48 protein-coding genes and 3 tRNA genes (2 of these 51 only partly in view) are annotated in these 57671 nt (G+C 46.4%); 28 read left to right on the top strand and 23 right to left on the bottom strand.

Going from position 1 to position 57671, the window contains the following annotated elements; genetic code table 11:
• The 9 genes from HMPREF1535_RS15990 to HMPREF1535_RS15955 all read left to right on the top strand — a co-directional run.
• Nucleotides 1-989: the 3' portion of a GAF domain-containing sensor histidine kinase gene (locus tag HMPREF1535_RS15990; RefSeq protein ID WP_010803561.1), read on the top strand. It extends 256 nt beyond the left edge of the window; 989 of the gene's 1245 nt are visible here — the last part of the coding sequence; the start codon falls outside the window, past its left edge; the stop codon is at nucleotides 987-989.
• Nucleotides 986-2353: a sigma-54-dependent transcriptional regulator gene (locus HMPREF1535_RS15985; RefSeq protein WP_046147580.1), complete on the top strand. Its 1368-nt coding sequence runs from the start codon at nucleotides 986-988 to the stop codon at nucleotides 2351-2353. The genes HMPREF1535_RS15990 and HMPREF1535_RS15985 overlap by 4 nt, the downstream gene beginning before the upstream one ends.
• 139 nt (nucleotides 2354-2492) lie before the next feature.
• Complete coding sequence (locus HMPREF1535_RS15980) at nucleotides 2493-2720, top strand: 4Fe-4S dicluster domain-containing protein (protein ID WP_007653280.1); 228 nt, start codon at nucleotides 2493-2495, stop codon at nucleotides 2718-2720.
• A 7-nt stretch (nucleotides 2721-2727) separates the two neighbouring features.
• Nucleotides 2728-3813, top strand: coding sequence for a 3-methyl-2-oxobutanoate dehydrogenase subunit VorB (locus HMPREF1535_RS15975; protein WP_007653279.1), 1086 nt, complete (start codon nucleotides 2728-2730; stop codon nucleotides 3811-3813).
• 16 nt (nucleotides 3814-3829) lie between these two features.
• A complete protein-coding gene (locus HMPREF1535_RS25985) occupies nucleotides 3830-4000 on the top strand; it encodes a hypothetical protein (RefSeq protein WP_016213001.1) in 171 nt (56 codons plus the stop codon).
• Nucleotides 4001-4013: 13 nt separating this feature from the next.
• Nucleotides 4014-4778: a thiamine pyrophosphate-dependent enzyme gene (locus HMPREF1535_RS15970; protein WP_007653276.1), complete on the top strand. Its 765-nt coding sequence runs from the start codon at nucleotides 4014-4016 to the stop codon at nucleotides 4776-4778.
• 17 nt (nucleotides 4779-4795) lie between these two features.
• Nucleotides 4796-5338: a 2-oxoacid:ferredoxin oxidoreductase subunit gamma family protein gene (locus HMPREF1535_RS15965; protein WP_007653275.1), complete on the top strand. Its 543-nt coding sequence runs from the start codon at nucleotides 4796-4798 to the stop codon at nucleotides 5336-5338.
• A 70-nt stretch (nucleotides 5339-5408) separates the two neighbouring features.
• Complete coding sequence (locus HMPREF1535_RS15960) at nucleotides 5409-7544, top strand: putative porin (RefSeq protein ID WP_046146813.1); 2136 nt, start codon at nucleotides 5409-5411, stop codon at nucleotides 7542-7544.
• Between the two features lie 5 nt (nucleotides 7545-7549).
• Nucleotides 7550-8368, top strand: a complete 819-nt coding sequence (locus HMPREF1535_RS15955; protein ID WP_046146812.1) for a transporter substrate-binding domain-containing protein — start codon at nucleotides 7550-7552, stop codon at nucleotides 8366-8368.
• Nucleotides 8369-8378: 10 nt separating this feature from the next.
• Here HMPREF1535_RS15955 and HMPREF1535_RS15950 read toward each other — a convergent pair whose 3' ends face one another.
• Nucleotides 8379-9521: a PAS domain-containing sensor histidine kinase gene (locus HMPREF1535_RS15950; RefSeq protein ID WP_046146811.1), complete on the bottom strand. Its 1143-nt coding sequence runs from the start codon at nucleotides 9519-9521 to the stop codon at nucleotides 8379-8381.
• Nucleotides 9522-9704: 183 nt separating this feature from the next.
• Here HMPREF1535_RS15950 and HMPREF1535_RS15945 point away from each other — a divergent pair, with 183 nt between their 5' ends.
• Complete coding sequence (locus HMPREF1535_RS15945) at nucleotides 9705-11000, top strand: DEAD/DEAH box helicase (protein ID WP_007653271.1); 1296 nt, start codon at nucleotides 9705-9707, stop codon at nucleotides 10998-11000.
• A gap of 194 nt (nucleotides 11001-11194) precedes the next feature.
• Here the strand turns inward: HMPREF1535_RS15945 and rho are convergent, their stop codons facing one another.
• From rho to HMPREF1535_RS15915, 6 genes are all read right to left on the bottom strand, one after another.
• Nucleotides 11195-13222, bottom strand: coding sequence for a transcription termination factor Rho (gene rho, locus HMPREF1535_RS15940; RefSeq protein ID WP_010803566.1), 2028 nt, complete (start codon nucleotides 13220-13222; stop codon nucleotides 11195-11197).
• Between the two features lie 189 nt (nucleotides 13223-13411).
• Nucleotides 13412-14752, bottom strand: a complete 1341-nt coding sequence (gene tilS / locus HMPREF1535_RS15935; RefSeq protein ID WP_046146810.1) for a tRNA lysidine(34) synthetase TilS — start codon at nucleotides 14750-14752, stop codon at nucleotides 13412-13414.
• Between the two features lie 104 nt (nucleotides 14753-14856).
• Nucleotides 14857-15621, bottom strand: a complete 765-nt coding sequence (locus HMPREF1535_RS15930) for a zinc ribbon domain-containing protein (RefSeq protein ID WP_007653268.1) — start codon at nucleotides 15619-15621, stop codon at nucleotides 14857-14859.
• Between the two features lies 1 nt (nucleotide 15622).
• Nucleotides 15623-16720 (bottom strand): Nif3-like dinuclear metal center hexameric protein, encoded by a 1098-nt coding sequence (locus HMPREF1535_RS15925; protein WP_046146809.1) that lies wholly within the window; start codon nucleotides 16718-16720, stop codon nucleotides 15623-15625.
• 3 nt (nucleotides 16721-16723) lie between these two features.
• Nucleotides 16724-18481, bottom strand: coding sequence for an aspartate--tRNA ligase (gene aspS / locus HMPREF1535_RS15920; RefSeq protein ID WP_010803569.1), 1758 nt, complete (start codon nucleotides 18479-18481; stop codon nucleotides 16724-16726).
• 792 nt (nucleotides 18482-19273) lie between these two features.
• Nucleotides 19274-19348 (bottom strand) — tRNA-Pro (locus tag HMPREF1535_RS15915).
• A gap of 216 nt (nucleotides 19349-19564) precedes the next feature.
• Between HMPREF1535_RS15915 and HMPREF1535_RS15910 the strand changes: the two genes are divergently transcribed.
• Nucleotides 19565-20203, top strand: coding sequence for a recombinase family protein (locus HMPREF1535_RS15910; RefSeq protein ID WP_007653257.1), 639 nt, complete (start codon nucleotides 19565-19567; stop codon nucleotides 20201-20203).
• Nucleotides 20204-20284: 81 nt separating this feature from the next.
• Here HMPREF1535_RS15910 and HMPREF1535_RS15905 read toward each other — a convergent pair whose 3' ends face one another.
• The 4 genes from HMPREF1535_RS15905 to hypF form a co-directional block, all read right to left on the bottom strand.
• Entirely contained in the window at nucleotides 20285-22345 is a 2061-nt protein-coding gene (locus tag HMPREF1535_RS15905; RefSeq protein WP_007653254.1) for an acetate--CoA ligase family protein, read from the bottom strand.
• Between the two features lie 79 nt (nucleotides 22346-22424).
• Complete coding sequence (gene hypB, locus HMPREF1535_RS15900; RefSeq protein ID WP_046146808.1) at nucleotides 22425-23180, bottom strand: hydrogenase nickel incorporation protein HypB; 756 nt, start codon at nucleotides 23178-23180, stop codon at nucleotides 22425-22427.
• Between the two features lie 16 nt (nucleotides 23181-23196).
• Nucleotides 23197-23538, bottom strand: coding sequence for a hydrogenase maturation nickel metallochaperone HypA/HybF (locus HMPREF1535_RS15895; RefSeq protein ID WP_007653250.1), 342 nt, complete (start codon nucleotides 23536-23538; stop codon nucleotides 23197-23199).
• A 2-nt stretch (nucleotides 23539-23540) separates the two neighbouring features.
• On the bottom strand, nucleotides 23541-25808 hold the full coding sequence (hypF, locus tag HMPREF1535_RS15890; RefSeq protein ID WP_046146807.1) for a carbamoyltransferase HypF: 2268 nt from the start codon (nucleotides 25806-25808) through the stop codon (nucleotides 23541-23543).
• Nucleotides 25809-25986: 178 nt separating this feature from the next.
• Between hypF and HMPREF1535_RS15885 the strand changes: the two genes are divergently transcribed.
• The 7 genes from HMPREF1535_RS15885 (at nucleotide 25987) to HMPREF1535_RS15855 (ending at nucleotide 32759) form a co-directional block, all read left to right on the top strand.
• Nucleotides 25987-26214: a HypC/HybG/HupF family hydrogenase formation chaperone gene (locus HMPREF1535_RS15885; protein ID WP_007653246.1), complete on the top strand. Its 228-nt coding sequence runs from the start codon at nucleotides 25987-25989 to the stop codon at nucleotides 26212-26214.
• Nucleotides 26211-27296 carry a hydrogenase formation protein HypD gene (gene hypD / locus HMPREF1535_RS15880; RefSeq protein WP_046146806.1) on the top strand — a complete coding sequence of 362 codons (1086 nt, stop codon included), beginning with the start codon at nucleotides 26211-26213 and terminating at the stop codon, nucleotides 27294-27296. Before HMPREF1535_RS15885 ends, hypD begins: the two co-directional genes overlap by 4 nt.
• Nucleotides 27297-27434: 138 nt before the next feature.
• A complete protein-coding gene (gene hypE / locus HMPREF1535_RS15875) occupies nucleotides 27435-28481 on the top strand; it encodes a hydrogenase expression/formation protein HypE (protein ID WP_046147579.1) in 1047 nt (348 codons plus the stop codon).
• Nucleotides 28482-28725: 244 nt separating this feature from the next.
• On the top strand, nucleotides 28726-29823 hold the full coding sequence (locus tag HMPREF1535_RS15870) for a hydrogenase small subunit (RefSeq protein WP_046146805.1): 1098 nt from the start codon (nucleotides 28726-28728) through the stop codon (nucleotides 29821-29823).
• 16 nt (nucleotides 29824-29839) lie between these two features.
• Nucleotides 29840-31561 carry a nickel-dependent hydrogenase large subunit gene (locus tag HMPREF1535_RS15865; RefSeq protein ID WP_046146804.1) on the top strand — a complete coding sequence of 574 codons (1722 nt, stop codon included), beginning with the start codon at nucleotides 29840-29842 and terminating at the stop codon, nucleotides 31559-31561.
• 11 nt (nucleotides 31562-31572) lie between these two features.
• Nucleotides 31573-32313 (top strand): Ni/Fe-hydrogenase, b-type cytochrome subunit, encoded by a 741-nt coding sequence (cybH, locus tag HMPREF1535_RS15860; protein ID WP_046146803.1) that lies wholly within the window; start codon nucleotides 31573-31575, stop codon nucleotides 32311-32313.
• Complete coding sequence (locus HMPREF1535_RS15855; RefSeq protein ID WP_046147578.1) at nucleotides 32313-32759, top strand: HyaD/HybD family hydrogenase maturation endopeptidase; 447 nt, start codon at nucleotides 32313-32315, stop codon at nucleotides 32757-32759. Before cybH ends, HMPREF1535_RS15855 begins: the two co-directional genes overlap by 1 nt.
• Nucleotides 32760-32764: 5 nt before the next feature.
• On the opposite strand, the gene HMPREF1535_RS15850 is transcribed toward HMPREF1535_RS15855, so the two are convergent.
• From HMPREF1535_RS15850 to HMPREF1535_RS15815, 8 genes are all read right to left on the bottom strand, one after another.
• On the bottom strand, nucleotides 32765-33082 hold the full coding sequence (locus tag HMPREF1535_RS15850) for a type II toxin-antitoxin system RelE/ParE family toxin (protein WP_046146802.1): 318 nt from the start codon (nucleotides 33080-33082) through the stop codon (nucleotides 32765-32767).
• Nucleotides 33076-33399 carry a hypothetical protein gene (locus HMPREF1535_RS26280; RefSeq protein WP_046146801.1) on the bottom strand — a complete coding sequence of 108 codons (324 nt, stop codon included), beginning with the start codon at nucleotides 33397-33399 and terminating at the stop codon, nucleotides 33076-33078. The genes HMPREF1535_RS15850 and HMPREF1535_RS26280 overlap by 7 nt, the downstream gene beginning before the upstream one ends.
• Before the next feature lie 123 nt (nucleotides 33400-33522).
• Nucleotides 33523-34506, bottom strand: a complete 984-nt coding sequence (locus tag HMPREF1535_RS15840) for a substrate-binding domain-containing protein (RefSeq protein WP_046146800.1) — start codon at nucleotides 34504-34506, stop codon at nucleotides 33523-33525.
• A gap of 158 nt (nucleotides 34507-34664) precedes the next feature.
• Entirely contained in the window at nucleotides 34665-36614 is a 1950-nt protein-coding gene (locus HMPREF1535_RS15835; protein WP_046146799.1) for a hypothetical protein, read from the bottom strand.
• Between the two features lie 175 nt (nucleotides 36615-36789).
• Complete coding sequence (gene glpK, locus HMPREF1535_RS15830) at nucleotides 36790-38301, bottom strand: glycerol kinase GlpK (RefSeq protein ID WP_007653228.1); 1512 nt, start codon at nucleotides 38299-38301, stop codon at nucleotides 36790-36792.
• A gap of 129 nt (nucleotides 38302-38430) precedes the next feature.
• On the bottom strand, nucleotides 38431-40776 hold the full coding sequence (locus HMPREF1535_RS15825; protein ID WP_046146798.1) for a transglycosylase domain-containing protein: 2346 nt from the start codon (nucleotides 40774-40776) through the stop codon (nucleotides 38431-38433).
• A gap of 193 nt (nucleotides 40777-40969) precedes the next feature.
• Nucleotides 40970-41911 (bottom strand): YeiH family protein, encoded by a 942-nt coding sequence (locus tag HMPREF1535_RS15820; RefSeq protein ID WP_007653224.1) that lies wholly within the window; start codon nucleotides 41909-41911, stop codon nucleotides 40970-40972.
• A gap of 130 nt (nucleotides 41912-42041) precedes the next feature.
• A complete protein-coding gene (locus HMPREF1535_RS15815) occupies nucleotides 42042-43328 on the bottom strand; it encodes an O-acetylhomoserine aminocarboxypropyltransferase/cysteine synthase family protein (RefSeq protein ID WP_046146797.1) in 1287 nt (428 codons plus the stop codon).
• 179 nt (nucleotides 43329-43507) lie between these two features.
• Here HMPREF1535_RS15815 and HMPREF1535_RS15810 point away from each other — a divergent pair, with 179 nt between their 5' ends.
• Complete coding sequence (locus HMPREF1535_RS15810) at nucleotides 43508-43969, top strand: Lrp/AsnC family transcriptional regulator (protein WP_010803657.1); 462 nt, start codon at nucleotides 43508-43510, stop codon at nucleotides 43967-43969.
• A gap of 1 nt (nucleotide 43970) precedes the next feature.
• Here the strand turns inward: HMPREF1535_RS15810 and HMPREF1535_RS15805 are convergent, their stop codons facing one another.
• On the bottom strand, nucleotides 43971-44855 hold the full coding sequence (locus HMPREF1535_RS15805; RefSeq protein ID WP_010803658.1) for a LysR family transcriptional regulator: 885 nt from the start codon (nucleotides 44853-44855) through the stop codon (nucleotides 43971-43973).
• An 87-nt stretch (nucleotides 44856-44942) separates the two neighbouring features.
• On the opposite strand from HMPREF1535_RS15805, the gene HMPREF1535_RS15800 reads away from it, so the two are divergent.
• Nucleotides 44943-48242 carry an AsmA-like C-terminal region-containing protein gene (locus HMPREF1535_RS15800; protein WP_046146796.1) on the top strand — a complete coding sequence of 1100 codons (3300 nt, stop codon included), beginning with the start codon at nucleotides 44943-44945 and terminating at the stop codon, nucleotides 48240-48242.
• Here the strand turns inward: HMPREF1535_RS15800 and rfbB are convergent.
• Nucleotides 48237-49382, bottom strand: coding sequence for a dTDP-glucose 4,6-dehydratase (gene rfbB / locus HMPREF1535_RS15795; RefSeq protein ID WP_010803660.1), 1146 nt, complete (start codon nucleotides 49380-49382; stop codon nucleotides 48237-48239). The genes HMPREF1535_RS15800 and rfbB overlap by 6 nt on opposite strands.
• 8 nt (nucleotides 49383-49390) lie before the next feature.
• Nucleotides 49391-49951, bottom strand: a complete 561-nt coding sequence (gene rfbC / locus HMPREF1535_RS15790) for a dTDP-4-dehydrorhamnose 3,5-epimerase (RefSeq protein WP_007653212.1) — start codon at nucleotides 49949-49951, stop codon at nucleotides 49391-49393.
• Nucleotides 49952-50107: 156 nt separating this feature from the next.
• Here rfbC and HMPREF1535_RS15785 point away from each other — a divergent pair.
• Together HMPREF1535_RS15785 and HMPREF1535_RS15780 are read left to right on the top strand one after the other, a co-directional pair.
• Nucleotides 50108-50179, top strand: a tRNA-Cys gene (locus HMPREF1535_RS15785).
• A 68-nt stretch (nucleotides 50180-50247) separates the two neighbouring features.
• Nucleotides 50248-50319 (top strand) — tRNA-Cys (locus HMPREF1535_RS15780).
• A 154-nt stretch (nucleotides 50320-50473) separates the two neighbouring features.
• Here the strand turns inward: HMPREF1535_RS15780 and HMPREF1535_RS15775 are convergent.
• A complete protein-coding gene (locus HMPREF1535_RS15775) occupies nucleotides 50474-51451 on the bottom strand; it encodes a hypothetical protein (protein WP_046146795.1) in 978 nt (325 codons plus the stop codon).
• A 292-nt stretch (nucleotides 51452-51743) separates the two neighbouring features.
• On the opposite strand from HMPREF1535_RS15775, the gene HMPREF1535_RS15770 reads away from it, so the two are divergent.
• The 6 genes from HMPREF1535_RS15770 to HMPREF1535_RS15745 form a co-directional block, all read left to right on the top strand.
• A complete protein-coding gene (locus HMPREF1535_RS15770) occupies nucleotides 51744-52409 on the top strand; it encodes a DUF3575 domain-containing protein (protein WP_052716727.1) in 666 nt (221 codons plus the stop codon).
• On the top strand, nucleotides 52406-53284 hold the full coding sequence (locus tag HMPREF1535_RS15765; protein ID WP_046146794.1) for a DUF5119 domain-containing protein: 879 nt from the start codon (nucleotides 52406-52408) through the stop codon (nucleotides 53282-53284). Before HMPREF1535_RS15770 ends, HMPREF1535_RS15765 begins: the two co-directional genes overlap by 4 nt.
• Nucleotides 53285-53332: 48 nt before the next feature.
• Nucleotides 53333-54364 carry a hypothetical protein gene (locus HMPREF1535_RS15760; protein ID WP_007653201.1) on the top strand — a complete coding sequence of 344 codons (1032 nt, stop codon included), beginning with the start codon at nucleotides 53333-53335 and terminating at the stop codon, nucleotides 54362-54364.
• 68 nt (nucleotides 54365-54432) lie between these two features.
• Nucleotides 54433-55374, top strand: coding sequence for a fimbrillin family protein (locus tag HMPREF1535_RS15755; RefSeq protein WP_046146793.1), 942 nt, complete (start codon nucleotides 54433-54435; stop codon nucleotides 55372-55374).
• Between the two features lie 15 nt (nucleotides 55375-55389).
• A complete protein-coding gene (locus HMPREF1535_RS15750; protein ID WP_007653197.1) occupies nucleotides 55390-56535 on the top strand; it encodes a fimbrillin family protein in 1146 nt (381 codons plus the stop codon).
• Nucleotides 56536-56546: 11 nt separating this feature from the next.
• Nucleotides 56547-57671, top strand: partial view of a BF2992 family fimbrillin-A clan protein gene (locus HMPREF1535_RS15745; RefSeq protein ID WP_007653196.1) — the 5' portion only. Its footprint extends 42 nt past the window's final position; only the first 1125 of its 1167 coding nucleotides appear in the window; it begins with the start codon at nucleotides 56547-56549; the stop codon falls past the right edge of the window.

Raw genomic sequence — 57671 nt, 5'->3', positions numbered from 1 at the left:
GGCTGTCTGTCAACGAAAAGCACCTGATCATCTCCAGGCATCCGGATATCGTCTCCTATTTTCCTCCCGAAGAACAGGAAATAATCAGGCAACTGGGTGCCGAACTGATCTTCCCCCTCAAGATCATGAACCAGATCAACGGTACGATCTTTTTAGGGAAGAAAACCGATGGCGCCCCATTCACCGAACAGGAACTGAACCTGCTTTCCATCCTGATCAACCAGGCTACATTCGCCATCGAACATGCTTCGCTTTACGAGCAGCAGACCGAACGTCTGAAAAAGATGTACCGTACCGACCGCCTGGCAACGCTCGGCGAACTGGCAGCCGGGGCGGCCCATGAGATACGTAACCCGCTGACAGCCATCCGGAGCACGATACAATATCTGAGCAAAGACTTCAGCGCCGACCCAGTAAAAAGCGAAATGGTGACGGAGCTGATCTCGGAAGTGGAACGTATCAACAAGATCGTACAAGGTCTGTTGTCTTTCGCCCGCCCGTCCGACCTGAACACGTCCGATATAAATATTGAACAGCTGATCAACCAGACGCTCCTGCTGGTGACCAATACATTACGCAAACAAAACGTAGAGGTGGAATTCGAATATTTCACCGACAACACGACCATCCAGGGGGATGCGGAACAGCTGAAACAGGTTTTCCTGAATATCATCCTGAATGCCGTCGAAGCGATGGGGAAGAATCCGCCGGAACGCTCGCGTACATTAATAATAAGTATAGAAAAGGGAACTCCCATCAATACCCATTCCCGTTACCTGATCATCTCGTTCGAGGATAGCGGCAAGGGGATCGAACAGAAGAACATCGAGAATGTATTCAACCCCTTCTTCACGACCAAGGAAGAAGGGACCGGACTCGGGCTCGCCATCTGCTACGGTATCATCAACCGCCATGAAGGCGAGATCGAAGTAAAAAGCGTGCCGGACAAAGGCACTTGTATAAATATAAAATTACCGCAACGCATATGAAAGCAAAAATAGTAGTTGCCGACGACGAGCCGCGCATCCGCAAGATGATCGCCCGTTTGCTGACCGATGAAGGATATGATGTAATGCCCGTCGAAAACGGACGGGAGGCGGTAGAGGCTCTCCTCTCCTTCCAGCCCGACGTTATTCTGCTGGACCAGCAGATGCCGGTACTGACCGGTGTGGAAGCATTGGAGGAGATCAGGCGTATCTCCCCGACCCAGGTTGTCCTTTTTGTGACAGCCTTCGGTTCCATCTCCCTCGCCGTCGACGCTGTGAAGAAAGGGGCTTACGACTTTATAGAAAAGCCTTTCGACAACGATAAATTATTACTCACCGTCAAACGTGCCGTCGAACACAGCCGCATGAAAGGTGAAATCTCCACCCTGAAAAAGACACTGGGGGAAAAACGAAGCAACGTGATCGGCGAGAACACAGGACTGAAACAAGTGATGGCACAGGTCCTGCGGGTAGCGGAAACCAATGCGACCGTCCTGATCCACGGCGAGAGCGGTACAGGAAAAGAACTGATCGCCCGTGCCGTCCACCACAACAGCCTGCGGGCAAACGGTCCTTTCGTTGCGATCAACTGCGGCGCCATTCCCCTGACATTGATGGAAAGCGAACTATTCGGCCATGAACGCGGTGCCTTTACCGATGCTAAAGAAGCAAAGGCGGGCACTTTCGAGCGGGCAAACGGCGGGACATTGTTTCTCGACGAAGTGGGAGAACTTCCCCTGGATGCACAGGTTAAATTGCTCCGTGTGCTGGAAGAGCGGAAGATCACCCGAATCGGCGGAAAGAAAGCAATACCGGTAGATGTGCGTATCGTAGCCGCCACCAACCGTAATCTGGACGATGAAGTAAAAGGCGGACATTTCCGTCTCGACCTGTTGTATCGTCTGAATGTATTTACCCTGATCCTTCCCCCGCTCAGGGAAAGGAAAGAAGATATTCCCCTGCTGGCTAATTTCTTTATCCGTAAATACAACCAGGCGTTGAGCCTCGATGTGCAGTCTATCACTCCCGAAGCGGTAAAGCTACTCTCCTCTTACGACTGGCCCGGCAATGTGCGTGACCTGGAGAACGCCCTGCAAAGTGCCATGATCTTATGCACGGACGGCACGATCCGCCCCGAACATTTGCCCGACCGGGTAAAAGGATATGATTCGACGGAAGAAGCAACCATCGCCGGAAACGGAGGAAGCATCCGCGAAATCAATGCGCAAATGGAAAAGGAACTGATTCTGGAAGCCCTAAAGAAGCACAACTTCAACCGGACACTGACAGCCGAGGCTCTTGCTATCAGCCGGAAAACGTTGTTTAACAAAATGAAGCGTTACGGACTGTCTACAGATGAAATTTGACAGACAGCCATTACTATTCATTGGCTATCTGTCATCATTAGAGGCTAACGACTATTAAAAAACTAAACAATCCTTGTTTTTACAACATTAGTTCTTAACTTTGCCGACCTACACGACATAAAACATAATTAGTTATACTATGGCAAAGATAAAAGGAGCGGTCGTTGTAAACCAGGAACGCTGCAAAGGGTGCAACTTATGTGTAGTTGCCTGCCCCAGCGATGTTCTGGAATTACACCCGCGTGAAGTGAACAACAAAGGGTACCATTATGTGTACATGAAAAACCCGGATGCTTGCATCGGTTGCGCCAGTTGCGGATTGGTTTGTCCCGACGGCTGTTTAACCATCTACAAAGTAAAAATATAAAACAGATATGGCAGAAGAGATAAAATTAATGAAGGGGAACGAAGCCATCGCCCACGCAGCTATCCGCTACGGTGCCGACGGATACTTCGGATACCCTATCACTCCGCAATCGGAGATTCTGGAAACCCTGATGGCTGAAATGCCCTGGGAAACTACCGGTATGGTAGTACTGCAAGCTGAAAGCGAAGTGGCAGCGATCAATATGGTGTATGGCGGTGCCGGAACAGGTAAACGTGTATTGACTTCATCTTCCAGCCCCGGCGTCAGCCTGAAACAGGAAGGTGTTTCCTATATTGCAGGGGCGGAACTTCCTTGTCTGATTGTAAACGTCATGCGTGGCGGTCCCGGCCTGGGAACAATCCAGCCAAGCCAGGCAGACTACTTCCAGACTGTGAAAGGTGGCGGACACGGTGACTATCGCCTGATTACCCTGGCCCCTTCTTCCGTACAGGAGATGGCAGACTTTGTCGGACTGGGTTTCGACCTTGCCTTCAAATATTGCAATCCGGCTATTATCCTTGCCGACGGTATCATCGGCCAGATGATGGAAAAAGTGGTGATGCCTCCTTTCCGTCCGCGTAAGACAGAAGCTGAAATCATCGCCGAATGTCCGTGGGCCGCACAGGGCAAACTGAAAAGCCGCAAAGCGAACGTGATCACTTCACTGGAGCTCGACCCGGCCAAAATGGAAGAGAACAACCTCCGCTTCCAGGCTAAATACCGTAAGATTGAAGAAAACGAAGTACGCTACGAAGAGTTCCATTGCGACGATGCGGAATATCTGCTGGTTGCCTTCGGTTCTTCCGCACGTATTTGTCAGAAAGTTGTGGAGATCGCACGTGCCGAAGGTATCAAACTCGGCCTGTTGCGCCCGATCACGCTGTGGCCGTTCCCGAAAAAAGCCATTGCCGATTATGCCGAAAAGGTAAAAGGCATGCTTTCCGTCGAACTGAATGCCGGCCAGATGGTGGAAGATATCCGCCTGGCTGTAAACGGAAAAGTAAAGGTTGAACACTTCGGCCGCCTGGGTGGTATCGTGTTCACTCCGGATGAAGTACTGAACGCGCTTAAGGAATTGATAATTGAGAATTGAAAATTAAGAATTATCGATGACACGCGGAAGTAAAACAGACAGCATATTGACAATCCTGTTCATGGTATTGGCGGCAGCAGCGATTATCTGCTACTTTGCCGTCGACGACCGTCACGTATTTCTCTATTGCGGCGGAGCAGCTATATGCTTCAGACTTGTTCAATATCTACTGAGATTTATTAGTTAATTTAGTAACAATTATGGAACTCAACGAAATAATTAAACCGGAGAATCTGGTCTATACAAAACCGGAATTGATGAACGACAATCCCATGCACTACTGTCCCGGTTGCAGCCACGGTGTGATACATAAGCTGATCGCCGAAGTGATCGCCGAAATGGGAATGGAAGAAAAAACAATCGGTGTCTCCCCGGTGGGTTGCGCCGTTTTCGCATATAACTATCTGGATATAGACTGGGAAGAAGCAGCTCACGGACGTGCTCCGGCGATTGCTACTGCCATCAAACGTCTGAATCCGGAAAAGATGGTCTTCACCTATCAGGGTGACGGCGACCTGGCCGCTATCGGTACAGCCGAAACCATCCATGCTGCCAACCGCGGTGAGAACATTGTGATCGTATTCGTGAACAATGCCATCTATGGTATGACCGGCGGACAGATGGCTCCTACCACACTGGAAGGTATGCCGACAGCCACTTGCCCATACGGCCGTAACATCGCCCTGAACGGTTACCCATTGAAGATCGGTGATCTGCTGGCTCAGCTGGAAGGAACCTGTCTGGTTACCCGCCAGAGCGTACAGACAGCCGCAGCCGTTCGTAAAGCCAAGAAAATGCTTCGCAAAGCCTTCGAAAACTCTATGGCAGGCAAAGGCACGTCAGTTGTCGAATTCGTTTCCACCTGTTCATCCGGTTGGAAGATGACACCTGAAAAAGCAAACAAATGGATGGAGGAAAACATGTTCCCGTTCTATCCGCTGGGTGATCTAAAAAATAAAGAATAAGTAAATACAAAAACGACATGAAACAAGAAATAATTATAGCAGGCTTTGGTGGACAAGGTGTTCTGTCGATGGGTAAGATACTTGCTTATTCCGGACTGATGGAAGGCAAAGAGGTTAGCTGGATGCCTTCATACGGGCCTGAACAGCGTGGCGGTACGGCTAACGTGACCGTTATCCTGAGCGACGACCCGATCAGTTCTCCGATCCTGAACGAATACGATATCGCGATCATCCTGAACCAGCCTTCCATGGACAAGTTCGAAAGCAAAGTAAAACCGGGTGGTATCCTGATCTATGACGGATATGGAATCCATACTCCGGTGAAACGTACGGATATCAGCGTTTATCGTGTGGATGCTATGGACGCAGCTACCGAAATGAAGAATGAAAAAGCATTCAATATGCTTATCCTGGGTGGTCTGCTGAAGATCGTTCCGATGGTGAAACTTGAAAACGTATTGCTGGGTCTGAAGAAGTCCCTGCCCGAACGTCACCACAAGTTAATCCCGATGAACGAAGCCGCCATCAAGAAGGGGATGGAAATTATACAGAAAATGTAATCTTGCAAAAAGAATATAAAGAAGGGCGTTTCTTTCGTAGAAATGCCCTTTTGTTTTATCTTTGCAACCCATGAAGCATTGCTTATACATATTATTATTGCTGATAGTATCTGCCACAACCGTTCAGGCCCAACGTGGAGCCAGCAGGGCAGATCAGAAAGGTGGAGGAAAACGTGGCGGCTTCTCCTTGTCAAACCTGACTTCTTCTCAGAAAGATATACCGGACAGTCTGCTGGTAGCGGATAGTGCCGCCTTAAATTCAAAGCGTATAACCGCCTATCGGCTTACCCCTTCCCTGGGTGAGGCATATGTGGCGCCACTGGATACGAACAAGCTGAATTTCAGCAACTCGACACTGGTGGAAAGTAAATCGCTCGCCATCGGTTACCTGGCTAACCTGGGAGCACCGGCACAGACTAAAATATTCTCCGAACGGCAGGAAGCACGCGATTTTATCTTCGCCGATGCCTACGATTACTATATCACAACGCCGGAAAACGCTTATTTCTACAACACAAAGATTCCTTATACCAACGTTCTGTACACCACCGCCGGCGGTAGTACGAACAAAGAAGAACAGTTGAAAGGAACCATGACCATGAATTTCGGTAAAAAGATCAATGTGGGTGCCGATATCGACTATATTTATGGCCGCGGACATTATAAAAACAACGGTAATAAACTGTTAAGCTACCGTTTCTTCGGCAGCTACCAGACCGACCGGTACGAAATGCATGCCTACCTGAGCAACTTCAACTTCGTAAACTACGAAAACGGAGGAATGGCAAACGACTCAACCATCAGTCATCCCGACGAGTATTTCCCGGAAGGACGTCCCTCCGATACAAAATCGTACGACATACGTTATCTGACCAATGCCTGGAACCGTGTTCGCGGGAAACGGTATTTCCTGACCCAGCGTTATAACCTCGGTTTCACACGTGAGTTGGAGGAAGAGGATGAAGAAGGGAATCCCAAAGAAATGTTCGTCCCGGTATCCAGCATTATCCATACGATCGATTATGAAGATAACCGTCGCCGGTTCATCGCCGACAATACGGCGCTGATGGATTCGTCCTATATAGTCGACGACAACGGCCTGCGTTTCCCACGTATTTATGGACTAGGAGCTACACTCAACGACCAGACATCTTCATGGAATCTGAAAAATACGATCGGACTTTCCCTGCGTGAAGGTTTCCAGGACTGGGTTAAGTTTGGTTTGACAGCTTTCGTCAGACTCGAAAAACGCCGGTTCAAACTGGAACCCAGAATAGAAGGGCTCGATTATGGCGAATATGGCCGGGGTCCATACTTCTCTGTTGATAATATCGACCTGAAGAACCTGCCTACGGCAAAGCTTTACGACGAGTTTTCTACTTACGTTGGAGCCGAACTTTCCAAACGCCAGGGTAGCATCCTGACCTATAATGCACGCGGAGAACTTTGTATGGTAGGTAGCGACGTCGGTGAGTTCCGTGTTACCGGGGATTTGCAAACCCGTTTCAAGTTGTTCAATAAAGATGCTGTGATCAAAGCAGACGCCTATATAAAGAATGTAACGCCGGCCTTTTACATGCGCCATAACCATTCCCGTTATTACTGGTGGGATAACCCCAACTTTAACATGACGCAGCAAATCTATGCGGGCGGTGAAGTGTATCTGGAATCTTCAAAGACTACTTTGAAAGCCGGAGTGGAAAGTATTCAGAATTATATCTATTTCAATAAACAGGGATTCCCGGTACAGCATGGCAGCAACTTACAGGTAGTCAGTGCACGCATCAAACAAGACTTCCGCTTCCGTGCTTTCGGCTGGGAAAATGAAGCATGCTGGCAGTTAAGCAGCGATGAAAGCGTACTCCCGCTTCCGTCATTAAGTGCCTATTCAAATATGTATCTGGCCGTCAAGGTGGCGAAAGTACTGACCGTACAGCTAGGTGCCAATGTATATTATAATACAGCTTATTATGCACCTTACTACGAACCGGCAACACAGCAGTTCCAGGTTCAGGATGAAGTAAAAGTCGGTAATTATCCACTGGTTAACGCCTACGTAAACTTCCACCTGAAACAGGCCCGGTTCTTTGTGATGGCTTACAACCTGAGCAGTAAGTTTGCTGATCCGAACTATTTCTCCCTGGCACACTATCCGTTGAATCCGATGGTGTTGAAAATGGGTATTGCCGTTACATTCAATAACTAAGCCGTATGAAATCCCGGAAGTTACTGGTAGTCTATATTGTCCTCTTGGCATGCGTACTGATAGCCATGTTCCGTTTATGGCCGTACAAGCAGGAACCTGTCCCACCCAAGGATTATCCGGAAATTAAGTCAGAAGGTATTCTGCGACTGGTTACCGAATATAACCAGTCCGGCTATTATGTAGCCGGCGATACGATCGAAGGTTTCCAATACGAACTGAGCCAGGCCATCGCCGCTTTATCCGGACTGGAAGTACAGACTCAGCTGGAGATGAGCCTGGCCGAAAGTTTCAAACAATTATCCGATAACCAATGCGACGTAATCGCCCGCAATATTCCTATCACCAGCGACATCAAAGAGGACTATCTGTTCACCGATCCGATCGTCTTCAATAAACAAGTACTGGTGCAACGCACGGAAGAAGCCAATAACGGCATCAAACCGATCCGTAATCAACTCGACCTGGCGCAAAAGACCTTGTATATTCCGAAAAACTCCCCCGCCTTACTGCGCCTGCAAAATCTGGCACACGAAATAGGAGATACAATCTATGTGAAAGAAGATGAACTTTATTCCAGCGAACAGCTGGCTATTATGGTTGCCAAAGGCGACATCGACTATGCCGTATGCGACCAGCAAATAGCCCGCGTATCTAAAGGGAATTTACCGGAAATAGATATCGACACGGATATCAGTTTCACCCAACTCCAGTCGTGGGCGGTACGCAAAGACTCCCCTATCCTGCTCGACAGCCTGAACAGCTGGCTGTCACAAATCAAAGAAAGCGGGTTATACGATCAGATTTACAAACGCTACTATAAATAAAAGTATATCCTCATTCTTCCCGTGAAGGCAGGATAAACGAAAAAGTGGAACCTTCCCCTAGTTGCGATTCTACACGGATCGAGCCTCCCATTTTAGTAACAAGTCCTTTGCATATAGCAAGTCCCAGGCCAATACCTTCCACATAGTCATTGACTTTAACAAAGCGGTTAAAGAGGTTTTGTAGCTGCTCCTCGGCTATCCCCTGTCCGGTATCCTTCACATAGAAATTCAGCCGGTCATCTTCCAGCGCCTTATACCCCATCGTAATACTTCCCTTTTTAGTATTCTTGATCGCATTATTGACCAGGTTATTGACTAATTGGAGTAAGCGGATATAATCGGTTCCAAAGGTACAGCTGTCCAATCCTTTTTCCAGAATCAACTTCACATCTTTCGGCATACGGGGCTTTACGGAAGCATAGGTCGTATCCATCATCTCGTTCAGGTCGATCGGAGCATAACTAATCTTTATCGCATCCGCCTCAATCTTCGACAAGTCCAGAATATCGTTGATAAGCTGCATAAGCAATTGATTATTCGCCTTGATGATCTCGTAATAAGACATACGCTCCTCGTCCGTATCCGCAAACGCCATCATTTCTGAAAAACCGGTTATTGCATTCAACGGCGTACGGATCTCATGACTCATGTCTGCCAGATATTTTGATTTCAACTTATCAGCCATTTCCGCCTTATCACGCTCATCTTCGAGACGTTTTTCTATTGCCCGCTTAACAGTGGCATCACGCCACAAAGCCAACAACAAAGGTTTTCCATTGCTTAAAGAAATCGGATACTTTTCTACTTCAAGATATTTCATCGCGCCGGAAGCATCCTTGAGCCAGCCGTGAAATTCGGCCACCTTTCCCGAACTGATGACCTTCTTATCTACCTCCAGTCGTTCCTCTACCGACATCAAGGCATTATAATACACTTCAGAGTCATCATGTCCCTCGATCTGGGAAGTATCGATCCCCGTTATCTCTTCCATAAATTTATTCCAGTAAAGATAATTGAAATGATCTTCCGGATCTTTTACAAATACACCCAGTGGCAAATGATCTAATATCGTATTCAGTAACTCATGAACAGTATCCGGCTCATTTAAGGTTACTTTCTTTTGAGAGCTGTTACAGCTATCATCTGTTCCCATAATATAACTCGCTATTTTTCCAATGTGGGCAAAGATATTAATTTTTTATGTTACCCCACTATATAGATATATCAATTTTCAACGCTTACAGAAATTTACAGGACAATTGTTACAAGAGCCGGTGTTACTATTGTAGAATTTGACAAATATTATTTACCTTTACGGAGAATTTAATGATAGAAGATGAGATTTGACGAATTGGATTTAGAAGAGGCCGTATTGGACGGACTCGATGCTATGAATTTTCAGGATACAACTCCTGTACAGGAATTAACGATTCCTGTTATTTTAGAAGGGAAGGATATTATTGCCTGCGCACAAACCGGTACAGGGAAAACAGCAGCCTACGTGCTGCCATTAATTAATCAATTAAGTAAAGGCAATCATCCTGACAATGCGGTCAATGCAGTTATCATGGCTCCAACCCGCGAGTTGGCCCAGCAGATAGACCAGCAGATCGAAGGTTTTACATATTTTGTTCCGGTATCGGCTGTGGCCGTATACGGTGGTACCGACGGAGTTGCCTGGGAGCAACAGAAGCGTGGTATGGAAATGGGGGCCGATATTGTTATCGCCACTCCGGGACGTTTGTTGTCCCACCTGAAACTGGGAACGGTAGACCTTTCACAGGTTTCCTATTTTGTACTGGATGAAGCAGACCGTATGCTGGATATGGGATTTTACGACGACATCATGCAGGTATACAAACAACTGCCTCCTACTTGTCAGACTATCATGTTCTCGGCTACCATGCCTCCCAAAATCCGGACGTTAGCAAAAACAATCCTGAAGAATCCCGAAGAAGTCAAAATAGCCATCTCACGTCCTCCCGAAACAATTATGCAGACGGCCTATATCTGCTATGATCCTCAGAAGCTAAAGATACTCGAAGACCTGTTCCTGCAAAGCCGCCCGCAGCGTGTCATTATTTTCTCTTCCTCCAAAATGAAAGTGAAAGAACTTGCCTCCACCCTGAAACGGATGAAGTTCAATGTAGCTGCCATGCACTCCGACCTGGAGCAGTCGCAGCGCGAGGAAGTAATGAAAGAATTCAAGAACGGACATATCGATATACTGGTGGCAACCGATGTTGTTTCGCGCGGTATCGACATCAACGACATCAAACTGGTGATTAACTACGATATCCCCCACGACCCGGAAGATTACGTACACCGCATCGGCCGTACCGCCCGTGGTACCGGAGGCGAAGGATTAGCCATCACATTCATCAGCATTGAAGAGCAGGCACAATTCAAACGTATTGAAGACTTCCTGGAAAAAGAAGTTTATAAGATTCCTATCGACCCGAAGTTCGGCGAAACCCCGCTATACGAACCTGAAAAGTACGGAAACATGCGCCGCGGACGCGGACGTCCCCGGAAAGATGGTAATAACGGAGGAAGAAACCCCGGAAACAAACGTCCGGGAGGCAACCCCAAAAGCGGCAACCGCCGCGGAAGGCCCCGGAAAGAATCTTAATAATCTATCGAAATACAATACAGACAAATAGAATAGCCTCATAGAGACTTCTGAAAATAGCCCCGAGCCATGCTTGGGGTTTTTATTTATCCGCATATTCCCCTTCAGCATAAAAAACCCGGAGTCAAGAAAACTCCGGGCTAATTAAAAAATCCTATGGGACTTTCGATATATTTTCTTTGATTCCGAATGAATTATCCGTTCATGGAAGCCAGGAACTCCATATTGTCATAAGTCTGTTCCATACGTTTCTTTACAAACTCCATCGCTTCGATCGAGTTCATATCCGACAGATATTTACGAAGGATCCACATACGGTTCAATGTACTTTCATCCTGCAACAGGTCGTCGCGACGAGTACTTGAAGCAGTAATGTCGACAGCCGGATAAATACGTTTGTTGGACAGCTTGCGATCCAACTGCAATTCCATATTACCTGTACCCTTGAACTCTTCAAAGATCACATCGTCCATCTTAGAACCAGTCTCGGTCAATGCTGTTGCCAGAATCGTCAGGCTACCGCCGTTTTCGATATTACGGGCTGCACCAAAGAAACGTTTCGGCTTCTGTAATGCGTTCGCATCCACACCACCGGAAAGAACCTTACCGGAAGCCGGCTGAACTGTGTTATAAGCACGTGCCAGACGAGTAATGGAATCTAACAGGATCACTACATCGTGACCGCATTCAACCATACGTTTTGCCTTGTTCAAAACGATTTCGGCAATCTTTACGTGGCGTTCTGCCGGTTCGTCGAAAGTAGAAGCGATCACTTCCGCATCGACGCTACGAGCCATATCGGTTACTTCCTCCGGACGTTCGTCAATCAACAGGATGATCATATATACTTCCGGATGGTTTGCTGCAATCGCATTGGCGATATCTTTCAGCAACATGGTTTTACCGGTCTTAGGCTGTGCTACGATCAGACCACGCTGTCCTTTACCGATCGGCGAGAACAGGTCGACTACGCGAACGGCGATATTGTCGTATACTTTCGGAGCCTTGCGTGCTGTAAGCATGAATTTTTCATCCGGGAAAAGCGGTGTCAGATGATCGAAAGGAACGCGGTCGCGCACTTCTTCCGGCGAACGGCCGTTGATCTTGTCCACTTTTACCAGCGGGAAATATTTTTCACCTTCCTTCGGCGGACGGATAGCACCTTCCACCACGTCACCAGTCTTCAGTCCGAACAGTTTGATCTGCGACTGCGATACATAAATATCGTCCGGTGAAGTCAGATAGTTATAATCGGAAGAACGCAGAAAACCATAACCATCCTGCATCATTTCCAATACGCCTGTACCGATCAGGATACCGTCAAACTCGTATTGCTTTTCCTGCGATGCATTATTATTGTTATTGTTGCGCTGATTATTGTGGTTGTTATTCTGGTTGTTCTGTCTGTTGTTGTTATTCTGACGGGGCGTGTTCTGTTGCTGCGGTTGCGGAGCGGCCTGCGGTTCAGGCTGCTGCGGTGCAGCTTTTTCCTGTTTGGCAGGTGAAGGAGAGAACGGGAAGAGTTGGTCGAGAACCGACTTGGTGTCCGGGTGTCTGAATACAACCCTTTTAGGTTCGTTCGCTGCCGGAGCCTCTGCTGCCGGTACTTCCGAAGCCTTTTCAACGACCGGTTCTGCGGGGGACGCCGGAGCTACGGGAGCCGTTTCGACTACCGGCAACTCTTCGGGAGCGCCTTCAACTACAACCGGAGGTAATAAAGGCTTTTCTACAACCACTTCCGTTGTGACAGTCTGAGGAGTTTTCGAAACTTTCACTTCGTCCGTCTGATTAGCCGGAGCAACTGCACCAGCTACTTTTTCCTTCTTTTCAATACGTACTCTTTTCTTACGTTCGGGTTGTTCCTTTTTTTCTGCAACTACAGCTGCCTGCTTTTCTTCAACGGGTTGCGTGGCTTTAGGGGCGGCAACCTCAGCAGCTTCAGCTTTTACAGCTTTCGGTTTGCTTTCAGCCTTCGGCGCTTTTGCAGCAGCCGTTTTAGAAGGTTTCTTTGCTTTTGTCTGCTTTTCAGCCTTCTTAGCTTCTTTTTCTTTCTCCTTTTCTGCCTGTTGACCTGCGTATGAGATAGCCTGTTCATCAAGAATGCGATAAACAAGTTCTTCTTTTTTCAAAGAACTTATTTTCTTAATTCCCAACTCTTCCGCTATACTCTGCAATTCAGGAAGGAGTTTTTCATTTAGTTCTAGAATGTTATATTTCTGCATATTGAGAAGTGAGTAAATAAAACGGTACACGATAAAAGATTATACAATACGTGCATTACCGCTATCATTGTATCTTAATAGTTTTTGATAATAAAAATTTCAATGTAAAAAACCGGATTGTTTAGCTAATTTGAATCATTAGTAACACATCTGCGGAGCAAATCTTTGCAAATGTAAGAACATTTTTAATTATTCTATTATTTTTGTCGAAAAAAAATTCACAACCAGCACACTCTTAGTCGTTTTGTCGATACAAAAACGATTGTCAGAGCGCTCTCCCACAATCCAGAGGATGTTTTCACCGCTACAAAGGAGCCATGTCTGCTCTTTGTCCATGCGGCTGAATTTATGATCTGAGAAATAATCGCTCAGTTTCTTACGGCCTTTCATTCCAAAGGGAATAAACCAATCACCTTCTTTCCATTTACGAAGTGTCAGGGGAAACGAGAGTTTGTCGTAATCAAAATAGGCGATACGTTTATCCTTCCGGAAACAGAAGTCAGTAGTAATAACAGATTTAAAGAAAGAAAGTTCAACCGGACCCCGCCAGACCTCTTCTACGATATCATCTGCGGTAAAAGTATATTCCTGCTCTTCTTCTTTCTTTACAGGCGAAAGCAGCAAATATTCACGGTCTTTCAGCAAGCGATAGTCGGTCGAGTAGAACATTTTGCCCGATTCTCCCGTCAGCGAACGGAACACATCGTCGGCCACCTGCCGGATAAAACCGTAAGGTTTCAGCAATTCATACAGGATCGTTGCCGGAGAAGGATACTCCATCAGGCGGGCAATCGGGATACGGAGATCTTCTTTCACCAATTCCCGGCGCGCCTTTTCCACCACATGCAGATAGATAGCCTCTGTTTCGGCCAGATGATCGGCTGTACGCGCAATAGCCGCTTTTACAGAAGGATTCAACTCTTCCAGCAAAGGAAGTACACGCAGACGGATAAAGTTACGTGTATAGGCATCCGACAAGTTCGTGCTGTCGGTTACATAAGATAGCTGCTGTTCAGCAAGCCAATCCAGTATCTCGCTACGGCTGACAGCCAGCAAAGGGCGCACCACATAACCGTTTTTAGGCCGGATCCCTCCCACCCCACGGATTCCTGTGCCACGGACCAGGTTCATCAATACGGTTTCCACACTGTCGTCGCGATGATGGGCCACGGCAATCGCTTGTGCACCCAAACGCAGCCTCATCTCTTCAAACCAGTTATAACGCAGTTCGCGGGCCGCCATCTCGATAGAAAGATGATGTTCGACTCCATAAGCCGTAGTATCAAAGTCTATTTTATAGAAAGGAACATCCAGTGTACGTGCCATCTCCCGGGCAAACTGTTCATCGCGGACAGACTCGTCGCCGCGCAGATGAAAATTACAATGCAGGGCGACACAAGGATAATCGAGCTGCACAAGCAAAGCAAGCAAGGCAACCGAATCGGCTCCCCCACTCAAACCAACCAGCACAGGCCCGTCACCGGACAACAACTGTTGTTTCTCTATGTATGTACGGACAATATTCCTCATTGGTACAAAAAAATCAGGCACGGATTACGCAGATTCCACAGTCTAATCAAATAAGAACCGTGTTAATCCGTGTAATCCGTGCCTTAAAAATTATAGATGTAATTTTAATCTTCTATACCTGCCAGTTCCGGGTCGATCATGATACGTCCGCAATATTCGCAAACGATCACTTTCTTACGCAACTTGATATCCATCTGTTTCTGAGGCGGAATCTTGTTGAAGCAACCGCCGCAGGCATCACGCTGGATATAAACGACAGCCAAACCGTTGCGGGCACCTTTACGGATACGCTTGAATGCAGTCAGCAAACGGGGTTCGATTGTTGTTTCCAGTTTTTTAGCCTTTTCGCGCAGTCTTTCTTCTTCCTGCTTTGTTTCAGAAATGATTTCTTCCAGTTCACTTTTTTTCTGAACCAGGTCAGCCTTACGGCCGTCCAGTCTTTCGGTAAGCTGGGCAATCTCTTCTTTCTTATGGTTAATCGCTTCGCCGAATTCGCGGATCTTCTTTTCAGAAAATTCGATTTCAAGTCCCTGGAATTCGATTTCCTTTGACAGGTTATCAAATTCGCGGTTGTTGCGCACGTTATCCAGTTGCGATTTATATCTCTCGATCAGTCCGGTAGATTCTGTAATTCTGTGTTTCTGTTCAACAACAGCACTCTCATAATCCTGGATCTCCGACTGATAGTTCTGAAGACGGGTTTCCAATCCTGCAATCTCATCTTCCAGGTCCTGAACTTCCAGGGGAAGCTCTCCACGAAGCGTTTTGATCTTATCAATTTCAGTCATCATCGTCTGAAGTTGATAAAGCGTAGAAAGCTTTTCTTCAACTGTATACTCTTTTTCAGCTGATTGTTTATCTGTAGCCATTCTATAAATATTTTACCGGGTTTGAATTAACATTCGAAAAATGTACGGCAAAGGTAGGGAATTTTTTCGATATTATGTTATAAAAGATGTCTTTTGTACATACTTCGGATTCATAATGGCCTATTACAGCCAGCAGAATACGATCCTCTACATCATAAAAGTCATTGTATTTGGCCTCACCTGTAATGAACACGTCCGCACCGTAGGCTATCGCATCTTTTATCAGGAATGCACCACTGCCGCCACACAAGGCCACTTCACGTATCGGCTTGCCTGTAAAGGCCGAATGCTTCACGCAACCGACCTGAAAGAGGTCTTTTATCCGTTGCAGAAAAACCAACTCGTCCTCTTCTTCGGGCAACTCTCCCACTATCCCCGAACCGACCTGGTCCCAGGTATTATTCAAAGGATAGAAATCGAACACAGGTTCTTCGTACGGATGGACCGAAAGCAGGGCGCGTGTAATCGTCGATTTACGAAAAGCAGGTAATATCGTTTCGATGCGGATTTCGCGCTCCACATGCAACTCTCCCACTTCACCACAAAACGGATTTGTACCCTCTCCGGCACGGAAAGTCCCCTTGCCTGCCAGATTGAAGCTGCATGAATCATAAGCACCGACAGTGCCGGCACCGGCATTGAACAAGGTAGTCCGTACCAACTCCGCATACACCTCGGGCACGAAAGTAACCAGTTTCAGCAAGGCTCCTTTCTGAGGACTCAGCACACGTACATTTTCCAGTCCGATCAGTTCCGCCAAACGGAAGTTAACACCTCCGGCAGCATTATCGAGGTTGGTATGGGCGGCATAGATCACCAGGTCATACTTGCATGCCTTTATCATACATCGCTCGATATAAGTGGAACCGGTCAACGACTTGAATGCTTTAAAGGCTAAAGGATGATGTGAAATAATCAGGTTACACCCCATTTCTATCGCCTCGTCGACCACCTCTTCGGTAACGTCCAGGCAAAGAAGCGCACCGGTGGCAAGCTGGTTCACATCACCTACCTGCACACCTGCATTGTCAAAGCTTTCCTGCAATGGCAACGGAGCGTATTGCTCCAATTCTTTCAGAACATCCTTTATCCGTATCATAATTTATTCTTTTACGTCTACTTTCAGACACAATTCATCCAGCTGCACGTCGTCGATAACAGACGGAGCATCGAGCATGACATCGCGACCGGAATTGTTTTTTGGGAAAGCGATACAGTCGCGGATTGAATCGAGACCGGCAAATAAAGACACCCAACGGTCCAGACCATAAGCCAGACCTCCATGAGGCGGCGCACCATACTTGAAAGCATTCATCAGGAAGCCGAACTGAGACTGTGCTCTTTCTTCGGTGAATCCCAACAACTGAAACATCTTATCCTGCAATTTGCTGTCATGGATACGGATAGAACCTCCACCCACTTCAACACCATTGATAACCATATCGTAAGCATTAGCACGTACGGCACCCGTATCGCTATCCAGCAACGGAATATCTTCCGGCTTCGGAGAGGTGAACGGATGGTGCATAGCATAGAAACGCTGATCTTCTTCGCTCCACTCGAACAGAGGGAAGTCAACCACCCACAGACAAGCAAACTTGTTCTTATCGCGCAATCCCAACTGGCTCGCCACTTCAAGACGCAATTCGCAAAGCTGTTTGCGGGTCTTCATCGCATTATCGCCTGAAAGGATCAGGATCAGGTCGCCCGGTTTTGCCCCGAAGGCTTCCTTCATCTGTTGCAATGTTTCCTGTGTATAGAATTTGTCTACGCTCGACTTCACGCTGCCATCGGCTTCTACGCGGGCATATACCATACCCTTCGCTCCTACCTGCGGACGTTTAACGAATTCAGTCAACGCATCCAGTTGTTTACGTGTATAAGTTGCTGCCCCTTCTGCACAGATACCGCCAACATAAGCAGCATCATCGAATACAGAGAAACCATGACCTTTCATGATATCCATCAATTCGACAAACTTCATGCCGAAACGCAGGTCGGGTTTGTCGCTACCATAATATTTCATAGCATCGTGCCAAGTCATGCGCTGGAACGGCTCTTTAATTTCGATGCCACGGATTACCTTGAACAGATGTTTTGCCATACCTTCAAAGATATTCAACACATCTTCCTGCTCAACGAAACTCATTTCGCAGTCAATCTGTGTAAATTCCGGTTGACGGTCGGCACGCAGGTCTTCGTCGCGGAAACATTTCACGATCTGGAAATAACGGTCGAAACCGGAAACCATCAGCAACTGCTTCAAGGTCTGCGGTGACTGCGGTAATGCATAGAACTGTCCCGGATTCATACGTGAAGGAACAACGAAGTCGCGGGCACCTTCGGGAGTTGAATTTACCAACACCGGAGTTTCCACTTCCAGGAATCCCTGTTTATCCAGATAGTTACGAACTTCGAAAGCCATGCGGTGGCGCAGTTCCAGATTCTTACGAACGGCATTACGACGCAAGTCCAGATAACGGTATTTCATACGCAGGTCGTCGCCGCCATCCGTTTCATCTTCGATCGTGAAAGGAGGAGTTACTGCTGCATTCAGTACATTCAGTTCCGAAACAATCAGTTCGATATCCCCTGTCGGAATATTTTTGTTCTTGCTGGAACGTTCTCTGACAGTTCCTGTTACCTGAATCACATACTCACGGCCCAGTTTGTTTGCTTTTTCACAAAGATCAGCATCTACTTCCTGATTGAATACCAGCTGGGTTATACCATAACGGTCACGAAGATCGACAAACGTCATACCGCCCATCTTACGAGTTCTCTGCACCCATCCGGCTAAAGTAACCACCAGACCTTCGTCTGCCAGGCGCAAGTTTCCACATGTTCTTGTTCTATACATCTTTTTAAAGATTTATTTGTTTTAATTCCATGAATCAAAAGTATACATACAATGTATCTGTAAAATACTATTGTACTCTACGCGCAGCCGGTCTGCAAAGATAATACTATATTCATTAACTGTAATATTTTCATTGAAATTAAAAGAAAAACAGGATAACCAAACTAAAGATACTTGTAATTACTCAACATAAAACAACTGTCATACTATCATAACACAAACCTCATCAATTGATATTCAAAGCCATGCATCGTATGATAGTTTAGATGATACGGATCGACACAACCATCATACTATCATAAACACACCTACATTTTATCACGCAGTATATTGTTTATTTTCAACAACATAACGACCCATTTACGCTGAGACCCGGGTCTGTTTACCCTTTACACCCAGGTCTCAGCACAGTTCAAACCCGGGTGTAAAAGGTACTCAAATAGGGGTCTCAGAGAAATAATCCGCTTATTCTCCGCAAAAAAAGCCATAATATCACTAAAAAAAGAAGCATATATAATGTAAAATAGCTCACCGACAATACATTCAGGCACCTTATATTTTCGATAAACAGGAAGATATGATAGTTAAATGAGGATTATGACAGTTGCCATGATAGTTATTTCAAACAACTATCATAGAAATACACATTGATATTCAATCAATACAAAAGAAAAATGAGAGTATGACAGTTTATTTGTAAAAAACTAACCAGGAAAGAAAAGTTTGGATAATATATCATATAGATTAAAAAAACAGAAAGAGAACCAACCAATTCGTTGATTCTCTTTCTTGTCGGGGTACCAGGATTCGAACCTGGGACCCCCTGCTCCCAAAGCAGGTGCGCTAACCGGACTGCGCTACACCCCGTTTTGCAATCCCTTTATTGTCGATTGCGGTGCAAAGGTAAGCATTTATTTTTATCCACCAAATATTTCGTGTTCTTTTTTAATTGTTTATTTTCGCATCTGTTTAATTACAAGATTTAAAGGAAAGGAGGTGAAACAGCAGAAAGAAGGACAAGCAGACATGAACATATTGCTAGCCAATATGTTATAATATAAACGTATCAACATTAAAAATAGTATGATAATTGCCTATACACGAACATATTCAAACAAGCAACAAAGTGACAATCAAAAAAACGCGATTGAGCAGTTTGCCGCGAACAATAACATGACTATAGACAAATGGCATAAAGATACACGAACAACATCCTCACGACATAAGAACAGGCTTGAAGATATTATAAAAAATATGGAGGCCGGCGATACATTAATTGTAGCCGATGTCACACGCCTGAGCCGGAGGTTGATGGAAATTATGCATTTGATATTATTATGTATTGAAAAAAAGATCACTCTTTACTGTCTCAAAGAAGGGTATACTTTTGAAAACAATGTCGACAGCAAAACGTTAGCATTTACTTTTGGGCTCGTCTCGGAAATTGAAAGCAAACTAATCTCGACACGGACAAAAGAATCGCTGGAAATTACCAGAAGTCGGGGCACAACCCTCGGACGCCCGAAAGGTACTCCCAAAATGGACCACCTACTTGCGCAGAAAGAACAGATAGAAAAGGAACTCAACGAAGAAAATGCTACGTACGCCGAACTGGCCGAGTATTACCAGGTATCGCTCAGTAGCTTTAAAAAATTTGTCAGAGATAATATTCCGCCGTCACTTCCCGGACGAAAAAGAAGAGGAAGAAAACAGGCTGAATAGTACAAATAAACGAAGGGGAATTGAAACAAATCGACAGGCTTACGTTTCAATTCCCCTTTTTATTAATATCTGTCAGAGATATTATTTTTCTATCCGGATACGGGCGTCTACCGCAAATAATCCCCGGTCGGTTGCAACCAGCGGGTTAATATCCATTTCTTTTATTTCAGAAGCAAAACGGAGCAAAGTAGAAAGACGGACTATAATATCTGCATATTGTTGCTCGTCGATACCTTTCTGCCCGCGTGTACCTTTAATAATCGGATAACCGCGTAAAGAACGAATCATTGAAAAGGTCTCGTCATAGGATAACGGAGCCAGACCGTAAGAAACATCTTTCAGTACTTCGACAAAAATACCTCCCAGACCGCAAAGGATTACATGCCCGAAACCTTCCTCATACTTCGCCCCGAGGAACAACTCCTGCCCTTTCAGCATAGGCTGTACCATAATTGCCGTCACATCCGGCAGGCGCATCATACGTTCAAACTCAAACAACAAGTGCTCCTCACTGCGGATATTCAGGGCTACACCGCCAATATCACTTTTATGTACAGGACCGACCACCTTTGCCACAACAGGGAATTTTACACGTTTGGCAAAAGCAATCAACTCGTCTTTGTCGGTCGATGTAAACTCTTCCACCAATGGGATATTGGCAGCACCCAACAGCGTGCGAACCTGTTCGGGAGCCAGATAACCGTTGGATGGCAACTGGTCGATGATACGACGCACTTCGGGCACATTGACACCATATAATTGTATATCGGTACTCATCGGCTTCGGCGTATTGATCACACGGGAAAGAGCCGTACCCAAAGTCACCTCGTCCGAGAAATTCACATGTCCCTTTTTCACAAAGCTGCGCACTTCCGGGCCGGCAGTTACGATAGAAGGCAATACCGGGAAGATTGGTTTCTTACACTCTTCCATCTTTTTATGAAGTACTTCGTATGTATCATATAGTTTCACCAGGCCGGGACTTCCGAAAATAACCATCATCAAATCGACTTCCTCAAACTTATTTTCACAGAAGTCTATTGCCGTAGCCAGATGCTCCGGTGTTCCCGTTCCGATAATATCAATCGGATTGCTAACGGCTGCCCCGGGATATAACTTGGATTTCAACTCGGTCGCTATCGGACCTTCCAGGTTGGGAACGTTCAGACGGCCTTTGGAAAGAGCATCCGCCAACATGACGGCAGGGCCTCCGGCGTGTGTAATGATTGCACAGTTTTTTCCTTTTACCTCTTTCAAGGTGAAAATACAAGCAACCGTCGTTAGCTCTTCACGGCTGAAACAACGTACGATACCGGCTTTACGGAACAGAGCCTCCACAGCCGAATCCGAACTCGCAATCGCACCGGTATGCGAGGAAGCAGCACGCTTGCCCGATTCGGTGCTTCCAGCTTTGATGGCTGCGATATGACAACCTTTGCGAATCAGCGAAGCGGCATGATACAATAATTTATCGGGATTCTTAATCTGTTCGATATAAAGCATCTTGATTTTGGAATCGAGCACAGGATCAAAGTTACGGTCCATATACTCAATCACCTCCTCTACCCCAATCTGCTTGGAGTTGCCAACCGACCATACAGAAGAAAAACGCAAGCCTTTTGTCAATGCCGATTCAATGATGAAAAGCGCCGTACCGCCGGAACTGGAGACGAAGTCGACTCCGTCGGGATGAAATTCGGGGATAGGCTGTGTAAACACTCCATGAAAATTCATATTCATCAGTCCGATACAGTTCGGGCCAATCATGGAGGCTCCTGCTTCGTTCACACTATCCAGCATCTGATTTTCGAGGATAGCCCCCTCGTGGGTCTCTTCGCCAAAACCGGCGGAAACCACGATAAATGCTTTTACATTTTTCTGTTTAGCCAGGATATCAACAGCTTCGGGACATGAAGGACCGGGAATCGATATGATAGCCATTTCCGTATCCGGAATATCCTGCACGGAATGATACGATTTCAGACCTTGCACGTCGTCTTCCCTGGCATTCACGACATACAGTTCTCCTTTATATTTGCCATCAAGGAGATTTCGTACCAAACGCCCACCCGGCTTGTGTACATTATTCGAGCCGCCTACTACGACTATGCTCTTCGGGTCGATTAATTCTCGGTTAATCATAACACTTTGATTATTTTGATTCAATGAACTGGAACAAATATAGCTTTTTTATCCATTTATCCATCGAAACAGGGGTTATTTATTTACATTTTGCACATTCTGAGCACAACCAGTCGCACCAGGCCTCCATGCCGTCCCCTTTCGTTGCCGACACTTCAAACACCTGCAAATGATGGTTCACCTTTAAAGCATTACTCTTCAAGGTCTCTATATCGGTATTCAGATAAGGTGCCAGGTCTGTCTTATTGATTACGCAAACATCGGCTTCTGCAAAGATGTGCGGATATTTCAACGGCTTATCGTCACCTTCGGTCGTGCTAACGATAACGACTTTCTTTGCTTCGCCCAGGTCGAACATGGCAGGACAAACAAGGTTGCCGACGTTCTCTATAAAAAGTATCGAGTGATCGGCCGGTGCCAGATGTTTGACTGCGTGGTTCACCATATCGGCTTCCAGATGGCAGCCAGTCCCGGTGTTGACCTGGAAAACGGGGATATCCAGTGCGGCAATGCGGTCGGCATCATTAGAAGTCTGTTGGTCTCCCTCGACGACATACAAAGGGAGTTTGCCTTTCAGGCGGCGCACGGTTTCCTCCAGCAACGTAGTCTTTCCGGAACCGGGCGAACTCATCAGGTTCAGGCAGAAGATTTCCTTTGCCTCAAAATAACCGCGGTTGCGCTCCGCCAGCAGATTGTTCCGCCGGAGTATATCCTGTTCAAGAGTTATTACCTTATCCTCATCGTGATGGTGATGATGATGTTCATGGCCATGTTCATGAGGATGGTCGTGTTCGTGATGATGGTGGTGTTCTCCACACCCGCAAGTTCCACACATAAGCGTTTTGTATTTATTATTTAATAACAATAGATTTTACACGAAGTTCTTTTCCTTTAATGATTTTAACACAATAGGAACCGCATGCCGGGCAAGGCGTGAACAGAGTCTCCATCGGGAAAGTCTGCCCGCAACCGGTACACATGCCCTCACCGTCAATGATATGGCGGACAATCGAAGCATGTTCGAGCAGGGAACCTTTCACTGCGCTTTCCAGTGCGAAATCAAGCGTATGCAATTCCACACCCGCCAAGCGGCCGATTTCCAGTTCCAGTTCCTCGACGGCTTCCGAATGACGGCTGCGCGCCTGTTCTTCGGCCAGTTCTACGATACTCTGTGCAATAGACATTTCGTGCATAATCAGTCTTTTTTATTCCGGGAAGCGGCAATGGCCAGCTGGCCGACGGCAACTCCCCCGTCATTACATGGTATACGGCCCGGGACGTACAACGGGATGCCTTTTGCGGCAAATAAACGTTGCAACTGTTCCGTCAACCTTTTATTTTGAAAACAGCCGCCGGAGATAACCACGCGGGTCGCTCCGGTCTGTTGCAGATGGCGTGCGGCCTCGTCGAGCAGCAGGAAAGCCATCGTATTATGGAACCGGGCAGCCAGGTCACCGACGGAGACTCCGGAAGCACAATCGTTCAACAGTCCCTCAAACAAGGGACGGAAGGATATAACACCTTCCTTTATTATAACCGGATAACGCGCCGACTGTTCACTGCCGGCTGCCTGCTCCAGTTTTACAGGAGCCTCGGCCTGATGGGTCGACACATCGCACAACCCCAAGAGGGAGGCGACGGCATCAAACAGCCGGCCGGCACCCGAGGTATAGGGCGTATTGACGCCTCTCTCCATCATCGTCATCAGCAGGCGGATTTTATCCGCACCTACCCGTTCGGGAAAGCCTTCCGGGAAACAGGCGGAATCTCCCCAATAATGCCACAGATAAGCGACGACCATCCGCCAGGGTTCCACAGCCGCCTTATCGCCGCCGGGCAGCGGGACATATTCAAAATGCGAGAGGCGGCGGTACTCTTTGCGGTCGCAGAGGAAGAACTCACCTCCCCAGACCTTTCCGTCTTCACCCAGCCCCGTCCCGTCCAGGACGATGGCAACCACTTTCTCATGCAAGCCATATTCCAGCATGCAGGCTGCCGCATGGGCATGATGATGTTGTATTTTCAGCAAAGGCAATCCGGTACGTGCGGCAACGCGCTCCGCTTCCTGCAATGAGAGATAATCAGGATGCATATCGCAAGCCAGTACAGAAGGGGTAAAACGAAAAAGATGCCGGAAGCGGTCCAGCGATTCCGTGTAGAAGCAGAATGTCTCCCAGTTCTTCAGGTCACCGATATACTGGCTTTGCAGAATGGTATCCCCTTTTCCCAGGGCAAACGTATTTACTTTCTCCGCACCGAAAGCCAGGATACCTTCCACGGGAATGTCGGCAAAGAATGGCTCCGGTACATAGCCGCGCGAACGGCGCACCAGGCAAGGTTGCCCGCCGCAAACCTGAAGGACTGAATCGTCCACCCGGTTATGAATATCCCTGTTATGGTGAAGCAGGAGAGCGACCTTTCCGGACAACTGCTCCGCGGCTTCGTCCGGAGTTATGGCGATAGGGTAATCGCTCAGGTTGCCGCTTGTCATCACCAGGGCCGGTGTGTCGAGGGCGGCAAACCAATCCTCATGCAACGGCATATAAGGCAACATACAACCCAAGGTCCGCATGCCGCGGTTTATATCGTCCGCCAGTGCTTTCTTTTGTTTCAGCAAGACAATCGGGCGGCGCCAGGAGGACAGACAGTCTTCTTCGACCGGGCCCGCCTCCGCATAGTGCCGCAAATGTTCCATATCGCGGAACATAACGGCAAAAGGCTTGCTGTCACGTTGCTTTATCGCCCGCAAACGTGCCACCGCCTCCCCGTTCAGGGCATCGCATATCAGATGATAACCGCCAATGCCTTTCGCCGCTATCACTTCGCCTTCACGAAGCAGGCGGACGGAGAGGTCCAGCAACTTATCGTACTCCTTTATCTTTACATTATTATATATGGCATAATAGAAAGGCCCGCAATGATTGCAGGCCACAGGCTGTGCATGGAAACGGCGGTCGCTTACCGTCGTGTATTCCCTCCGGCAGTCGGGACACATGGCAAAGGCGGCCATCGTGGTCTGCTTCCGGTCGTAAGGCAAATCGCGGATGATAGAGAAACGGGGGCCGCAATGCGTACAGTTGATAAAAGGATAACGCAGGCGATGCGGCTGCCTCATCCGGTCGGAAAGGCATTCGGGACAAACAGCGATATCGGGCGCCACCTGCGTCACCTCCTCCGAATCGGAACGGCTGGGTGTAATCATAAAATCCGGATAATCCGTATCTGCAACATCGGCTTCTTCCCATTGAACACTATGGATCGAAGCAACTGCCGGATGCTCATTTCTGATCCGGGAAATAAAAAGTTCCCGCTGCTCCGGAGTCAGGATCGCACGGATCGACACTCCGTTATTCCGGTTACCGACCTCTCCTTTTATCTTCATCTCATTTGCTATACGATAGATAAAAGGACGAAAGCCAACGCCTTGCACTAACCCACGGATTGTCAATATCGATATTCTCACACTGTTTGTTTTACTATGCTCACAAATATAGAGGGTTTAAGTTTAACAAACAACCGAACCCGGCAACAATAGAGATAACTTTTATCTATAAATTAATAGATAATATGTATCATTTAACACACCTTTTCCCAAACATATTGCCTACTTTTGGAGTTGTTAATAAAAAACAAATCAGCTTATGTGTCTGGCAATACCTGGTAAAATTATAAGCATAGACCGTTCCGAGCCTGAGCTGGCCATGGCCAGAGTTGACTTTAGCGGCATCACCAAAAACATTTGCATCCAATGGGTCGATGTGACGGAAGGCGATTATATCCTGGCGCATGCCGGAATGGCGATCTCCGTAGTGAATGCACGAGAGGCAGAAGAAACACTGGAAGATTTAAAGAAACTCCAACGCTTATGAAGTACGTCGATGAATATAGAAATAACGAACAGGTACAGGCACTCCTGCGGGCTATCCGAAAGGTAACGACCCGGCCGTGGCACATCATGGAGATATGCGGCGGGCAAACCCATGCCATTGCCCGTTACCGCCTGGAAGAGATGCTGCCACAGGAAATCCGGCTACTTCACGGGCCGGGATGCCCGGTTTGTGTGACTCCGGTTAGTCTGATTGACCAGGCACTTGAACTGGCGGGACAATCCGATATTATTCTGGCTTCGTTTGGTGACATGATGCGTGTGCCGGGCACAAAAGAAGATTTATTACAGGCAAAAGCACACGGTGCAGATGTTCGAATGCTTTATTCCCCGCTCGATGCGGTCGAACTGGCGGAAACAAATCCAAAGAAAGAAGTTGTCTTTTTCGCCATTGGCTTTGAAACAACCGCCCCTGTTCATATGATGGCGTTAAAAGAGGCACAACGGCGAAAGTTAAGCAATTTCTCGTTACTCACGTCACTGTTCACAGTTCCTCCGGCCATAGACGCGATTCTTTCGGACCCGGGAAGTAAGGTAGACGGATTTCTGACCGCCGGACACGTCTGTGCCATCACCGGAAACTCTGCTTACCACAAGCTGGCCGAACAATATAAAACGCCGATGGTCGTCACAGGCTTCGAGCCGGTCGACCTGCTATACGGCATTTATCGTTGCCTGCTCCAGTTGGAAGGCGGAAGCCACATTGTCGAGAATGCCTACCGGCGTGCCGTCCCCGAAACGGGTAACCCGGCCGCCCGCGCATTGATGGACGAAACGCTCGAGGCATGCGACCAGGAGTGGCGGGGCATCGGCATCATTCCCCACAGCGGTTTACGATTAAAGAAAACATATGCAGCCTATTCCTCCCGGGAGAAATTCCCATTCCATCCGAATGGAACAGAAATCCCATCCGAATGTATTGCCGGAGACATCATGCGGGGCGTGAAACAACCCGCCGACTGTCCTTTCTTCGGAAAGGGTTGTTCGCCGGAACGCCCGAAAGGTGCACCGATGGTTTCATCGGAAGGAGTTTGTGCGGCTTACTATAAATATAGAAAAATATGAACTATCCCGTTCCCGTGCTTGACACGGGATCGCAGAGGCATAGACCGTTTCCTATATGTATCTTTTGATACAGCCTGCTCCTTTGCGGCCCCGTGTCAAGCACGGGGACAAAATAGTTCAAATATGATAATAATGATTATGAAGAACGAAGATTTTAACTGCCCGATACCGTTGAACGATGCCGACTGTGTGCTGATGGCGCATGGCGGTGGCGGGAGGATGACGCATCAACTGATAAGTAACATCTTCTATCCCGCCTTCCGCAACCCGTTGCTGGAACAGGACCACGACGGCTGCGTATTTCCCGTTCAGGAAGGGCGCATGGCATGCTCGACCGACTCTTTCGTGGTCGACCCGATTTTCTTTCCCGGAGGGGATATCGGCGACCTGGCGGTGAACGGGACGGTGAACGACCTTGCCTGCTGCGGTGCCCGTCCGCTTTACCTCACTGCCGGGTTCATACTCGAAGAGGGCCTGCCGCTTGCCGACCTGCAACGCATCGTGCAGTCCATGAGGAAGGCGGCCGACAAAGCCGGCGTGCAGATTGTCGCCGGTGATACCAAGGTGGTGGAACGTGGCAAATGCGACAAACTCTTTATCAATACCAGCGGCATCGGAGTCGTCGCCGAAGGCATCCGTATCGCCCCCGACCGCGTGCAACCCGGAGACGCAGTGATTTGCAGCGGTCCTATCGGAACGCATGGCATCACCATCCTTTCCGCCCGCGAAAGCCTCGGATTCGAAACAAATCTGAAAAGTGATACCGTTTCGTTAAACAATATGCTCTCCCGGTTGTTAAAAAATATAGAGGAAGTCCATGTGCTCCGCGACCCGACACGTGGCGGGGTGAGCGGAACACTGAACGAAATTGCGAAAGCGGCCAACGTTGAAATCATACTGGATGAAGCGGCCCTCCCCATCCCCGATGCCGTAAGAGGCGCTTCTGAGATACTGGGACTCGACCCGCTGTATGTCGCCAACGAAGGGTTGGTGCTGGTCATCCTCCCCGAAGCACTGGCGGAAGAAGCACTGGCCGTCATGCGCAGTTTCCCGGAGGGAGAAAAGGCTACCGTCATCGGACGGGTGGAAAAGAAAGGCAACGCAGTGGTGAAGATGAGGACACTTTACGGCAACTACCGGATAGTCGATATGCTGAGCGGCGAACAGCTGCCGCGTATCTGCTGAAAAGAGGCGGATTTATCCGGTACCCGGATGTACCCGTATCCGACACTCGGATGTTCTCGTATCCGGTACCCGGATATTACCGTATCCGACACCCGGATAAGTTCGCACCTGAAAACGGAGGCCGATTTGTTACGGCATCCGTAAACGGGCAGTTACGACACCCGTAAATGAGCAGTTACGACACCCGTAAACGAACACTTACGACTGCCGTAATAAAACAAAGAAACCAATAAATTACGAAAATATGGATAACAAAAGACCAACCGTCTACGAGGAATGCCGGCAGAAAGGCATCTCCCGAAGGGATTTCCTGAAATTCTGTACCACCATGGCCGCCTTTATGGGATTGGAAGCCTCCGGTGTCGCCCAGGTTGTCAACGCACTCGAAACCAAGCCGCGCCTGCCGGTCATCTGGCTTCACCTGCAAGAATGCACCTGCTGTACGGAATCGTTCATCCGTGCCGCCCACCCTATCGTGGCGACCCTGCTTCTCGACAAAATCTCACTTGATTATACGGAAACCCTGATGGCTGCCGCCGGCGAACAGGCCGAAGCTGCCAAGGAAGAGACCATGAAGAAATATAAAGGTGAATACCTGCTTATGATTGAAGGTTCGATTCCGACGAAAGACGAAGGTTATTGCTGTGTCGGCGGCAAAAGCGCCCTGCAAATCACCCGCGAGGCTGCCGAAGGCGCCAAAGCCATCATCGCCTGGGGAAACTGCGCATGTGCCGGTTGCGTGCAGGCGGCCAACCCCAACCCGACTGGGGCAAAAGCGATCCATAAGGTCATCAAAGGGAAACCAATCATCAACGTACAAGGCTGCCCGCCAATTGCCGACGTCATGGCAGGTGTAATCATCTATATGTTGACATTCGAGCGTATGCCGCAACTCGACGGATTGGGACGTCCGCAGATGTTCTATTCACGCCGCGTGCACGACACCTGCTACCGCCGTGCCAACTTCGATGCCGGCCTCTTCGTGGAGAGCTTCGACGACGAGAACGCCAAGCATGGGTATTGCCTCTACAAAGTGGGATGCAAAGGACCGAGCACCTACAACTCCTGCGGTATCATCAAATGGAACGAAGGGACGAGCTACCCCATCCAGAGCGGGCACCCCTGCCTCGGTTGCAGCGAAGAAAACTTCTGGGACAACAGCCCGTTCTATAAACGGATGCCCGACGTACACGGGTTCGGCATCGAAGCGACAGCCGACCAGATTGGCCTTGCCTTGGGAGCCGCGACAGCAGCCGGCATCGCCGTCCATGCCGTAGCCACGAACATCCGGAAGAAGAAACTGATCGACAACGAAGAACCGGAAAGCAAATCTACCATCTAACTAAATTAGCAACACCATGTCTGAAAGAATCGTTATAGACCCTATTACCCGTATCGAAGGTCATCTCCGGGTAGAGGCAGCCATCGAAAATGGCAAAATAAAAGATGCATACAGTTCCGGTACGATGGTACGCGGAATCGAAAACATAGTACGCGACCGCGACCCACGCGATGCCTGGGTATTCGTAGGCCGTGTTTGCGGCGTGTGTACCTCCATCCACTCGCTTTGCTCGATTCGCGCCGTCGAGAATGCGCTCGGCATCAGTGTTCCGCCCAATGCCGAAATGGTGCGCAACATCATGGAAGCGGTGCTCTACATGCACGACCATACGGTGCATTTCTACCAGTTGCATGCCCTCGACTGGGTCGACATTGTTTCCGGCCTCAAGGCAGACCCGAAAGCGGCTGCCCTCCTCGCCCAGCAGCTGTCGCCATGGCCCAAAAACACGGAAGGCTATTTCACCGAAATGCAGAACAAACTCAAGAAGTTCGTCGCCAGCGGTCAACTGGGCATCTTCGCCAACGGATATTGGGGGCACCCGGCCTACAAACTGACACCGGAGCAGAACCTGATTGCCACCATCCATTACCTCGAAGCACTGGAATGGCAGAAAGAGATTGTCAAGGTACATGCCGTCTTCGGCGGAAAGAACCCGCATCCCAACTTCCTGGTCGGCGGTATGCCGTGCAGCATCGACCTGAACGAGGCGAACGCCATCAATGCCGAACGTCTCGCACTGGTGAAACAGAAGTTGCAGGAAGGCAAGGATTTCATCGACCAGGTGTATATCCCCGACCTCCTGATGATTGCCGGCGTATATAAAGACGAATGGAGCAAGATAGGCGGCGGTGTAAGCAATTACCTTTCCTACGGCGATTTCCCCCTGCATGGATACGCCGGTGTAGAAGATTACATGAGTCCGCGCGGCATCGTCCTCGACCGCGACCTGAGCAAGGTTCATCCGGTAGACGCCAACTCGCCGGAGGAAATCAAAGAATATATCTACCACTCCTGGTACAAATACACCGAAGGCGATAAAGCCGGTCTCCATCCGTACGAAGGAGAAACGAACCTCGAATATACCGGTCCGAAACCGCCCTACAAGCATCTGAACGTAGACGATAAATATAGCTGGATTAAAACGCCCCGTTGGAAAGGACACGCTATGGAAGTCGGTCCGCTGGCCCGTCTCGTCGTAGCCTATGCCGCCGGAAAGGAACCGCAGAAAACGGCTGTCGACAATGTGCTGAAGGCACTCGACCTCCCCGCCTCCGCCCTCTTCTCGACCCTCGGCCGCACCGCCGCCCGCGGCATCGAAACCCAGTTGGTCGCTCATTGGTCGCTCGAGTTTTTCGACCAGTTGATGAAGAACCTGGAAAATGGCGACTCGCGCATGGCTAACCCGGTCATGTGGGAAAACGAGAACTGGCCGAAACAGGCGCAAGGGGTCGGCCTCTGCGAAGCTCCGCGCGGCGCACTGGCTCATTTCGCCGTCATCGAGAACAACCGGATGAAGAACTATCAGATGGTAGTCCCGACCACTTGGAACGCTTCGCCGAGAGACGAAAACGGCAACCTGTCACCCTACGAATCAGCCTTGATAAGCACACCGATACACGATGCCAATCAACCGCTTGAAATCCTCCGGACCATCCATTCCTTCGACCCGTGCCTGGCTTGTGCCGTACACCTGTATGACGAGGAAGGGAAGTATGTGCACCAAATGGATACGTTTTAAAAAGTATTGCTATGAAAAGTCGTAAGAAACGTCTGAGAGAAGTATACGTATGGGAGTTGCCCGTACGTATTTACCACTGGGTGAATGCATTGTGCATCGTCATACTTTGCATTACCGGGTTTATCATTGCCGACCCTCCGGCCATGCTGAATGCTTCGGAAGCCTATTTCAGCTATTGGTTCGGCATGGTCCGTTTCATCCACTTTGTAACGGCATTCGTGTTTTTCTTCAACTTCGTGTTCCGCCTGTATTGGGGATTCGTGGGAAACCGCTTTGCCCGCTGGAACAACTTCATCCCGTTGAAGAAATCGCAATGGCAGGAAGTATTGGAGGTAATCAAAGTCGATATACTGATGATAAAGAACAAGCCGGTCGACAGTATCGGGCATAATGCGCTGGCGAGCTTAATCTATTTCGGCACGTTCTGGGCCTTCCTGCTGCAAAGCATTACGGGTTTCGGGTTGTATGCCAAAATGAGCCAGTCTGCCTTCCCCCAGCTGTTTGCCTGGACCGTCCCGTTGATGGGCGGCGACCTGATGGCGCGGCAGATACATCATTTCCTGATGTGGTTCTTCATCCTGTTCGCCATCGTCCATGTATATCTGGTATTCTACCACGACTACATCGAACAGCGCGGTGAAACATCCTCCATCATCGGTGGCTGGAAGTTCATCGAAGAAGAGATAGCCGACAAGGAAGAAATAACAGAGACAGCCGAAACAATCACGAAGGCGGCAAAGAAAAGCAAATGATGGAAAAGAAAACTCTTATATTAGGTGTCGGCAACTTGTTGCTGAAAGATGAAGGGGTCGGTATACACGTCATCCGCGCCCTGGAGAAAGAAACGCTTCCCGCCCACGTCACCCTGATGGATGGCGGGACGGGAGGTTTGCATCTTATCAGCTGGCTCACAGGTTACGACCATATCATCATGGTAGACGCCACCCTCGACAGCAATCCTCCGGGCACCGTCCGCCTCATCTGTCCGAAATACGCCAACGATTATCCTCCGTTGATGAGTGCCCACGAAATAGGTCTCCGTGACATGATTGAAACAATGATTCTGACCGGCGACCTGCCGGAAGTACATCTGATTGTCGTCTCCGCCGCCAACCTGAACGAGGTCAATATGGAACTGACTCCGGAAGTAGAGGCTTCTATTCCGGAGGTGATAAAGGTTATATGGGGATTGATTTGATTAATCTATTTTCCTACAAATTGCTTGAAGCTAGACGGATTTCGTCTGCAATCCCAAATAGCAACGATTCTTATTGCATCATTCTTACTATAATAGATAAGCTTAAAATGTTTTTCTATAACTAAAGAACGGTAACATATCTGCATATCTTCCCCCAAAGGTTCTATTTTTCCAGCCTCGGGGAAGATCAGTAATGTTTCTGCTTCATCTAAAATCTTATTGAATAAGCGCACTGCTGCCTGACCACTTTTCTTTTTATAATATACAAATATCTGATTCAGATTTCGTCGGGCTTTGGCTGACCAGTCTAAATGTGTTACCATATACGCATTTCTTTACGTAGCTCATCAGTTGAATACACCCGCCCGTTGGCAAAATCATCTTCTGCTTCTGCCAACTCCTGTCTTAATTCTTTGGAGGAAGATGGGTAATAAGGATATTCTCCAACCTCTTCCCTTCCCAGCGACCGCAAATAATCAACTGCCTGCGAAAGGCGCTCCGGGTCGAAGATATTCATCAATTCATTGATTGCTGCCAGCTTCAAGCTGGCGGTATCCTGTGGCAGACCATAAGAAACAGCAGGTTCGGAGACGGGCTGAGACTGTGGAGTTTCGTCTGTGCTATAAGGCTTTGTCGTCATATCGATTGTCTTTTTATTGGTGATGGGCAAATATAAGGATTTATAGAGAAACCCTGTTACTCAAGCGCAGAATTAACAGAAAGAATCTGCTAATCCTGCGCCCGAACCGGAAACCCAAGCAACTCAATAAGGAGAGTTGCTATCCTGATATTCCCGGACATTATCCTTGTTTACGACTGTCGCCGGCATTACAATCTGTTTTTCCTCAATCGTTTTGCCTTTCAGCACATCATCAGCCAAGTCTATGCATTTGGTAATCATGGACGGCGAATAAAGCGTAGTCGCAACATCCGTGACCGTTGTCGAAAGTATCAATGAGAAGAAAGCCTGCGACCCGCCACAACCGACAACGACCTTGATATCATTGCGGCCGGATTCATTGATGGCCTCGATTACACCCGATGCCACCTCGTCATCCTGGGCATAAAAAGCATCCACCGACGGATCATCGGCCAGGATACGGGCTGCGGCTTCCTTGCCGTCAGCGCTTGTATATAATGAAAGAGTCTGTGTAGTCACCTGCGTTGAAGGTGACTTGGATTTCAGTTCCTCTGTAAAAGCATCTACACGGGCATCACTCGACGCTGGGTCTTGTGTAATCTTAAAAGCCACTGCATGACCAGCTCCTTTCGAAGCGACATACTCTGCGGCATTTTTACCGGCAGCCGCATTGTCCCCCTGTACCAACGCGGTATAGCCATCAGTCACTCCGTCTTCAAACATAATGACCGGAATCCCTGCCGAGAAAGCGACATCAAGTGCATCCTTGGCAATACCTTCGGGAGCGACCACCAGTATCTGACAGCCTGATTCCACTGCCATACGAATCTGGTTCGCCTGCTGTGCTTTGTCTTTGGCTACATAAGTCGTATAACTCAGCCCTTTCGATTCCAACTGATTTGTGGCATAATAACTCAGGGCTGTACGCCAACTGTTTGTCTGGCTTTTCAAACAAACTGCCACCTGCGGATGTTGTGACGGACACGACTCGTCATCATCGCTGCAAGCCGCAAACAGGATTAGTACAGAAAGGATAGTACAGGTAATAGTTAATAATCTCCTTAATAAAAATGGTCTGTTCAATCTTGATAATGTAATCGTTTTCATGTTAGCTAATTTTAATTCATATTATATGATAACTTCAATCAAAAGCCTTACAACGAAAGCGAAACTATGCAATACCGGTGCCATTTCCTAAAAACGGCAATAGACAATTCAATAGACAATTACTACAACAGACTTCTATCCATTGATTTACAAACCATTTAAAATCGACTCATGTAATCTTCCAACGATACGTCTTTGTCCAGCTCCAACTTTTTCCGCAAACGGAAGCGGGAGGTATTCACACTTGCCCGGTTATTTCCGAGGGCAAAAGCTATTTCTTCCGACGAAAGATTCAGACGAATCAGCATAGCCAGCAACTCATCATTACGAGTCACAGCCGAACAAGCCTTCCGCAACCCCGACAGGAACGACGGGTAGAGAAGGCAGAACTGGCGACGGAACTCCTGCTCCTCTTCCGCAGTCAGCAAACGGGGAGAAAGACTGTTTATCACCTCCTGCATTGTATGCTGGGCATCTGCCGTTTCAATCTGCATACGTAGTTCTTCGTTTTTACGGTTCAGGTTCTGCCGCTCGGTCAGCATCTGCCGGAGCTGACCTTCCTTTTCCTCAATCAGCCGGAGAGATTTCTTATGACGCATACTCAGCCAAAGCAAAAAAGCAACGCCCAATAAAAAGGATAAGATGCCAATCAGGATATAATATTGCAGGGTACGTTTCTGCAACTGCAACTCGGAACGCAACAACCGGTTATCCTGCTCCTTTTCCCTTGTTTCATATTTAACCCGGAATTGCGAAATTAATCCGGCATTCCGGCGTTCGGTAAACTGTTGGTTAGCCTGATGAGCCATCAGCAGATAGCGGGACGATTCGGCTGGGCGCATTGTTTCTGCATACAGTTTTCCCAACGCATAATAGACCAGACGCTGCTGATTCACCAATTGGTTCTTCTCTATATAGTCACAACAGGCCTGATACGCTTCTATGGATAAGGCCGTCTCCCCTACCTCTGCCAACACATCCCCCAACAGGCGGTATGTCAGGACCGACAAGTTATTCAACGGCCTATCTTTCAACTGCCCGATTAATTGGCGAGCCGAAGCAATAGCCATTCCGCCCTGCCCTTTCGTCTCGCTTACAGCCAGGATACAGGTGTAATTATCATAAAATTCATGATAGAACGAATTTTGTGAACGGTCCGGCATACGAACCTGCATACTGTCCAGCAAAACGGCAGCCTTTTCATATTCTTTACATTGAAGAGCATAATAAACGGATAAATTATCTACCCGGAGAAAGGCATCAGGAACACCGCTCCGGTCGGCAGCTTCACGGGCTTTATTAAGATGGAGCATTACTTCCTCTTCCAAACCCCATTCATCGTAGAGCTGGACAACATTTGTCTCGGCAGCACACAATCCATACGGGTTCTTTTCCCCTTCACCGGAAGCCAGCAGAGCATCATAAGCTGCAAGGGCCTGTTCAAATTCTCCCACCTGCTGATACTGAAAAATCAAGTTACCCAGCACAAACACGATCTTCGACTGGTCTTCCAGTGTTTTTATAATCTCAAGGCTCCGTTCGCCACAGGCAATCGCCTTGCGTATTTCGCCAGCCTGGTTATAAATGACGGATGCAATGCCATTGTCCACGTAAAGTTGCTCATTCTCCCTGCCTTCCTCTTGCCGCGACAAGGCACGGTCTATCAGAGCAACGGCTTCTTCCAGGCGCGTAGCTTCATAGAGGGAATAAGCTGTACTGATTTCCACACTACGGGGATAATTCCGTACAAACCATAGTTTGTTTTCTTTATATATATGGCTGAAATAGTCTGCCCCGTCTTTCCGTTGCCCGCCAAAGATATAGCAATAGACCAATTGCAGGAATCCTTCATCCATTAGGGTGGCGACAGATTTTATGTCATCATCCGTTGGTTCCAGGGATATTAATTGCTGATAAACCGATATGGCAGCGGGATAATCCTCCCCTTTTTGCAGTTCACGGGCTTTGTCAAACAACTCTTGCGCATGGCTGTAAGGTCCGGATAATGAATCCGGTTCCAATGTAACCTGATTATTTCGAGATTTATGGTTTCCGCATCCGGACAATATCAAACAAAATACTAAAAGTAAAGTGGTTATTCTACTCATTTCAATAGGCTTAAATTGATTCTGGCTATTCTTTCTCTCCAGAATAATACCACGAATATACCACTTTTTAGATTAGATAAAAAACGTTTAAATGCTCTATTTCAGAATATAATAAAGCATCGCTGCCAGCGCAAAGCCTGCAAGCGGTGCAATTCCGGGTATCCAGGCATACTCTTTATATTTCGCTATCCATCGCCCAGTTCATTGTCCGTCCGACCGCCTTATGCCAATCGGAAAGTAAAGCCAAAGCTGTTTCCGGTTTCATCTTGGCAGTGAAGATGGTATCCAGCGACCACTGCTCTTTCAACTCATCCATATCTTTCCAGTAGTTCACAGCCAACCCAGCCAGATAAGCAGCTCCTAAAGCTGTTGTCTCAATTATACTGGGACGGACTACCGGACAGCGGCTGATATCCGCCTGAAACTGCATCAGGAAATTATTAGCAATCGCACCGCCATCCACCCGAATCTCCTTCGGCTTGGCGTGAATATCATTCTCCATCGCAATCAGTACATCATATACCTGGTAACAAATACCTTCCAACGCAGCACGTGTCAGATGCGCAGCTGTCGTACCGCGGGTAATGCCAATAATAGCTCCCCGTGCATACTGGTCCCAATAAGGAGCTCCCAAACCGGTCAACGCAGGTACGAAATAGACACCGCCATTGTCCGGAACCGACTTCGCCATCTGTTCCGTGACCGGAGCATTCGGTATCAACCCGATACCGTCACGGAGCCACTGGATAGCCGCACCACCGACAAACACACTGCCTTCCAATGCATAAGTTACTTTATCACCCAGCTTCCAGGCAATAGTCGTCAGCAGGTTGTTTTGTGAAAGCACCGGTTTGTCCCCGGTATTTACGATCATAAAACAGCCCGTACCATAGGTCGTCTTCATCATACCTTCTTCCAGACACAGCTGTCCGAACAGAGCCGCCTGCTGGTCGCCTGCCATTCCCGAAACAGGAATACCAGCTTTAAATATCGGGGTAGAAGTCTCACAATAAACCTCGCTGCTACTCTTCACCTCCGGCAACATGGAAGCCGGGATTGTAAACAGATCGAGCAACTCCTGATCCCATTGCATGGTATTTATATTGAACAACATGGTCCGGGAGGCATTTGTAATATCCGTAATGAATTGTGTACCCCGTGTCAGCTTCCAGATCAGCCAGGAATCGACTGTTCCAAAGCAAAGTTCACCCCGTTCCGCCCGTTCACGGATACCTTTTACATGATCCAGTATCCATTTTACTTTAGTTGCCGAGAAGTAGGCATCGATGACCAGTCCGGTCTTTTGCTGAATAAAATCGGAATAACCTTCCGCTTTCAACTCCTCACAATAATCTGCTGTGCGGCGGTCCTGCCACACAATCGCATTGTAAACTGGAAAACCCGTATCACGGTCCCACACAATCGTCGTCTCACGCTGATTGGCAATGCCGATACAGGCAATATGGTCATCCGTCACATCGGCTTTCGCCATCGCTTCCTTGATCGCAAGCGACTGTGTATACCATATCTCGTTCGGGTCATGCTCTACCCAACCCGGCTTAGGAAAATATTGCTGGAACGTTTTCTGAGAGAGTGTGATGACCTGTCCCTGACGATTAAACAGGATGGCCCGGGAAGTAGTTGTTCCCTGATCAATAGCCAATACATATTTATGTCTGAAATTCATGTTATATCACTTTATAATCTGTAAACCACTTTCCTTTGGAATAAGTTCAGATCTTCTTAAAAAATAAACTCCCGCAAATCTAATAAATTATTCAGATTTGCGGGAGTCTCATATAATCAATCTTGTTTACTATTCAAACATTTTATCAATGCCTCCGGTATCTGCCGGGATATGCTTGCGTTCTTCCTCCGTGATGGTTTTACAAGGATTTGCATATTGCTCCGGAATATCGAAATCTTCCTCTTCCGAATAGCCAAGCGTCTTATCAGCATATACTTTCTGCATGAATAAACCATAGATCGGCAACGCCATACTGGCCCCCTGACCTTCAGACAAACGGTCGAAATGGATGGAACGTTCTTCGCCTCCAACCCAGCAACCCGACACCAGACTAGGTGTAAAGGCCATGAACCAACCGTCGGAGTTATTTTGCGTCGTACCGGTCTTACCGCCCATCGGAGCCTTGATTCCATAACGGAAACGGACACGGCTACCTGTTCCGCCATCGATCACATTCTTCAACATATGAAGCATCTTATAAGAAGCATCTTCCGTCAGCACTTCACTCATCTGTGAATTAAAGGAGGCAATCGTATTTCCATACGGATCCTCGATATGGGTCACATAGATCGGTTCAGCACGGATACCTTTATTTGCAAAAACAGTATAACCGCTTACCATCTCGCCTACCGAAACGTCAGGAGTACCGAGACATATCGAAATTACAGGATCCATCTGATTCTTCAAACCAAAAGAATGAAGCAGACGTACGAAAGTATACGGAGACATCTGGCTCATCAGCCATGCCGTCACCCAGTTATCCGAATTTTGCAATCCCCATTGGATAGAAACACGCTGACCAACCAGTTTGGCGCTGGCATTACGCGGAGTCCAGGGGATACCGTTCTCGTCAAAATATGTATTTTGTACATGCATCATTTCGTCGCATGGACTAAAACCTTCAATCATCGCCAGAGAATAGAGGAACGGCTTGATAGTAGAACCGATCTGACGGCGTCCGCCATTCACCATATCATACTGGAAGTCATTATAATCGATACCACCCACATAAGCCTTCACATAACCATTACGCGGATCCATCGACATAAAGCCGGTACGCAGGAAGCTTTTATGGTAACGGATAGAATCCATCGGCGACATGATCGTATCGACAGCCCCGTTCCAGGAGAATACACGCATATCGACAGGTGTATTGAACACTTTGCGTATCTCATCTTCCTTCTCCCCTGCCTTTTTCATAGCCCGGTAACGGTCGGTCTGATGCATGGCACGCATCATAATTGTATCCACTTCACCCGGACGAAGATCGATTGAGAAAGGAGCCTGTTTTTTCTTTTGGTTGGCTTTAAAAAAAGCCGGTTGCAGATCTTTACTGAAATGCTCACGGACAGCCTCTTCCGCATACTGCTGCATACGGGAGTCGATCGTCGTATATATTTTCAGACCATCAGTATAAAGATTATAATACTCGCCATCAGCTTTCTTGTTCTTGTTGCACCAGCCATAAAGAGGATTGGTTTCCCAAGCCAGGGAATCTTCATAAAACTGCTGTTTCTGCCAACCTCTGTACGTGCTACGATCCGGTTTGGGACGGGTCATCAGGATACGCAGATATTCACGGAAGTAAGGAGCCGGACCATCCTTATGGTCCATACGGGTGAAATGAAGAACCAGCGGCAAAGCCTTCAACGAATCGCATTCGGCACGGGTAATGTAACCAGCTTTCTGCATTTGTTCCAGTACCGTATTACGGCGTCCGCGTGTACGTTCATTCTGACGCTTCGGATTAAAATAAGAAGGGTTCTTACACATACCGACCAAAGTCGCAGCCTCCTCTATCTTCAGATTCTTCGGAGTAGTCCCGAAATAAACCCGGGCAGCCGACTGGATTCCTACCGCATTATACAGGAAGTCAAACTTATTCAGATACATATTAATGATCTCTTCCTTTGTATAATAACGTTCCAACTGAACAGCAATCACCCATTCGATCGGCTTCTGGAAAAGACGTTCCATCAAATTATCTGCATTCGGTGAGAAAAGCTGTTTTGCCAGCTGTTGAGTGATAGTACTACCGCCACCACCACTTTTCTGCATCAGGATACCACGTTTTACAACAGCACGGAAAAGTCCCTGAGCATCAATACCACTATGTTCGGTGAAACGAACATCTTCAGTTGCAATCAAAGCCTTCACCAAATCGGGCGAAAGGTCCCGATAATTCACAAAAATACGGTTATCTTTACTATGCGCATAACTACCCAGCGTCTTTCCATCTGCCGAAATAACCTGGGATGCATATTTATCGATCGGATTTTCTAGCTGTTCTACGGGGGGAACATACCCGATTGAACCATTTGCAATAGCTGTAAATATCAGAAACACAGTTCCCACTGCCGCAACGAACAGTACCCAAAATGAAATTATAATGCCTTTTGTAATCTTAGATGCCATCTTTATTATTCACTTAGAAACCGCAAAGATAGGAAATTAATTCAATAAGAGGGAAGTAAGAGATATGGGTTTCATATTTTTCAGGATTGATTACATTCCATAAAAAGGAGAAGTACAGTTATTCTTGTTTAAAACGGGCAAAATCTCGTTTTAAACGAACTTTACCCCCGTTTTAAACAAGATTTTGCTCATTTTAAACCAACATTATTACTCCTAAACTGATCAACCCGATAAATATCCAAAGGACAACACCTTGCACCATCGGGCGTACGCCTACCTGTTTGATTACTTTCCGGGATAATCCGGCACCGATCAAAAACAGGGTAACCGTTAAACCTTTCTTTGCCAACCAAACCAGTGAACCTGTTATCGTTTCAGGAATTGTCAGGAAAGTATTTGCAACCATAGCCAGAATAAAGAAGAAAATAAACCAGGGTATGCTGATCTTTGCACCTTTCTGTTTGAAAATAAACATGGTAGCAATCGTTACCGGGATAATCCATAAAGCACGTGTCAACTTGACCATTGTAGCTATTTCAAGCGCTTGCTCACCGTAAGCGGCACCGGCTCCCACGACAGAACTGGTATCATGTATGGCAATAGCCGCCCACATACCGAACTGCTCCTGGCTCATTCCCAGCAAATGTCCGATAGGCGGAAAAATAAACAATGCGATCGCATTCAGAATAAAGATTGTTCCAAGCGACATCGACATCTCATTGTCGTTGGCTTTTACCACCGGAGCAACGGCAGCTATAGCACTTCCTCCGCAAATCGCAGTTCCGGCGGAGATCAGATAAGCCGTTTTCCGGTCCATCATCAATCTCTTCCCCAGATACATACCTAAAGCCAACACGGCAACAACCGATACGACCGTAAAGAGCATCCCTTCTTTTCCGGTTCTCAGCGATTCATGCAGATTCATACCGAATCCCAAGCCCACTACAGAGAACTGCAATAAATATTTAGACGTTTTCTTACTGAATTTCGGGAAAGGTTGTCCGGCTGTCATTCCCAGCGCAAGACCTAGAAACAGAGCTATAGCCGGAGAAATAAAAGGCATCAGACAAAGAACGAATAGGAGAATGAAAAGGGGTTTGTTGTACTTCGTCAGCACTTGTTCAATTGTGTTCATTTCTTATAATATCATTTAGTTATCCTTTGTTTTTGACGGCGCAAAGATAGGCTTTAAAAAGATATCGAACCAATCACATTATGGAATAGCTGATAACTTGAAGTTATAACACCCTTTTCATTCCGATTGTTCAGATTTTAGCCAGTGCCTGCTCCAGATCTACAAGCAAATCTTCTATGTGCTCCGTTCCTATCGAAAGGCGCACTGTTCCCGGATAAATCTCCTGTTCCGCCAGTTCTTCTGCATTCAACTGCGAATGTGTAGTACTGGCCGGATGAATAACCAAAGATTTTACATCGGCTACATTTGCCAGCAGGGAAAAGATCTCCAGGCTGTCGATAAAACGATGTGCTTCTTCCTGCCCTCCTTGTATCTCGAAAGTAAAGATTGAACCGGCACCTTTCGGGAAGTAACGTTCATACAGCGCATGATCGGGATGCTCCGACAAAGATGGATGGTTCACCTTTTTCACCTTCGGATGATTTTGCAGGAAGTCAACCACTTTCAGAGCATTTTCAACATGACGTTCCACACGCAATGAGAGAGTTTCCAATCCCTGTAACAAGATAAATGCATTGAACGGACTGATACAAGCCCCCGTATCGCGTAACAAGACAGCACGAACACGGGTCACATAAGCTGCAGGTCCGGCAGCATCCACAAAACGTACCCCATGATAACTCGGATCAGGTTCTGTCAGTTGCGGGAACTTACCGGAAGCCCCCCAGTCGAATTTGCCGGAATCGACAATGACACCTCCTAACGACGAGCCATGTCCACCGATGAATTTTGTTGCCGAATGCACTACAATATCCGCACCATATTCGATCGGACGTATCAAATAAGGTGTTCCGAAAGTATTATCCACAATCAGGGGAATCTTATGACGATGGGCAATGGCTGCCACCTCTTCTATAGATATAATATTTGAATTCGGATTACCCAGAGTTTCGATAAAGATCGCTTTCGTATTTTCCCGGATAGCCTTTTCAAAATTAGACAAGTCAGCCGGATCAACAAAAGTGGCAGTTACCCCATAAACCGACAAGGTATGTGCCAGCAGATTATAGCTACCTCCATAAATTGTCTTTGCCGCTACAATATGGTCGCCGGCACGTGTAATATTCTCGAATGCATAGGTAATGGCAGCTGCGCCCGAAGCGACAGCCAACCCGGCAACGCCTCCTTCAAGAGCCGCCACACGCTGTTCAAAAACACCTTGCGTTGAATTAGTCAAACGACCGTAAATATTTCCCGGATCCTGCAAACCGAAACGGGCTGCCGCATGCGCCGAGTTATGAAACACATAGGAAGTCGTCTGATAAATGGGTACTGCACGAGCATCTGTTGCCGGATCCGCCTGTTCCTGTCCTACATGAAGCTGTAAAGTCTCGAAATGTAATTCTCTTTTTGCCATGATCTTATTCTTTTTTTATTTGACTTATTACTGTATTATTTTCCAGCAAAAGTATCATACAAAGAAATATCAAACAAGAAATCATATAAATATAGAAAATAATACTATTTTTACACCGTCATACAGACAGAGTCAACTATACAACAGTTAAAAAGAATCAGATAAAAGAATTTTATTCTATGGAGACTTTAGACAAAAAGGATTTGCAGATCCTCCGCACGCTACAGGAAAATGCCCGGCTGACAACAAAAGAACTTGCCGCCCGGGTGAATCTTTCATCAACCCCGGTCTTCGAACGCCTCAGACGTTTGGAAAACGGAGGATATATAAAGAAGTATATAGCCGTATTGGATGCAGAAAAACTGAATCTGGGTTTTGTCGTCTTCTGCCGCGTCAAACTCAGCAAACTGAACAGGGAGATTGCGACCGAGTTCACACGGATCATACAAGATATCCCCGAAGTAACTGAATGTTATAACATATCAGGCAGTTACGACTATCTATTAAAGATCCATGCCCCAAACATGAAATACTACCAGGAGTTTATCCTCAATGTTCTGGGAACAATAGACAGCCTCGGTTCACTGGAAAGTACTTTTGTGATGGATGAAGTGAAACACGATTACGGCATCCACATCTGATTTACTTATAGGCTTGCATATACCGGATGAAACTCTCTTCCAGTCCCCCGCTCTGTCCCTGTAGCTGCACAAAGGAAAACATACGTTCGGCAGAGAAATCTGTGATATCGATCACTTTCAGCACTCCCGACATCAGTTCACGGGTAACGGCACGTACCGACACGATTGCCAGTGCATCCGAATTTTCCAGAAACAATTTAATACTTTCAGTACTTCCCAACTGCATCAGTACTTTCAGTTGGGATAGCTTGACCTGATGTTCGGCCAATGTAGATTCCAAGACGGCCAACGTCCCTGAACCATTTTCACGCAGCACCAGCGGAAGTGTGCAAAGTTGGTCCAACGTCAGTTCTTCATACCGGGCCAGTTTACTCCCGGTATGTGTAATAACGACCAGTTCATCTTTCATAAAAGGCGTATAATGAAGAGAACTCTGCCGGGCATTCCCCTCCACCAGTCCCAAAGTGATCTTACCTTCACACAAGGCTTTTTCAATATCATGACTATTTCCGTTCAGCAGGGAAGCCCGGATATCGGGAAATTTCCGGATAAAGGAAGACAAGATGGGAGGCAATACATACTGGGCAATCGTCGTACTGGCCCCCAGGCGCAGGTCGCCACAGATATTATCGGTCAGCAGATTCATCTCGAAGTCCAGTTGCCGGTAAGCAGCCAGCAGCGTATTGGTATGCGACAACAACAATTCGCCGGCCCGGGTCAGCACAATACGGCTACCGGTACGGTCGAACAACGGCGTCTTATACTGCATCTCCAATTCATGAATATGCTTGCTTATAGCCGGTTGACTGATATACAATTCCTTCGAAGCCTTTGTAAAACTCAGGTTAGTCGCTACGCTATAAAATACCTTCAGACGAAAATCCATATGCCTATAATCTTTTAAATAAACTTATCAGGTACAAAGATATGGGTTTATTTACATACTTTTGTATAACCAATACATGAAGGCAATATGAAGATCAATAAAAAATTAATTACGACAATCGTCGTTATCACTGTTACCCTGTTCTTTATCCTTCCGGGCATAGGGTTCAGTATTCTGAACTGGGGCGTTCTTCCTCCGGAGAAACTGACCCCGCTCGTCATCGAACAAACGAATAAGTTTCTTGACGCCCATCTGGATTGCGAGCGGATCGAACTGACTTATTTTGAAACATACCCGCATCTGGGCATCCGGCTCACGAACGGCCATCTAATCTCACATACAGCCGAAGATTCAACGGCACACAAGGTAGAACTGGCCATTCCGTCCGATTCCCTGATCGCTTTCAAATCCGCCGTTATCTCTTTCCGGCCAACCGATTATCTTTTTAACGGCAAAATAACAATAGGCGAAATCAGTATCGAAGAACCTCGTTTCTATGGCTATGTGAATAAGAAAGGTGCTGCCAACTGGGATATCTATTCCACAGAGACCGACTCTGCCGACACCGGCAAAAAGCCGTTGCCTCCCATCGACCTGCAAAAAGTGCGCATCACAAACGGCCGTTTCACTTATGATGACCGCGAAGCCGATCTGTTTGCTGAAATAAACGGCTTCTTCCTCAACCTGGACGGTTCACTGACCGACGGAAAGAATAAACTGGATATTGAAACAGGCTCAACTTCCATCCTGTTCAGCAGTCCGACTTATACACTGGAAAACAAACTGGCCCTGAAACTGAAAAGCCAGCTTTTACTTTCTGACAACTTCAACACGATCACGTTGAATGATGCCGAACTACTCGTTAACAATCTTCCTTTTACAGCCAACGGCTCTGTCAGCAGTTTTCCGCCGCTGAAACAGACTAAAATAGACATGGAAGTCGGCCTCAAAATATCCGACATGAACGATTTATTGAAATTCATTCCCGATGCCTATTTCCAAAACAGAGATAAAACACTGGCAAAAGGAGCTATCATCATGGAAGGGAACATGCACGGTTACCTGGGAGACAGTATTGTTCCGTCTGTCAACCTGTGTTGTAAAATAGAGAACGGCTCCTACCACGTCAAAGGCCTCAAACAAGGAATCGACACCATACAGATGGATATGGACCTCCATCTGAACGGCATGTATCCGGATTCTTCTTTTGTCTCATTGGAACAACTGAGATTAAAAGGACTGACAACCTCTTTGGATATGCGTGGAAAAGTAACCAACCTGCTGACTTCACCGAATGTCGACGCCAATATAAAAGGTAAGATCGACTTCACACGGCTTGCACAGGAATTTCTGAATCCGGACACCCTCTTCCTCCAGGGAGTAATGGATGCCGATCTTTCCGCTTCATTTAATGTGGATGACTTACTGGACAGCCAATACGGCAAAGTTCACGCTTCAGGCCAGTTAAAAATAGATACGCTGAAGGCTTATAGCAAACCGTTGGGTATGGACGTCTTTATAACAAATGCCGGTTTCTCGGTCGACTCCACCCAACAGGGCAGTTCTTATCTGGAAAATAAAGACCTGTTAAGCATGTCTTTGTCGGTAGACAGCCTGAACATCAAATACCAGGATGACATCAATACAAATATCAGCCGACTGGCCATACAGGCAAAAACATCGCCTGTCATAGATACGACAGCCGTTATCCCCATGACTGCACAACTGAAGTTTGACTATCTGCGTACCCGCCTGCCCGATTCCGTATGGCTGGTAGCCGGACAAACCGTCATGAAAGGTGGCATCAAATCGTCAGCCTCCAATAAACGGATACCCACCACAGGTGCCACCATTTCTGTCGATACCCTGCGATACTTCATCCTGCCGATGCATACCGGAATGATACTTGCCGGAAACACATTCAATCTAGAAGCACTCCCCTATCGGGATGCCGTGCGCCAGCGAAGACTTGCCCGGACCGATACAACATCACAGGCCAATACAACCAGGCAGGCACGTACACGCCGCCCAAGGACACCCGGTCAAATCCAAACGGATACCACCGACGTGACAACACAATTATTACGTCGCTGGGAAATCCGAGGCAGCCTCTCCTTTAACAAAATGAGGGGGTTCAGCCGCCTGCTACCCATCCCTATGCGAATAGACCAGACCACCATGAAATTCAATACTAACGATATCACATTGACCAATGCCCACCTGCATCTGGGAAAAAGTGATTTTATGCTGAACGGAGAAATAAACCGTATCCGCCAGGCCATGCTTCGGGGAGGGAAACTACGGGGTAACTTCTCACTGACATCCGATTATATCGATTGTAACCAGCTAATGAAAGCGATGAACTCCGGCATGCAATATTCGGAACAACACCTCGCTACAACCGGTCAATCAGTAATGGACGAGGAAAGTTTTGTTACCATGGATACCCATACTCTGCAGGATTCCATTGCAACAGCGACACTGGATACAACAGACCGGGTATTTGTCATCCCGGCTTATCTGGACATAACGCTTCACACAAACGCTCAAAAGATCGACTTCAAGGATGCCGAACTTACCAATGTACTCGGTGAAGTGATTATCCGCGATCAAAGCATCAATCTTAGTAACCTTAAGATGGATTCAAATATCGGCCGCGGAAACATGACCATGTTCTACACGGCTAAAGACTATAGCGGGGCATCCGTCGGTTTCGATCTCGATATGGAAGATGTAATGGTTGAGAAACTGATCGGATTGTATCCGGCCATCGACACACTCGTCCCGATGTTACGTTCTTTCGAAGGAGTAGTCGACTGCCAGGTGACGGCAACCTGCAAGATGGATTCCACCATGTCGCTGGAACTTCCTTCCCTGCACTCAGCCTGCTATCTGCATGGGGAAAACATGGTGCTGCTGGACGGTGAAACTTTTACTGAAATATCCAAGACGCTTATGTTCAAAAACAAGAAGCGGAATGTAATAGACAGTATATCGGTCGATCTGGCTATCAAAGACAATAAAATAAAAGTATTCCCCTTCCTGGTGGAAATGGACAGATATAAAGTAGCCGTCGGAGGAACTCATAACCTGGATATGACTTTCAACTATCATCTGTCTGTACTCAAATCGCCGGTTCCGTTTAAACTCGGAATCGACATCACCAGTAATTTGGATGATTTCAAATATAAAATTGTAAAGTGCCGCTACAAAGACCTTTTTAAACCGGCTAAAGAAGCGGAGCTGGACAGTACTCGGACAAATGTCCGGAAAGAAATACGGGAGTCGATACGTAACCAAATAAAAGAGACTGCTCCCGAACTGGTGAGCAGCCTCTCTCCTAATCATACGGTAACTCCTCCGGAAGGAGAAACCAATGCTTTATAATTCACGGCCGGAGTACATCCGGTCGTAATATTTCATATAATCGCCACCCGTGATGTCTTCTACCCACTGTTGGTTTTCCAGATACCAGCGGATTGTTTTTACGATGCCGACTTCAAATGTCGTTTCAGGAGTCCAGCCAAGCTCTTCAGAGATTTTCGTCGGGTCAATAGCATAACGCATGTCATGTCCGAGGCGGTCCTTCACAAAAGTAATCAGGCTTTCATTAATCCAGTCGACAGCAATTTCCCCGTCCGGACCAATCTCTTTCTTTTTCAGCACCTGGCGATATTCAGGCTGTTCGGTCATTAAGCGATGGATTGTACTGATCGTCAGTTTTACAATCTCAATGTTTTGCTTTTCGTTATGGCCACCTACATTATAGACTTCTCCTACCCGTCCACGATGAATAACAGCATCGATAGCCTTGCAATGATCTTCCACATACAACCAGTCTCTTACATTCTTTCCGTCACCATACACCGGCAGGGATTTTCCTTCCAGGATATTCTTTATAATAAGAGGAATCAGTTTTTCCGGAAAATGATAAGGACCATAATTATTGGAACAACGGGTAATGCTTACCGGCATTTTATAAGTATCGAAATACGCTTTTACAAATAAATCGGCACTTGTTTTGGAGGCGCTGTACGGACTTCTCGGATCCAGCGGAGTCGTTTCATGGAAATAACCTTCCGCACCCAGGCTTCCGTAAACTTCATCTGTAGAAACCTGATGGAAACGTACGCCTTCACGCCACAGAGGATAACCGGCCTCGTCTTTCCCTGTCACCCAGGCTCTGCGGGCTGCATCCAGTAAATTTTGTGTTCCCAGAATATTAGTTACAAGGAATAACTGCGGATTCTCAATACTACGATCCACATGACTTTCTGCAGCAAAATTAACTACATAATCAAAATTATACTTAGCAAAAAGTTCATCAGCCAACGTACGGTCGCAGATATCGCCTTTCACAAACTCACAACGTTCGCCATCGATATCTCCTGCTATCGTACCCAGATTTCCTGCATAAGTCAGCAAGTCGAGAACTACAATCTTTATATCCTGATGCTCTGCCAGCATATATTTGATAAAGTTAGCACCAATAAAACCGGCAGCACCGGTAACCAGATAAGTCTTCATCGTCCGTATTATTTAAATGTAAAATTATATTCCGCCTCACTGAACAGAGGCGCTTTTGTATCTTTCTCTGATAAATTTACAGCATCGATATCTGTAATTCCCCAATCCACACCTATCGCCGGATCATCAAAACGAAGTCCTTTTTCATGGCTGGGCATATAAGGGTTATCCACTTTATAAGTAAAAATCGCTTCGTCGCTCAACACGTGGAATCCATGGGCAAATCCCTGCGGAATAAAGAACTGTCGTTTATTCTCTGCCGAAAGTTCAACCGATACATATTTTCCGAATGTCGGAGATCCGGCACGCAAATCGACGGCAACATCCAGAACACGTCCTGTGATCACCCGCACCAACTTCGACTGCGAATAAGGAGCCAATTGATAATGTAATCCTCTAAGTACTCCCTTGGAAGAACAGGACTCATTATCCTGAATAAAATTCACTTTACCGATGTGTTGTTCAAACTCAGATTGTTTAAATGCTTCCATAAAATATCCCCGCGCGTCATTAAACACCTTAGGTTCAATGATCCAGACACCGGATATTTCCGTTTCTATATAATTCATTCCTTTATATTTATACTAACAGGGGACAAAGTAACTTCTTTTTCCTTAGTTCTGCAACAATCAAAGCCTGCAAAAAGAATGAAAAAGATTTGCATATATCAAACATAATGCCTTTCTTTGCACTCGCAAAACGATAAGACGTTATTTGAAATAGATGGTTCCTTGGATGAGTGGCTTAGTCAGCGGTCTGCAAAACCGTGTACGGCGGTTCGAATCCGCCAGGAACCTCGAAGAGAAAATAACAATTGATAATTAACAATTACAATTTTATTAATCAATTGATTTTTAGCCACATTGGTACCTTGGATGAGTGGCTTAGTCAGTGGTCTGCAAAACCATGTACGGCAGTTCGAATCTGCCAGGTACCTCCGAAATTAGTGAAGGAACAGAATGAAAATTTCTGTTCCTTCTTCTTTTTTTAAGCACTTACGCTATCTGTCATGAAAGAACTGAAAACTTAATACTCCATAACTCCTTGCATTTCATTATTTGAGAGGTGAATTGCATAAGTCGGTATTACCCTTACAACAATATCTTATCGGCCATATTGTTTACGTAGTTTTTTTGCTCGTTAAAGAAATCAGCTTGCTGTAATTCGTTGGATTGAGTTATGAGCGTCGAATATTTCTTTAGTGAATCTATCCAGTGTTTATACCTGTCAATTATATTTCGGTTTCTTGTGTGCATAGGATAACAGACGTTATGCCAGAAAGCCGATTCTTCATTATCTTCCCAAGATATATAAGATGTACTGCTGCTGATACCGAGCATGGATAGATAAATATCATAACTGCTTCCATTAGGATCAGTTCCTTTTGTTATGATCTTTTCCGTAAAATCCATATAGCGTAGATACTGTTCTTTAAGCCTGATGAGTTCCGATTCATCTATAAGTCCCCGTATGTAGAAATATTGTATTTCTTTTATCAGGTTCAGATGTATATTTTTATCTATGATCATGGTCACTTTCTTTAAGTTTTTATGTAAGTTGTTGATATTTTTGCATATATCTTTTATCTGGGGAGGGATAACCAAGTTTGAATAATGATAATTCAAAGGTACCTCTTTCATTTGATGCATCCAATGGTAGTAGACGAATTTGAATAACTCGTCAAAACCGACAAACATAGTACTCAACATGTTATTTATCGTGTTTATAACCTCTGTATTTTCAGCGTTTAGAATATTCTTCAGATAGTTCTCATAAAAGAGAAGAAATTCCAGAAAGTTGTTATCCGGATTCTTATCGGAAGAGCCTATGTAATTAAAAGTAAAGGTGTTTGTATTCTTGTTTCCTAATATTTCATCAAGTGAAAAACTTAATTCAACAGATAGTTTATGTATCTCTTCCAATGATAATGCTTTCTCTCCTCTCAATCTCCGGTAAGCCGACTCTTTTCCCAGATCTAAAATATCCATCAAGTAATTAACAGGTTTGATATTTTCTGGTATACAGTTCAGTATTTTATCTAAAACAGATTTGTTTAAATTATTATTCATAAGTAAACCAATTATTTAACATGGCTAAATTAGATATAAAATCCTGTGTGAAGAATGTCTGGAGTGAAGGGTTTGTGTCAAATATTGACACGAAACAGTTGTTTGTTTTTAATAAATGACACTGTTGCATATCGATTATGATAAAATGACAATTTGTAGGTTTATTGTTTATTGCAGTTTCGAATAACCGGATAATTAATTGATAATTGTATGAAATCCTATCATCCGGTTCACGTACACTCAGTAATTTTACAATTGGATAAATAGAGTGTTTTTCACGAGGAAGATCATAATGAAACATAATAATAGCATTGTACATACAATAGTAATAAAGCTTCTGTTTATTGTCGGGTTATCGGTTTGTATTGTAACTACTGTATTTTCTAATACTACCAAACAATTAGAGGATATCCAAACACCGCAGAAGAGTTTTTCTCCTTTGCTGGCAGTAAAGACTAATCTCATATATTGGGTTGGTATTATGCCTGATTTTAAACATTATAGTTGGATGCCGAATTTAAGTCTTGAATATTTTTTTGCCGACCGATGGTCGATTAACGCTACTGGAGCATACGCCAAAAGGAAGGTCGGTGGAGATCAGTATTTCGGAGTTTCGGCCTGGAGCCTTGAACCCCGTATCTGGTTGAATGCCGACGGTACTTACCGCTGGCTGTTTGCCGGGTTTTATGGTGAAGCCGGCGATTTCGATAATCAACGAATGCATATTGACGACAATCGGACAGGAAAGTTTGCCGGTCTTGGTTTATCCGTAGGAGGGCATATTCCTATAACCGACCGTCTGGGAGTCGAATTAGGGTTGCGTGCCGGATATAGCCGTCGCACAATCGATTATTATACGCCGGAGAATGAGCATTATTATTTTGATTACGATAAGAAGCGTAATAAGTTTGGAATAACAGGGATTAATATCTCGATTGTGTACCGATTTATAAAATGAAAAATAAGGTAAATATATATATCATATTGAGCATCGTTCTGATAGCTATGCTAATGTTCGGATGCACACGCCGTGATCTGGAGATGAGGCCTGATAATGGATATCTGAAGATAAACCTGCATTGGAAACAGTCTTCTGTGCCGGGAGTTACTACCTATTATTTCTATAACAGTCGCGGTGGTGAACCCATTGTTGCTGAAGGAACATCCTCTGGCTTCGAAGGTTGGCTGCCGGCCGAAACTTATCATGTGATAATCTCGAACAAGGAAATGAGCGGTGCGTCTTATCAAGTGAATGGTAGTCACGAAAATGATATTATACTGGCCGGGGAGGTATTCCATCGGGCAGGTCCCGGATATATCGGTAGTGTAGAAAGAGTGTTTGGCACCGGACTGGAAGAAATAGAAGTTCCCCGTTCGGAGATACCTGTCGTGGTAGATGCTTATCCTCAGAGCTACACACGTTATATTACCTTTATATTACAATCGGATGCGCTGAATAATGTTTCGGCATTGTCGGTGGATGTGGATGGGATTATCTATTCGGTAAAAGCTTTTAGCGGCGAAGCCGCTAGCATGGGAACAGCCGTTGTACGGGCCGAAGCTTCCCGGAAGGACGGAGAGAAGGATTTCAGTACCACTGTTTCCGTTTTCGGTTTTATAGATAAAAACGAAGTTACTGCGGATGTGACCTTCTCCGGTGGAGAAACGGTGACAACTCTGCCGTCTGATATAACCGATGATCTGGCTGCTCTACCCGAAGAAGGCGGGATGGTAATTGTGCCATTGAAATTCCCCGATGGAGGCGAGTTTAACCTCACGATGGTGGTTCGTCCCTGGAGTTGGGGAGGTAGCGGAGGTGCTGTCATAGAATAAGGAAATGAGAGTTTAAATAGATAAAAGAGTAAATAAACCATTAAGTGAATGAAAATGAAAACGAAAACAAAAATTACATCGATCTTTATGCTGGCATTGTTGGCAACAGCCTGCTCCAATGGGGACGACCCGGTCAATGGAGGGCAGGCTGGAGAAGATAAAAGTGAAATTTTACTGAGAACGACAGTTATGACCCGTACGTCGGTGGAATCTAACAGCAGTGGTATTATCACAACACCAACCTCACTGAATGTTGCTTTTCTTAGAGCTCCGGATCATTCATCTTCTACTGCTACATCTACGGTATGGGCTGATGCAATAGCTACGGTTCAGACAGTAGAGGGGACAGGACCTGGAGTTGTTGATGCTACATTGAAAAATGTAAGCGATGAAAATGTGCTTGAATTTACTAATTCGCAGTATTATAATATCGATGGTACTATATACTCTCACTTGAAAGGTTTTTACCCGAAAGTTAACTTAGTAAAGGATACCCATGTTAGTGCCACATGGATGATAGACGGTAAGACTGACGTGATGGTAACCAATTATTTTCATGACAATAAAGAAGTATCGGGTTCCTCGAATCCTGTAACATTCCAACATTTGCTTTCGAAAATAACAATCAAGGTCATTGCCGATAGCGATGCTGCAGCAAGAAGTTGGGGCGATGTTACCGAGGTGATAATCACAGGTACGAAATCTACGGTAACTCACACGTTTGATGGTAATGAAGCTAATCAGTATCAATCAACCAGTACTGCATCAACAAAAGAGATCCCTGTATTAAATGCGAGTGGCGATCAGGTTCTCGATACACAGGCTGACAACCTTACGTTAACAACAGATACTCTTACTTTTGGTAAAGCAATGGTTTATCCCGAAGCGAACTATAATTTAGTAGTGAAGACTTCTGGTGGTGATGATGCGGAACTTAATGGGATAGTGATTTCTGATGGTGGTGCTAAACCTGGTATGGATCATGAGATTACTTTGACATTTAAATCCGGTGAGATTTTACCTTCTATTAAAGTAAAACCGTGGGAAGATGGCGGTACAGGATCAGGTACCATACAATAATAGCAACAACTTACACAGACCGGACAGGATTAGTTTCTTTTCCGGTCACCAAATGAAAAAGAATTAGAATGAAATATTGGCCTGTATATATTATCACAATCGTACTCTTTCTGTTAACAGCATGTAATGAAGACCCGATAGCTGAGGTGCCTGTTAAGAATGAAATCAAATTCAATACGGGTGTCGTTTTAACCCGTGGGGTTATAGAATCCGATGAAAATCATACCCCTCAACAGGAAATGATTGGCATACAGGTGATACGAGGTACTGATGGAGATACGCAACAAGGCTTTCTTACTTCCAATATAGCTTCTTCCGCTTCCATTGCAGCAGGCAGCGGAACGATAGATCTGGATATACGTCAATATTTCGATGAGGCTAACAATAATGCTCACTTCATGGCATTTTATCCGGAACATAATAACTATGAAGCTGGAAAGGCGTCGTGGACAATCGACGGAACACAAGATATTATGGTGACTAAGCCGGTTACCGCGGTTTATCAAGATGGACGTGAAATTGCGTTTGAATTTGAGCACAGTCTGGCACAGGTCGTATTAAAACTGGTTGCTGAAGATGATCATGTAGCTGAGTTATACGGCGATCTGCTTTCAGCAAAAATAAATGTCCCCACTCAGTTCGAACTGACCATATCCAATATCGGGGAGACTGCTCTGAATAAAATAACCCAACCGGACGATAGTCATATGGGTGAATTTGATTTTGGAGAGATGGAGCTGCGAACAGATACGGTTACTTCGCAAGGGGTGTTGGTTTACCCAGATGCCGCCGGCCTGACTGAAATCACCTTGGAGTTTGAAAACAGAAAAACCAAATCATACCCGTTCAGTGGTGTGACGCTGCAAGCAGGACATAAAACAGTTGTTATAGCTACAGTAAAGGGACATACCGTACTTTTCGATGTTATTAGTCTTGAACCCTGGGAGGATGCAACCGAACCGGATAACGGTAACGAGGTTGGGCTGGGTAAACCCGGTGAATCTTTATAATAAAGGAGAATATCTATGATCGAATTAATATATAAATATAGTCGTAACATTGGTTTTTTATTACTTGCCGGTCTGTTCTTTTTGGGCAGTTGTAGTAATGAAACGGAAATCAAGGACGACTCTTCTTCCTCACCTGTTCCTGTCTTGTTTAATGCAGCGGTAGGAACAGTGATAGTAGAGAACGGAGATGTTACGCGTGCCGGAATCGAAGAGTCGAATCCGGGTATGGAGAATATGGATTCTTTGGTGACCAGCGGTAGAGAAGTTCTGATCTATGGTACCCGTTATAATAATGGAAGCGCTGATTGGTTAAATCCGTTTATGAATGGGTTGACCGGTTCGGTAAAGAAAGTAGTTGACGGCTACAAAATTGATTATTCACCACTGAAATACTATTATCCGGAAGATGATGAACAATACGATTTTAAACTGTTTTTCCCGGCCCCATTGGCATCTTCCGCGGGAGGTGATTCGTCGGGAGTAACCATTCTTCCGCCCACTTCTGAACGTCCGCTCGGTTTGCGTGTGAATTTATATCGCCGCCCGGATCTGCTGAAGGCTACGCTGACAGACAAACAGAAAACCGATCAGCCACTAGAAACCCAATTCGAGCATCTGTTAACCAGTGTTGTCCTGAAAATAATTAAAACAGATGAAGCACCGGATGTACCGGAACAGGATATCTTTATCAATCGTATGACCGTTTCGGGTGTGACACGGGGTACCTATGATATAATCAAGGAAAAGTTCGAACCTCCTGTGAAAACAGGTACGGATCCCAGTCTGACGGATGCAACTTCGGGCGCTTCTATCCTTATTCCCGGTTATAACAGGGACAGCACGTTTCTTGTGCCGGCGGCGAAAGATGAACCGGCACTGATTCGGGAAATATTTTTGTTTCCCGTAGCCTCCACTGCTTCTACCGAGCTCGACGAATTGGAACGTTATTTCTTCGATATCTGGCTTAATGAAAGGCGGTATTCGTTTATGCTGCCTACCTGTACTGATCTCGATTGGGAGGGATGGAAACCTGGAGAACGTTATACCTATACTATAAAGGTGAATGAGGCGGATATTTACATTGAACTGGACGAGATTCAGCGCGAACGGTGGAAAACGGAAGATAAAGAAGATATTACAATTGGAGTTGGTGGCACTTAACAGAAGTATATATGAAAAGAAAATTTTACATACCGATTTTAATAGTCTGCTTGTTTACAGCATGTAGTGAACAGATTCCGGAACCGGACATAAACGGTGGCGGTGACGGGGAGGTACTGATCAATATCCTGCCACCTCGCATTGCAACAACTGATGATCAGCTTACGCGTTCCATGGTTACGGAAGCGATGCCTGCCGGATCGACCATACGGTTGTATGTCTATGATGCCAATACCAGCGAAGGAGAAAATAATCCGTATTCAAATAATAGGTTGCAGGAAAAGGAAATGACATTCAAGGTGCGAAGTCAGGAAGAAAGAAATAATTCCTCCGATAAACGAGCACTCGTTCCGTGGCGTGTCGATCCTGTAACCGGAGAGGCCTTGGAGGATGGAGAAATAACCCATACCGACCTGCATCTTCCCGGGGCTCTCTATGATTTTTTTGCAATTTCGCCGGCTGTTCAACTGAATACATCGGCGATAGATGGGTATGACGTACCGGGATACCGATTCCGGCATGGCGGTGTCGTTGCTCAGGAAGGGGATATACCGGTCACTTTATATACCTCTAGTCCTCTTAAAGGAATACAAATCAGTCAGGATGCCGGACAAGTAACCGAAGGAACACCGGGTGTCTACAATATTCAGCTCGAGCCGTTCACTTTGCTTTCCTCACGGATCAGATTTATTGTTATTCGGGGAAGTGATGTTGAGAGTATGCGGATAGAAAATAGAGGTGTCGAGATGAGTAATATGACTTACAATGCTTTTAGTACTAACTTCTTTATTGGCGAGCAAAAACTGAGAGAAACGATCCTGACTGAAGAAGGTGCTGTCTTCGGAACTGTTTCTATCCGGAATGCGCGTAATGTTTATCAACAACCGAAAGGCTATGAAGATGGAATACATGAGAAAACTGATACTTGGGAGTTGATTTCCGAGGTTATCCCTAATCCCGATACCAATACCGAAACAGTGACCCTCAGAAGCAGGGATGTCAAACTGACGTTCCACTTGCTGATAAACGGAGATAACTACAAATCTTACGAATCCGTATTAAGGAATCAACGATTTGAACGTGGAAGCGAATACACGTATGAAGTGACGGTGAATGCCGGAGGTATTTTTGTAAGA

The sequence above is a fragment of the Parabacteroides goldsteinii DSM 19448 = WAL 12034 genome (assembly GCF_000969835.1).
Classification (GTDB): Bacteria; Bacteroidota; Bacteroidia; order Bacteroidales; family Tannerellaceae; genus Parabacteroides; species Parabacteroides goldsteinii.
Note: the sequence above shows the minus strand (reverse complement) of the source record. Positions and strands in the feature narration are given on the sequence as shown.

Bases quoted from the DNA above. Each gene is read 5' to 3' on its own strand.
- HMPREF1535_RS15985 (WP_046147580.1), top strand. From the start codon at position 986: ATGAAAGCAAAAATAGTAGTTGCCGACGACGAGCCGCGCATCCGCAAG.
- HMPREF1535_RS15980 (WP_007653280.1), top strand. From the start codon at position 2,493: ATGGCAAAGATAAAAGGAGCGGTCGTTGTAAACCAGGAACGCTGCAAA.
- HMPREF1535_RS15975 (WP_007653279.1), top strand. From the start codon at position 2,728: ATGGCAGAAGAGATAAAATTAATGAAGGGGAACGAAGCCATCGCCCAC.
- HMPREF1535_RS25985 (WP_016213001.1), top strand. From the start codon at position 3,830: ATGACACGCGGAAGTAAAACAGACAGCATATTGACAATCCTGTTCATG.
- HMPREF1535_RS15970 (WP_007653276.1), top strand. From the start codon at position 4,014: ATGGAACTCAACGAAATAATTAAACCGGAGAATCTGGTCTATACAAAA.
- HMPREF1535_RS15965 (WP_007653275.1), top strand. From the start codon at position 4,796: ATGAAACAAGAAATAATTATAGCAGGCTTTGGTGGACAAGGTGTTCTG.
- HMPREF1535_RS15960 (WP_046146813.1), top strand. From the start codon at position 5,409: ATGAAGCATTGCTTATACATATTATTATTGCTGATAGTATCTGCCACA.
- HMPREF1535_RS15955 (WP_046146812.1), top strand. From the start codon at position 7,550: ATGAAATCCCGGAAGTTACTGGTAGTCTATATTGTCCTCTTGGCATGC.
- HMPREF1535_RS15950 (WP_046146811.1), bottom strand. From the start codon at position 9,521: ATGGGAACAGATGATAGCTGTAACAGCTCTCAAAAGAAAGTAACCTTA.
- HMPREF1535_RS15945 (WP_007653271.1), top strand. From the start codon at position 9,705: ATGAGATTTGACGAATTGGATTTAGAAGAGGCCGTATTGGACGGACTC.
- rho (WP_010803566.1), bottom strand. From the start codon at position 13,222: ATGCAGAAATATAACATTCTAGAACTAAATGAAAAACTCCTTCCTGAA.
- tilS (WP_046146810.1), bottom strand. From the start codon at position 14,752: ATGAGGAATATTGTCCGTACATACATAGAGAAACAACAGTTGTTGTCC.
- HMPREF1535_RS15930 (WP_007653268.1), bottom strand. From the start codon at position 15,621: ATGGCTACAGATAAACAATCAGCTGAAAAAGAGTATACAGTTGAAGAA.
- HMPREF1535_RS15925 (WP_046146809.1), bottom strand. From the start codon at position 16,720: ATGATACGGATAAAGGATGTTCTGAAAGAATTGGAGCAATACGCTCCG.
- aspS (WP_010803569.1), bottom strand. From the start codon at position 18,481: ATGTATAGAACAAGAACATGTGGAAACTTGCGCCTGGCAGACGAAGGT.
- HMPREF1535_RS15910 (WP_007653257.1), top strand. From the start codon at position 19,565: ATGATAATTGCCTATACACGAACATATTCAAACAAGCAACAAAGTGAC.
- HMPREF1535_RS15905 (WP_007653254.1), bottom strand. From the start codon at position 22,345: ATGATTAACCGAGAATTAATCGACCCGAAGAGCATAGTCGTAGTAGGC.
- hypB (WP_046146808.1), bottom strand. From the start codon at position 23,180: ATGTGTGGAACTTGCGGGTGTGGAGAACACCACCATCATCACGAACAC.
- HMPREF1535_RS15895 (WP_007653250.1), bottom strand. From the start codon at position 23,538: ATGCACGAAATGTCTATTGCACAGAGTATCGTAGAACTGGCCGAAGAA.
- HMPREF1535_RS15885 (WP_007653246.1), top strand. From the start codon at position 25,987: ATGTGTCTGGCAATACCTGGTAAAATTATAAGCATAGACCGTTCCGAG.
- hypD (WP_046146806.1), top strand. From the start codon at position 26,211: ATGAAGTACGTCGATGAATATAGAAATAACGAACAGGTACAGGCACTC.
- hypE (WP_046147579.1), top strand. From the start codon at position 27,435: ATGAAGAACGAAGATTTTAACTGCCCGATACCGTTGAACGATGCCGAC.
- HMPREF1535_RS15870 (WP_046146805.1), top strand. From the start codon at position 28,726: ATGGATAACAAAAGACCAACCGTCTACGAGGAATGCCGGCAGAAAGGC.
- HMPREF1535_RS15865 (WP_046146804.1), top strand. From the start codon at position 29,840: ATGTCTGAAAGAATCGTTATAGACCCTATTACCCGTATCGAAGGTCAT.
- cybH (WP_046146803.1), top strand. From the start codon at position 31,573: ATGAAAAGTCGTAAGAAACGTCTGAGAGAAGTATACGTATGGGAGTTG.
- HMPREF1535_RS15855 (WP_046147578.1), top strand. From the start codon at position 32,313: ATGGAAAAGAAAACTCTTATATTAGGTGTCGGCAACTTGTTGCTGAAA.
- HMPREF1535_RS15850 (WP_046146802.1), bottom strand. From the start codon at position 33,082: ATGGTAACACATTTAGACTGGTCAGCCAAAGCCCGACGAAATCTGAAT.
- HMPREF1535_RS26280 (WP_046146801.1), bottom strand. From the start codon at position 33,399: ATGACGACAAAGCCTTATAGCACAGACGAAACTCCACAGTCTCAGCCC.
- HMPREF1535_RS15840 (WP_046146800.1), bottom strand. From the start codon at position 34,506: ATGAAAACGATTACATTATCAAGATTGAACAGACCATTTTTATTAAGG.
- HMPREF1535_RS15835 (WP_046146799.1), bottom strand. From the start codon at position 36,614: ATGAGTAGAATAACCACTTTACTTTTAGTATTTTGTTTGATATTGTCC.
- glpK (WP_007653228.1), bottom strand. From the start codon at position 38,301: ATGAATTTCAGACATAAATATGTATTGGCTATTGATCAGGGAACAACT.
- HMPREF1535_RS15825 (WP_046146798.1), bottom strand. From the start codon at position 40,776: ATGGCATCTAAGATTACAAAAGGCATTATAATTTCATTTTGGGTACTG.
- HMPREF1535_RS15820 (WP_007653224.1), bottom strand. From the start codon at position 41,911: ATGAACACAATTGAACAAGTGCTGACGAAGTACAACAAACCCCTTTTC.
- HMPREF1535_RS15815 (WP_046146797.1), bottom strand. From the start codon at position 43,328: ATGGCAAAAAGAGAATTACATTTCGAGACTTTACAGCTTCATGTAGGA.
- HMPREF1535_RS15810 (WP_010803657.1), top strand. From the start codon at position 43,508: ATGGAGACTTTAGACAAAAAGGATTTGCAGATCCTCCGCACGCTACAG.
- HMPREF1535_RS15805 (WP_010803658.1), bottom strand. From the start codon at position 44,855: ATGGATTTTCGTCTGAAGGTATTTTATAGCGTAGCGACTAACCTGAGT.
- HMPREF1535_RS15800 (WP_046146796.1), top strand. From the start codon at position 44,943: ATGAAGATCAATAAAAAATTAATTACGACAATCGTCGTTATCACTGTT.
- rfbB (WP_010803660.1), bottom strand. From the start codon at position 49,382: ATGAAGACTTATCTGGTTACCGGTGCTGCCGGTTTTATTGGTGCTAAC.
- rfbC (WP_007653212.1), bottom strand. From the start codon at position 49,951: ATGAATTATATAGAAACGGAAATATCCGGTGTCTGGATCATTGAACCT.
- HMPREF1535_RS15775 (WP_046146795.1), bottom strand. From the start codon at position 51,451: ATGAATAATAATTTAAACAAATCTGTTTTAGATAAAATACTGAACTGT.
- HMPREF1535_RS15770 (WP_052716727.1), top strand. From the start codon at position 51,744: ATGAAACATAATAATAGCATTGTACATACAATAGTAATAAAGCTTCTG.
- HMPREF1535_RS15765 (WP_046146794.1), top strand. From the start codon at position 52,406: ATGAAAAATAAGGTAAATATATATATCATATTGAGCATCGTTCTGATA.
- HMPREF1535_RS15760 (WP_007653201.1), top strand. From the start codon at position 53,333: ATGAAAATGAAAACGAAAACAAAAATTACATCGATCTTTATGCTGGCA.
- HMPREF1535_RS15755 (WP_046146793.1), top strand. From the start codon at position 54,433: ATGAAATATTGGCCTGTATATATTATCACAATCGTACTCTTTCTGTTA.
- HMPREF1535_RS15750 (WP_007653197.1), top strand. From the start codon at position 55,390: ATGATCGAATTAATATATAAATATAGTCGTAACATTGGTTTTTTATTA.